This window comes from Magnetospirillum sp. WYHS-4, from assembly GCA_039908345.1.
Classification (GTDB): domain Bacteria; phylum Pseudomonadota; class Alphaproteobacteria; order Rhodospirillales; family GLO-3; genus JAMOBD01.
Genome location: JAMOBD010000015.1, coordinates 1 through 53,967 on the forward strand (window position 1 = coordinate 1; position 53,967 = coordinate 53,967).

Genomic DNA, 53,967 nt, shown 5'->3' on the forward strand with positions numbered 1-53,967 from the left:
TGGGCACCTGGTTGATCGCCGAAATCGAGGGGCTGGGCCTGCCGGTCGTCATGCCGCGCTGGGCGCTGGTCGTCCTGGCCGTGCTGTCGAGCATCGCCATCGTCGACCGGATCGTACGGCCGCTCACGGGCTGGTTCATGCGCCGCCGCGCCGAGCATGCGTTCGAGCGCCTCAACGCCGAACTGCGCCTCAAACTGCAGTCCTTCAAGATGACGCGCCGCCGCGTGCTCATCGAGCGGCTGCTGCACGACCCCGAGGTCGTGTTCGCCGTCGAGGCCTACGCGCGCGAACAGAACATCCCGCTCAAGGCCGCGAACCGCAAGGCCATGGCCTACGCGCGCGAAATCGTGCCGGCCTTTTCGACCTACGCCTATTTCCGCATCGGCACGCGGCTCGCGCGCTGGATCTCGCGCTCGCTCTACCGGGTCCGCCTCGGCGTCATCGTCGGGGCACGGGGTCTCAGGGGCGAACTGCGCGTCCAGAGCTTTACCGCCGACCCGGCCGACATCGGGGCATACGGGCCGCTGTCCGACGACACCGGAGCGCGGGTCTTCCGTCTGAAGGTCAGGTCGGTGGTCAAGGGCGTGGTCATCGCCGTCGTCGACGGAGTCCGCGACCGCGACGCCGCCGAGGCGTTGAAGGGCACGAGCCTCCATGTGGAGCGCAAGGCCCTCCCGGCGCCCGCGGACGCGGACGAGTTCTACCACGCCGATTTGATCGGACTGACAGTGGAACTGGCAGGGGGCGGTAGCCTGGGGACGGTCAAGGCGGTACACGATTTCGGCGCCGGCACCGTCCTGGAAGTGACGGGCGGACAAGGCCCGACGGCGATGCTGCCCTTCACCAAGGCCGTGGTGCCGGTGGTGGATCTGGCGGGCGGCCGGATGGTGGTGGACCCGCCGCCGGGATTGCTGGAGACCGCGGAACCGGAAGGGGACGTCGGATGAGCGAAGCCTGGCAGGCGAGGGTGCTGACCCTCTTCCCGGAAATGTTTCCGGGGCCGCTCGGGTTCTCGCTGGCGGGGCAGGCGCTGAAAGACGGCGTCTGGTCGCTGGAAACGGTGGACATTCGCGATTTTGCCTGCGATAAACACCGCTCCGTCGACGACACCCCCTTCGGCGGAGGGCCCGGCATGGTGATGCGGGCCGACGTGGTCGATCGGGCCGTCGGGGCGGCGCTGGACAAGGATCCGGCCCTGCCCCTGGTCTATCTGACCCCCAGGGGGCGGCCCCTGGATCAGGCGCGGGCGAAGGCCTTGGCGGCCGGCCGGGGGGTGGCGTTGCTTTGCGGGCGCTTCGAGGGCGTCGACGAAAGGGTCCTCGAGGCGCGCGGCGCGGAAGAAATCAGCCTGGGGGACTTCGTGCTCTCGGGCGGCGAGCCGGCGGCGCTGGTCCTGCTCGATGCCTGCATCCGGCTGCTGCCGGGCGTGATGGGCAAGGACGCGTCGCTGGACGAGGAAAGTTTCGAGCGGGGGCTCCTCGAGTACCCGCACTACACCCGGCCCCAAGTCTGGGACGGGCGGACGGTTCCCGAGGTTCTGGTCTCGGGCCACCACGGAAGGATCGGAGCCTGGCGCCTTGCCCGGTCCGAAGAGATCACAAAGGCGAGAAGGCCCGACCTCTGGGCCCGTTACGTCGAAGCCAAAGGTCGAGAGTAAGGAAAGAGCCATGAACATCATTCAGCAGATCGAGCAGGAGCAGATCGCCAAGCTCACCGAGGGCAAGACCATGCCGAAGTTCGGCCCCGGCGACACGCTCCGGGTCAACGTGAAGGTGGTGGAAGGCCAGCGCGAGCGCCTGCAGGCCTTCGAGGGCGTCTGCATCGCCCGGTCCAACCGCGGCCTGAATTCGGCCTTCACGGTGCGCAAGATCTCCTATGGCGAGGGCGTCGAACGCGTCTTCCCGCTCTATTCCCCCGCCGTGGCCAGCATCGACGTGCTGCGCCGGGGCGACGTCCGCCGCGCCAAGCTCTATTACCTGCGCGGCCGGACCGGCAAGGCGGCCCGCATCACCGAAAAGACCGATTACGTGAAGGCCCCGGACGCGGCGGCCGCCGTTCCGGCCGCCGAGTAGGAAATCGGCGCGACGATCACGAAGGCCCGGCCCGACCGGCGCCAGCCGGTGCGGGCGGGCGGGACGAGGGTATCATGGCCAAGACGCTGTTCGACAAGATCTGGGACGCCCATGTGGTCAGCACCCAGGACGACGGCACCTGTCTGCTCTACATCGACCGCCACCTGGTGCACGAGGTGACCAGTCCGCAGGCCTTCGAGGGCCTGCGCATGGCGGGCCGCAAGATCCACCGGCCGGACGCGGTGCTGGCGGTGGCCGACCACAACGTCCCCACCACCGACCGCAGCAAGGGCATCGCCGATCCCGAGTCCCGCATCCAGGTGGAAACCCTGGAAGCCAACGCCAGGGATTTCGGCGTCACCTACTTCCCCACTTCGGACATCCGCCAAGGCGTGGTCCATATCATCGGCCCGGAACAGGGATTCACGCTACCCGGCATGACCGTGGTCTGCGGCGATTCCCATACCTCGACCCATGGCGCCTTCGGGGCCCTGGCCTTCGGCATCGGCACCTCGGAAGTCGAACACGTCCTGGCCACCCAGACCCTGATCCAGCAGCCGGCCAAGAACATGCTGGTGCGCGTCGACGGCGCCCTGCCGCCCGGCGTCACCGCCAAGGATCTGGCCCTGTCCATCATCGGCAAGATCGGTACCGCCGGCGGTACCGGCCATGTGATCGAATACGCGGGCGACGCCGTGCGCGCGCTTTCCATGGAAGGCCGCATGACGCTCTGCAACCTGACCATCGAGGGCGGGGCGCGGGCTGGCTTGGTGGCGCCGGACGAGACCACCTTCGAATACCTGAAGGGCAAGCCGCGGGCCCCCAAGGGCGCCGCCTGGGAAACCGCCGTCCGGCAGTGGCAAGGTTTCAAGAGCGACGAGGGCGCCCGGTACGACGCCACCGTGGTGATCGACGCCTCCAGCCTGGAACCCACCGTGACATGGGGCACCAGCCCCGAGGACGCCCTGCCGATTTCGGCCAAGGTTCCCGATCCTGCTTCCGCCCGCGACGAGGCCAAGCGCCGTGCCATGCAGCGGGCGCTCGACTACATGGGCCTGACGGCCGGCCAGGCGCTGACCGACATCGCCGTGGACGTGGTGTTCATCGGGTCCTGCACCAACGGGCGCATCGAGGACCTGCGCGCCGCCGCCGCCGTGCTCAAGGGCCGCAAGGTGGCCGCCGGGGTGCAGGCGCTGATCGTTCCGGGTTCCGGCCTGGTCAAGGAACAGGCGGAAGCGGAAGGCCTGGACAAGATCTTCCTTGCGGCCGGCGCCGAATGGCGGGAAGCCGGCTGTTCCATGTGCCTGGCGATGAACGCCGACCGGCTGGAGCCAGGCCAGCGGTCCGCCTCCACCTCGAACCGCAACTTCGAGGGCCGCCAGGGCCGCGGCGGGCGCACCCACCTGATGAGCCCCGCCATGGCCGCCGCCGCCGCGGTGACCGGGCATATCGTGGATGTGCGGAAGCTGGACTGACATGGTCGACCTTTCCGGAACCGAGCGCAGGACCAGCCCGCACCGCACTTCGGTGAAGCTGGAAGCCCTCAGGGTTCGGAACTATCGGTGTTTCCGGAATGTCGACATTCCCGATATTCCCCAATTCTGCGTCCTGGTTGGTGCCAACGGTGCCGGCAAGACGACGTTTTTCGACGTCTTCGGCTTCCTGCGCGACGCCCTGACCAACAACGTCCGCCAGGCCTTGCAGGTTCGTGGAGGATTCGGGGAAGTGATTTCCCGCGGGGCCGAGCAGGAAACCATCCAGATCGACCTGAAGTTCCGCATGCCGCTGGTCGGCAAGGAACGGCTCGTCGCCTACCGACTGGAAATCGGACTGGATGAACAGAAGCAGCCCTGCGTAAGGCGGGAAGTGCTGCGCTACAAACGCAGCACCTATGGCTCGCCCTATCATTTCCTGGATTTCCAGAATGGTCAGGGCTTCGCGATTTCCAACGAGGAGGATTTCGACAAGCCAGACGAAAAACTCAATCGCGAACTCCAGTCGCTGGACGATCCGCACATTCTGGCCATCAAGGGATTGGGGCAATTCCAGCGCTTCAAGGCGGCGAGTTCGCTGCGGTCGCTGATCGAAAGTTGGCATCTGTCCGATTTCCATATCGGTGCCGCCCATGGCGCGACGGCGCATGGGTACGCCGAACACCTGTCGGTCCAGGGGGACAACCTGCCCCTGGTGGCCCAGTTCCTGTACGAACGGTACCCGCCACTGTTCGATGCGATTCTGAAGAAGATGGAACGCCGGGTTCCGGGCGTGGTGAACGTTCAAGCCAAGCCGACGGAAGACGGCCGGCTCGTGCTTCGTTTCCAGGACGGCAGCTTCAAGGATCCCTTCGTGTCGCGATGGGTATCCGACGGTACGATCAAGATGTTCGCCTATCTCGTGCTTCTCCATGATCCCGCACCGCATCCGCTGCTTTGCGTCGAGGAACCCGAGAACCAACTCTACCCGTCGCTGCTGCGGGAACTGGCGGAGGAATTCCAGGAATACGCCCAACGAGGTGGACAGGCTTTCGTGTCCACCCATTCTCCCGATTTCCTCAATGCGGTCCCGCTGGAATCGATTTATTGGCTGGAGAAGGTTGCGGGCTATACGCGCTTCGTCAAGGCTAGCGGCGACGAAACCTTGCGCAACCTGATCCGCGAGGGGGATCGGCCGGGTTATCTGTGGTCGCAGGGTCTTTTCGGGAGAGTCGATCCGCGATGAAGGAGATCGTCTGCCTCGTCGAGGAACCTTCGATGAAGGCGGTGCTCGATGCGCTTCTTCCCCGCATCCTGCCCAGGGACGTCAAGATCACGACTATCGGACACCAGGGCAAGAACGATCTCGAGAAATCCGTTCCCCGCAAACTTCGGGCCTGGGCCAATCCGGAGGCCCTGTTCGTCGTCATGCGCGATAACGGAGGCGGAGACTGCAGCCTCCTTAAAGGGAAGCTGCTGTCTCTATGCGATGGACCGCGCCGGTCTCGTTCCCTGGTGCGCATCGTATGCCAGGAACTGGAATCCTGGTTTCTGGGCGACCTTGCCGCCGTCGATCGGTCGGGGTTGCCGGGGACCGGCCGTCTGGCGCGCGATCAGGGGCGGAAGAAGTTCGCCGATCCCGACCGCCTGGTCAATGCGAAGGAAGAGCTTCGGAAGCTGGTCCCCGCCTACTATCCGGAGTCGGGAGCCAAGGCCATCGCCCCCCATCTCGCCATCGAAGGCAACCGGTCGCAAAGCTTTGTCGTCTTCGTCGCTGGCGTTCGCAACCTTCTGACCAATTAGCCACCTCTTCCTTCCCGGAAGGTTCCGGGATATGGCTACCCCCTCGCCTTCCCCCCCTGCGGACGAAGCGGCCGTCGTGCGGGGTGGCCGGGCATATCGTGGACGCACGGATGCTGGATCTGCCGGCCAGCCCCGGATTCCGGCGAAGCGATCTTCCGGGTTCGGAATTATCGATACGATTTTTTCCGCGACGATCGCCAGGCCTAGATGATCGCCGCAACCAGGGCCACGGCCGATCGCTCGATGACCTTCTCGACGGCCATCCCCAACATGAACTTGCCGAAGTTCTCGCCGGCCTTGCTGGCAAGATCCTGCCAATTGTCGGGCTCGCCCGATGCGGCGATCTCGGAATTCATGTGGCCCTCGCGGCGGAGTGCCTGGAACAGATGGGAGGCATCGGTCTCGGCTTGGTCGTAGACCACGGTGACGCTGCCGGTCACCGTGCTGATCTCCACCGACTCGACCCCCGGCAGCTCCTCGAGCAGGGCGGATACCCGGCGGGCGCGCCGCTCGTTGCGCTTGACGGAGGCCAGCCGCACCCGCAGCCGGCCGGGAACATGATGGACGTAGCTCGCCATGGGATCTGGACCTGTCCGGTTGAACGTTGGGACAGAGTCTAGCGGGCGGTCGTGACCGTTTGATGACGTCTATTTCACCAAGGCGACGGGAACGGCGCTCAGGTGGACTACCCGCATGGCGACCGATCCCACCAGCATGCCGGCCAGCTTGCCCAGGCCGCGGGTTCCCACGACGATCAGGGCGCAGTCCTTGTCCTTGGCGAAATCCACGATGGCCTCCGCTACCGGCCCGACCTTGATGTGGGCGCTGAAATCGATCTTCTCCTTCTCCGCCAGGTCCCTGGCCTCCTTGAGTGCGTCCTTGCCCTGATCCTCGTAGTAGCCTTCCAAGGCCTTCTTCTTCACGAACTTCTTGATGTTGCCGAAGGTAATGGGCGGCTGCACGGTCAAGAGGTACAGCTTGGCGTCCTTCTTGCCGCCTTGAACGAGATCGATGGCGAATTCCACCGCCTTCTTCGCGGACTTGGAGCCATCCACGGCGACCAGTATCTTCTGCATGGCGGTCCCTTCTCAGGCGTTCGCGGTTTCGATGTCGACGGTCTTGGGCGCCCGGTTCGTCCGCAGGCGCCAGCCCACGGCCACTACCCCTGCGGCACCCAGGGCGGGGAGCCCGTGCCCCAGGAAGGCGAAGTCCGGGTCGGCCAGCAGGGGCGCCACCAAACTGTCGGAAACCGCCATCTCCGCCGCCACGAAGCCCAGCATCGCGGCGCCGGCCGCAACCAGGATGGGAAAGCGGCTTATCAGGCGGATCAGCACGGTGCTGCCCAGGACGATCAACGGCGCGCTGACCAGCAGCCCGAAGGCCATCAGTCCCAGATGGCCATCGGCCACCGCGGCCACCGCCAGAACGTTGTCCGCGCTCATCACCAGATCGGCGACGAAGATGGTGCGGACGGCACCCCAGAGGGCGCCATTGCCGTCATCGCCGCCGGCCCCCTCCTCGTCGTCGCCGTTGGGAATCATCAGCTTGGTGGCGATGTGGAGCAGCGCCGCGCCCCCTAGCAGCCGCATCAGCGGCAGGGCGAGCAAGCCGGCAACGAATCCGGTGAGCAACATGCGCAGAGCGACCGCAAGGGCGGCTCCGCCGATCATCGCCCGGACCCGGTAGGCGGGCGGCAGCCCGCGGCAGGCGAGCGCGATGACGATGCCGTTGTCGGCGCTCAACATCACGTTGACGCCGACGATGGTGGCCAGCGTCCCGGCCGCCTGGGAATCGAGGTAGCTCCACCAGTCCATGGAACGAACTCCCCCACCCGGCTTGCGTGCCGGTCGATGTCTCGGGTCTTGCGAAAAGGCCGGGGGACGGCGGTGCCGTCCCCCGGAGTCCCGATGGCTACTCGGCGTCCTTGCCCTTGCCCCGGCCTTCGGGCACCTGAGGCAGGATCGCCGTCAGCACGTCCTTCATGCCGCCGGCCACGCCGACCAGAAGGTCGCGCACCGTGTTGACCGCCGTGTTCCCGATGGCGCCGGCCGCCTCGATGGCGCCGATGGCCGCCGCCTTGGCGACGCCGCCCACGTTGCCGCCGATTTCCACGGTGGCCTCGATGACGCCGTCCACCGCGCGCTTGGCGGTGATGCCGACGTCGCCGCCGACCCCCGCCACGCCCTTGACGGCGGCGCGGGCCACTTCGCTGGAAGCCATGATGACGTCGCCGCCCACGTCGCTGACCCCCAGGATGACGCCCTTGGCGACGCTCTTGGTGGTCATCACCGCGCCGGTGCCGACTTCCTCGACCGCCGCCAGGGCGCCGCCCACCACTTGGCGGACCACGCCGACCGTCTCGCCGGCCACCGTGCCGCCGACGCTGAGCGCGCCGGAAACCGTGCTGCGCACCAGGGAGACGATCTCGGCCTCGACCTCCTCGATGCCGCGCAGGCCGCGCACGATGCCGTTCTTCACCGCCGCTCCGGCGCCGTCCAGGTCGGCGGCGGCCTTGCCGCCGTTCTTCTTGCCGGCCTTGGGAGCTTCGTCGATGGCTTCGACCTCGGGGGCGGCCTTGGGCCGCCGCTTCTCCTGCTCGCTCATGGTTCTTCTCCTCGCCCAGTATCGCACCCGCCCCTTGCGGATGCGCGGAAACTACTTACCGGCTTTTCGTGACATCAGAACGACGCTCGCGGCGTACCAGAAGGCGGTGATGGCTGGAATCGCCACCCGGCCGCGGAATACCTGCGCCACCCCCAAGGTGACGAAGAACAGGAAGGCGACGACCGCCAGATCGGCCTGGCCGCCGGTCCATTGGCCGAGCGCTCGGCTAACCGCCGCCCCGCCCTTTCCCACGCTGTCGGTGAGCGTCTTGGCGGGGATGGGGCCCGACCGCAGGTCGAACAGGTCCCGGTCGCGGGCCAGGCGGGCCAGCGCTTCAACGTCGCCGGCATGAGAGACCAGAAGACTGGCCGTCAGCGCATTGGCCTCCACCGCCTCGATGCCGGGACAGGCGGCCAGGACGCGGGCGACGCGCTCGAAATAGTCCGAATCGCGCCGCCGTTCCGGAATCCGGACGCGGGTCCGGCCCAGGGCACGGTGACAGAGGTAGCCGGGTTCCACCTCAGGCCCCCTGGGCTGCCCGCCGCCGCGCCGGCTTGCGCGGCTTGGGCGCCGGTTCGACCTCTTCCGCTTCCTCGACGGATGCCGCAGTCGCGCCCATGATCGCAGCCTCCTCCGCCACCACCTCCTCGGCCAGTTCGGCCCGGGCCTCGGCGACGATATCCTCGGCGACCTCGCCCATCTCGGCGATGGTCTCGCGGCCCTTCTCGTAGAGAGTGATGACCGACTTGACGGCGGCCTTGGCGAAAGGCTTCCCGACCCGGACCGCGATCGGCAGGGCGATGGGCGCCACAACCGTCACGCCCAGGCCGACAGCCAGGCCGATCAGGATATTGCGTTGCATGAGGACCTTCAGAAAGTCCATGGCCTTGCTCCTTTGTGGCCCCAATCCGCCACGGGGTTTCTTTCAACGATAAACGCCGATTATACGGCACTGGTGAGGTAATTTGTTATAGAAAAATGGAATGTATGTCACGAACGAGGTGCGCATTATTTCATGACGACTTGGTGACAGAAATGTTACATTTATATGTGTTGCCGCGTTTCCTCTTGCCTGTCTGAAATATTCCAATATCTATGACCAACGTCGTTGCTGAAGGAGGTTGGTCCGTGAAGGCGAAGATCGTGTTCCATACCGCCTTTGACCCCGAGGAACGGGTCTTCACCGACGTGGACATCCGCAAGGAGGGCCTCGCCCTCAAGATCGCCTTCGCCGACCGCGAGGGCGACCGTCTGGACGTCATCCTGGATCGCCGCGACCTGCGGAAGATCCTGGATTGGAAGTTCCTCATGTCCCTGTGAGGGGAGCGGTGCGAAAGCGCAGGCGATAAGCGTAGCCGCCCAGCACCCTGTCGATGCGCAAATGCCCGAGCCCGGCTTCGGCCAGGGCGGCGAAATGGCCGACGGCTTCGGGCTGCGGCGTGACATGGAAGCGGGCCAGCCAAGCCTGAAGGCCCTTGCGGAACCACCCGGGCCAGCCCCTCTGGTCGTCGAAATCGACTACGGCGACCAACCCTTCCGGCCGGGCCAGTTCGATGGCCCGGCGAACGGCGCCCGGCCAGTCGGGGATCATGGACAGCACGTAGGAAAGCACCACGACGTCGAAGCCGCCGGGTTCCCCGAAGCCGGCTTGCGAATCGAAGTCTTGGGCCAGGCCGCGCGCCAGGCGCACGCGCGCCTCCAGTCCGGCCGCCGCCACCGTCGTCGCCGCCGACTTCAGCATCTCGCCGGATGCGTCCAGGCCGAACAGGTGGGCATCGGGATAGCGTCGCGCCAGGGCCACCAGATTGCGCCCGGTGCCGCAGCCGATTTCCAGGATGCGGGCGCCCGGGGGCGGGTCCAGGGTCCGGATCAGATCGTCGCGGCCGAACAGGTAGTACTTCCGCGTCAAGTCGTAGATGTGCCGCTGATGGCGGTACATCCGGTCCATGCGGACGAAGGCGTCGGCCGTCATGGGATCACTTGAGGACGTAGAGATGGAAGCCCCCGTAGATGGCCGAGCGATCCTGGGCGAAGAGGGCCTTGCTCAGGCCGTCCTCGTAGTGCCAGGGCGCCAGCACCTCCGCGGGGAGGGCGGCCTCCAGCGGCGAGGCCGAACCGGCGGTACGGAAGATCGCCCGCGCGCCGGGCCGGGCCGTGCGTCCGATCTCGCGCCACAGCGCGGTCATCTGGGCCGGGGTCATCCAATCCTGGGCGTCCAGCAGCACCACCCGGTCGACACTGGCCACCGGCTGCGCCGCCAGGAAATCGGTCATCGATCCCAGACGCGTATCGATGCGCCCCGCCCGCTCGCGCAGCAGGGCGAAATTCTCGGGGCGCAGGTAGTCGGGAACGGCGCGCATGGCTTCGTGGTCGTAGCGGCGGCCGAAGGCCTGCCAGGCGAAATAGTTCTCGCCGATGGGAAAGTCGCAGGCCAGCCGCCGCACCCGCTCGCGCATGGTCGCCGCCATGTCGCCCGCCGCATCCCGATGCATGGCGTCGAACTGGGCCGGCGGGATTCCCAGGTGGTAGAACAGCACCGGCAGCTTGGTTACGGCACGCACCAGGGGGTTGTCGAACAGCGGACCGAAGGTGGCATCGAAGATGCGGGCCTGTTCTTCCACATCGGCGGCGGTCAACAGGTGCGCCGGATTGCGGCCCATGGCGCGGGCGGCGAAATGCAAAAAGCCGATGAAGCCGCCAAGGAGCCCGTGGCGATAGAAGTCGGACGAGAAGTAGTCGATGCGCGGCCGTCCGGTGAGGGTGCGCGTCTCCCACCACGCACGGGTGTCCGCATCCAGATGGGGACGCAGGGTGGAGAAGTAGAGGTCGCGGTTGGCCGGGTCGCAGGCCTGCCCGAAGAAGCGGAAGAACCCTGCGTGGTCCGGAGTGTGGCTTAGCGCCGCCACCTTAAGCCGGGTCAGCGCCAGATGGGCGGGGTTGAGGTCGACGGCAACGATCTCGGCCGGATTTGCCAGCAGGTAGTTGAGCAGGTTGCAGCCGCCGGAGGCGATGGTCACCACCCGCGAAGTCGGCTCCAGGCGGAGCGCCGTCAGGTCGACCGCCGGGTCCTCCCAGATCTGGGTATAGACCAAGCGGGAGAACCAGAGGGTGAACAGCCTTTCCAGCATGCCGCGTGCCGTGGCGGCGGGAGTGGATTCGATGGCGCTACGCAGAATGGCGGTCGTCATGGGGAGACTCTCCTCGCTTCCAGCCTGGCCCCCTTTGTCACGAGCGGGATTCCTTAGGCAAATGAAGCTTTTGCGACAATGGGGCGGCGCGCGGAGCGTCATTGTCCTGTCATCGGACCACGGTAGAAATGGCGCCCAAAACGAAAGGGAGCGGCGATGTTCAAGACCATCCTGGTGGCGACCGAAGGTTCCGAGGCCGGCAATCGGGCCGTAGAGACGGCGGCCCGTCTGGCCCACACTCTCCGTGCGGCGCTGACCGTCGCCATGGTCATCGAACCGGCGATGGCCGCGGCCCTACACGCTTGGCGGCGGGGTGAACACGATGCCGGCGAAGCGGGACCGCCGCACCCTCTGCTTACCGGGGTTCCGGGCTGGCTGGACCGGGCACGGGAGCACGTCGGCCATAGCCGCGAGTTCGACGACGAACTGGCCGAGATCGTTCTCAACCACGCCCGGACGCGGGCCCTGGCCGAGGGAATGGCGGAGGTCCGCACCATCGCCGGACATGGCGATGCCGTGGAATCCATCATCGAGATCGCGGCGAGCGAAAGGCCGGATCTTCTTGTATTCGGCAGCCGGGGCCTGGGAGTGATGAGAGGCCTGCTGCTAGGCAGCGTATCGCTCCAGCTTTCCCAGTTGGCGCCCTGTCCCTGCCTGATCGTGCGCTAGAGCAATCGTCACCGCCCGCAGAGTCGCTTGTACAACTGCCAGGGCGTGAAGACCCAGGGGGCCCTGAGACCCAGCGCTCTCTTTACCGCCTCGACGCAGGTATAAGGTCGCCAAGGGGCTGGAATTCGCGGGGCTTCGCCGGCCGGGGCGGGAACCACTCGGTAGCCCTTCTCGGCGAACCAGCAGGCCAGATCCGCCGCCGGCCGGTCGGCCAGAACCTGAATCTCGGTCCAGTGGCTCAAGGGGTTGTAGACGACCCAGTGTCCCTGCCGTCGCAGAACCACGAAGCAGTGCCGGAAGCCGGGCCGCAGCAGCCGCAAACCCTTCAAATCGGCCTGGCCGGCGAAGACCACCAGGGCGAGCGAGTCGATTCGAGGGTTGTCCGGTATCACTGGACCATTCCCTTGTCCCGTAGCTTGCCGTCAAGGCGTGCCATGGCCTCATCCCACAGACGGGCCTCGCGGGCCTCTTCCTCCTCCCGTCCGTCCGGTGCCCGGTCCTTCAGGCCGAACATGGCCATGACCCGCAAATGCTCCCGGTGGAGATCGCCGTCGCGGACCATGGTCATGACGTAGCGGTAGATATCGTCGGGATCGCACGGACGGGAATCCTTGCGGACTGCATCCCGAAAGCGCGCGCCCTCGTTTCGTGCCCGTTGGCAACGAGCGTACCAGAACCAAGCCTCCTCGCCATCGGCAAAGGGTTCCTGCCTAATTTCAAAGTACGGCTTATATATATGTCGGAACGTAGTCATCGATATCCTCCTGCCACAGCCTTTTTAAGGAACATCGCGCGAACACGATCAATCTACCCGATGTTCTCTATGTGTCAAGACGATTGTAGCAAAAAGTTCCTACTGACCCCCCGCCCGATTTGTAAGACCCTGTTCCCATGCTCAAGCACTCGCAAATCTGGCGTGCCATCGACCGGCTGGCCCAGGAAAAGGGCCTTACCGCCTCCGGCTTGGCCCGCCGCGCCGGCCTCGATCCGACCACTTTCAACAAGAGCAAACGCATCACCCGCGAAGGCAAGCTGCGCTGGCCCAGCACGGAAAGTGTCGCCAAAATCCTGACCTCGACCGAAACCACCCTTGGGGAATTCGTTTCCTTCATCGGGGAAGCGGACAGTGCGGCGGTCTACAAGAACATCCCGTTGATCGGCTTCGCCCAAGCCGGCAATTCCGGCTATTTCGACGACGCCGGCTATCCGGCGGGCGGCGGCTGGGACGAGATTCCCTTCCCCGATCTGGCCGACCCGCACGCCTACGCCCTGGAGATCAGCGGCGACAGCATGCAGCCGGTCTTTCGCGACGGCGACATCGTCATCGTCGCGCCCTCGGCGAGCATCCGCAAGGGTGACCGGGTGGTGGTCAAGACCCGCGAGGGCGAAGTGCTGGTGAAGGAACTGCTGCGCCGTTCGATCAAGCGCATCGAGCTTCTGTCGCTCAACCGCGCCCACGAAGACCGCGTCCTGTCGGTGGACGAAGTCGACTGGATCGCCCGGGTCATCTGGGCCAGCCAATAGCGGTCTTTCCGGTTTTGCCTTTCGGATGCTATCCTGTCCCTTCTCCAGGGAACAGGGAGGCGGATCATGGCGAGGGGAGTCGCGGGCAAGACCCTGGCTTATGTGGATGGGCAGTGGCGGCACGGCAATCCCTTGCTCATGGGTCCCCGGCACCATGCGGTCTGGCTGTCGTCGGTGGTCTTCGACGGCGCGCGGGCCTTTGACGGGGTGGTGCCCGACCTGCGTCTCCATTGCGCCCGGGTGGTGGCTTCGGCCCACGTCCTGGGCATGATGCCCATGCTGACGGCGGCCGAGATCGAGGATATCGCCTGGGACGGCGTGCACCGCTTCGCGGCCGATGCCGACCTTTACATCTGTCCCATGTTTTACGCCGAAGGGGGGTTCGTCTGGCCAGACCCGGCGACCACGCGCTTCGTTCTCACGGTCCATGAGGCGCCGTTGCCCGCCGCCGACGGCTTCAGCGCCTGCTTGTCCAGTTTCCGCCGGCCGGCCCGCGACATGGCTCCGACCGAGGCCAAGGCCTCCTGCCTCTATCCCAATATCGCGCGCATCGGCCGCGAGGCCGCCGGCAAGGGCTTCGACACGGCGGTGGTCCTCGATCCCTGCGGCAACGTGGCCGAGTTCGCCTATACCAACCTGTTCCTGGTGCGCGGCGGAGTGGTCCATACCCCGGCGCCCAACGGGACATTTCTCAACGGCATCACCCGGCAAAGGGTCATCCGGCTGCTGCGCAAGGATGGTTTCGAGGTGATCGAGCGGGCGATCCTCTACGACGAGGTTCTGACCGCCGACGAACTGTTCGCCACCGGGAACTACGCCAAGGTCCAACCCTGCACCAGGATCGAGGCCCGGGCACTGAACATCGGGCCCGTTTACGAGCGGGCGCGCGAACTCTATTTCGCCTTTGCGCACCAGGCGCGTTAGGTCAGGTCCCGGCCAGATCCTCGCCGGCCAGGGCCTTGCCGATCAGGGCCACCGTCTCGTCGCGGCCGTAAAGGGCGATGAAGGACCCCATGCGCGGCCCCGTGGCTTGGCCCAGCAGGACCTCGTAGAGCGCCTGGAACCAGGCCTTGAGGTCGCCGAATCCGGGATGGGCCTTGCCGACTTCATAGACGGCGTTCTGGGCGTCTTCGGCGGAAGCCCCGGCGGGCAGGGCGCGCAACGACGCCGCCAGGTCCTCCAACGCCTTGCGCTCGTCGTCCGTGGGCGCCCGGTACTTCTTGGCCGGTTTGACGAAATCCCGATAGTAGGTGATGGCGTATTCCACCAGCTTGTCCAGGATCGGATGGGTGGCCGGGCTGGCGTCGGGGCGGGTCCGCGAAATGAAATGCCAGAGCACCGCCTTGTCCTCGGTATGGCAAACCGACGCCAGGTTGAGCAGGATGCCGTAGCTCAACTGGCTGTCCTCCACGGGCGGCTCGCCGCGATGGATGTGCCAGACCGGATTGTCCAGCCGCTTGGCGTCCTCGGAACCGGGGAAGGCGGACAAATGGCTCAGGTACTCGTCCACGGTGCGCGGGATGACGTCGAAGAACAGCCGCTTGGCGGTCTTCGGCTTGTTGTACATGTAGAGGGCCAGGCTTTCGGGCGGGGCATAGCGCAGCCATTCTTCCACCGCCAAGCCGTTGCCCTTGGACTTGGAGATCTTCTCTCCCCGGTCGTCGAGAAACAGTTCGTAGGTGAAGCCGACCGGCGGCCTTTCCCCCAGGATGCGGCATATGCGCCCCGACAGCTTGACCGAGTCGATCAGGTCCTTGCCCGACATCTCGTAGTCGACGCCGAGCGCCGCCCAGCGCATGGCCCAGTCGCACTTCCATTGCAGCTTGCAGGCGCCGCCGGTGACCGGGGTCTCGACCGTGGAGCCGTCCTCGTTCCGGTAGACGATGGTCCCTGCCGCCACGTCGCGCTCGACCACCGGGACCTGCAGAACGCGACCGGTCTTGGGGCAGACGGGCAGGAAGGGGCTGTAGGTGGCGCGGCGTTCCGGCCCCAGCGTGGGCAGGACGACGTCGATCACCGCGTCGTAGCGTTCCAGCACCCGGCGCAGCATGGCGTCGAAACGTCCGGCGCGGTAGCACTCGGTGGCGCTCTGGAACTCGTACTCGAAGCCGAAGGTATCCAGGAAGGAGCGCAAACGGGCGTTGTTGTGATGTCCGAAGCTCTCGTGGGTGCCGAAGGGATCGGGGATGGCGGTCAACGGCTTGCCCAGATGCCGGGCGACCATTTCCTGGTTGGGGACGTTGTCGGGTACCTTGCGCAGGCCGTCCATGTCGTCCGAGAAGGCGAACAGCCGGGTCGGGATGTCGGACAGCAGCGAGAACGCGTGCCGCACCATGGACGTTCTCGCCACCTCGCCGAAAGTGCCGATGTGCGGCAGGCCGGACGGTCCGTAGCCGGTTTCGAACAGCACGTAGCCCTTGTCCGGCGTCCTGCCAGCCAAGGATTTCAGCACCTCGCGCGCCTCGGCGAAGGGCCAGGCGTTGCTGTGGACGGCATGCTCGCGCAAATGTTCGTGTTGCGGACCGAGTCTCTGCTGGGCCATTGGGCTGCTCCCATCCTTGAACCCGTTGCTACTACGGGCCCGGCGCGCCGACGTCAAGGTTATGTCGGTCGACGGGCACGTAGACGGCCGGACGGCTCCGCGGCTGAACGGCAACAAGAAGGGTTTTACATCGATGGGATTTTAGCGCCATGATCGGCAGCAGGAAGACGCCTTGACTTCGCCGCCAAGCCGTCCGAACAACCGAGACGGTCCTCCTCCACTTCCCCCAAGCGATATGACCCACCCCGCCTGCCGCCTCTACCTGATCACTCCGCCGACCCTCGATCCGGGGGCCTTCGCGCCGGTGCTGGCGGCGGCGCTGGATGCGGGAGACGTGGCTTGCCTGCAGTTGCGGCTGAAGGACGCGCCGGACGACGTGGTGCGTCGCGCGGTGGATCGCCTGCGGCCGGTGGCGCAGGGGCGCGATGTCGCGTTCCTGCTCAACGACCGGCCCGACTTGGCCAAGGCCACGGGATGCGACGGAGTCCATGTCGGCCAGGAGGACACCGCTTGCCGCGAGGCGAGGCGCGTCATGGGGGCCGACGCCATCGTCGGCGTCACCTGCCACGATTCGCGCCATCTGGCCATGGAGGCGGCCGAAGCCGGCGCCGACTACGTGGCCTTCGGCGCCTTCCACCCCACCGGCACCAAGGTGCCGAAGCATCGGGCCGAGCCCGAAATCCTCGAATGGTGGAGTTCGATGATGGTGGTGCCTTGCGTCGCCATCGGGGGCATCACGGTGGAGAATTGTCGGCCCTTGGTGGCGGCCGGCGCCGACTTCCTGGCCGCGGTGGCCGGGGTCTGGAATCATCCGGACGGCCCCGCCGCCGCCGTCAAGGCCTTCAACCGCGCCATCGCCGAGGTGTCGGCATAAAGAAAAACCGGGAGACCCTGCGGCCTCCCGGTTCCATTCGCACACGGCCGAAAAATCCTTACTTGAGATGGATTTCCACGCGGCGGTTTTCCTGTTCGCGCACGCCGTCCGGAGTCTTGACCCGCGGATCGGCCTCACCCTTGCCGACGGTGGTCATGTTGGCGGCAGGAACGCCCTTGGCGGTCAGCCAGTTCTTGATCGAAGCCGCGCGGCGTTCCGAGAGCCTCTGGTTGTAGGCGTCGGCGCCCGCCCGGTCGGCGTGGCCGATCAGGGCCATGGCCTTGAGGCCGAGGGCCTCGCGGGCCTTCATCATCTTGTCCAGGATGCTCGCCGCATCCTCGCGGACGTTGGCCTTGTCGAAATCGAAGAACACCAAATAGTCCTGGGCCGGCGGCTCGACGGGCTCGGCCGCCTTCTTCGGCGGCTCGGCCGGCTTGCGCATGGCGGCCATCGCATCCTCGAAGCCCTTCCGGCAGGCCGCGATCTCGTCGAACTGCCAGTTTTCCTCCTGCTCCTGAACCCAGCAGTCGAACATGGTCTGGGCGGTGGAAGCCAAGTCGGGGAATTTCTCGCGGCCGCCGCCATTCAATGCCGACAGCAGTTCCCCCCGCGCCTTGGTCAGCTCGGGCACGGCCGGATTGGGTTCCCAGAAGGCGTCGTCGACCGGAAGGGCGGGCAGCACCAATTCGCCCTTGCCGGCCCGGCCGGCGTTGCGGGCGAAGTAGGCGGCATCCATCCAGTCGTATTCGGCGCGCTCAAGATCGGCCAGGGCCAAGTACTTGACCCGCAGATGTTCGTTGAACGAGCCTTCGGGCGCCTTCGCCGCGCGCGCGCGTTCGAAATCGCCATCCACGGTCCAGCCGTGGGTGACAAGCAGTTCCAGGTAAGGACCGCTGCAAGCGCCGGTTACGACGGACGCGGCAACCAAGGCGGCCAAAGTCAGACCCTTGTGCATCGACATTCTCCTACGCGAAAACGGCTTCCCCCTCGTTCGATCCCGAATTCTATACCCGAGGGAAGGCAGGGATCAACGCACGTTGACGATTCCGACGCTCCCGCCCGAGAAGACCAGGGGGATCAAGTCGTCCTGGAATTCGTAGTGGCCGTCGTTCAGGGGAACGAAATGAATTTCCACCGTCCTCTGGGCCGGGATGGTCAGCAGGCTGTGGCAGCCCGGTCCATCCTCGTCGGTGCCGCGGGTCACCTTGGCGATGGAGATGTTGCGGAAGAACTCGGGGGCCTTGAAGGTATGGAATTCGTCGTCGCCATTGACGATCCGCAGAATGGTCGGCCGCCCTTTCGCTGCATGGACGACCATGGGCGAGAAATTGCCTTGGCGGATGCGGATGGCGGCGACGTCGGCCTTCTCCCAGACCTCCGCTTCGATTCCGCGCGCCGTCCCGGTGTCGCAGCCCCCGAACAGGCCGCCGCGCGCCGTTCCGTTGGTCTCGCAAGCGGCCAAGCCCAAAGCCACGATCGCCGCCAGACTTGCCTGCAAAGCTTTTCGCATGGGAGTCTCCCTCGCCACGTGCCCCGGAATCTAGCGTATCCGCCGCGCCCTCGCTACCAGATTTATGAGGCAGGGCGTCCCAGAATGGCACGTCCCAGCTTTTCCAGGCTGGCTCGCAATTCGGGATCGGCAATGCCGGCGATGCTGCGGGCGAGGGCTTCCTCCTCCTCCGGTTCCAAAGGGCGGAGAACGGGCGGGCGGGGCGGGACGGGGCGGGAAGGCAGGGGACCCTGCAGCAGCTTCACCCGGCCCACCGCCCGGTAGCCGAAGTAGCCGTTGATCCTCTCGATCAGCAGCGGCAGCAGGTGCTGCAACTCGGTGGCGAAGCTTCCGGAATCGATACGTAGCGTCAAGGTCCCGCCGGTGCCGTCGTGGGGTGGATAGGAGATGCGTTCCGGCAAGGTATGGCGGGCCAGCTCCGGCCCGACGATTTGCGGCCAGTCGGCGGCGACGGCGCCGTCGGACATTCCGCGCTCGCGGAACAAAGGGCGAGCGACGCGCAGGACCGCCTCGCCCAAGGCACGGGGGCCGCCATGGCGTCGGGATTGGCCATCCTTGCTCATGGCCCTATGCTACGCGCCCCATGACGCCCCGGCAACTCACCTCCGCCTTGCTCGCCTGGTACGACCGCCATCGTCGGCGCCTGCCTTGGCGCGCCCTGCCCGGCGAGACTCCCGATCCCTATCGGGTTTGGCTGTCCGAAATCATGCTCCAGCAGACCACGGTGGCCACCGTCGGCCCCTACTACGAGGCCTTCCTGAGGCGCTGGCCGACCGTCGAGGCCCTGGCCGCCGCGCCTCTGGACGATGTCCTGCATGCCTGGCAGGGCTTGGGCTACTACGCCCGGGGCCGCCATCTGCATCGCTGCGCCCGGGAAGTGGCGGCGGCGGGCGGCCGTTTTCCCGATACCGAGGAGGAGCTGCGGCGGCTGCCCGGCGTCGGGACCTACACTGCGGGGGCCATCGCCGCCATCGCCTTTGGGCGTGCGGCCGCGGCCATCGACGGCAACGTCAAGCGGGTGATCGGCCGGCTGGTCGCGTCGGCAGCCGTCGAGGCGCTTGCTCGTGCCCTGGTGCCGGCCGACCGGCCGGGCGATTTCGCCCAGGCCCTGATGGACCTGGGGGCCACGGTCTGCCGACCCCGCTCTCCGGATTGCGATGCCTGTCCTTGGTGCAAGGCCTGCAAAGCGCGGGCGGAGGGCAATCCGGAATCATATCCGGCCCGGTCCCCCCGCAAGCCCAAGCCGACCCGTCACGGCGTGGTCTATTGGATGGTACGGGCCGGGGACGGCGCGGTATTGGTGCAACGGCGTCCGCCCGAAGGATTGCTGGGCGGCATGGCCGGATTCCCCACCGGCGAGTGGCGGGAAGAGCCCTGGACCATCGCCGCCGCTCGCGCCGCCGCCCCCTTGCCCGCGGACTGGCGGGAAGTCCATGGGCGGCTGCGCCACACTTTCACTCACTTCCACCTGGACCTGACGGTGCTGGCCGCCCAAGTTCCGGCCCGAACGGAACCGGGCGGGCTGTGGTGCCCGCCCGATCGCTTGTCGGACCATGCCTTGCCGACCCTGATGAAGAAGGTGGCGCGGCTGGCCTTGGGTTATTCGTCGTAGGACATCAGGGAAGCGAAGGGCACGTCCAGTTTGGCGCGGCCGTTCAGGAAGGCCAGTTCGATGATCGAGGCCGCCCCGGTGACGTTGCCGCCCACCTCGCGCAGCAGCTTGATCGATGCCGCCAGGGTGCCGCCGGTCGCCAGCAGGTCATCCAGGACCACGACGCGCTGGCCGGGCTTGATGGCGTCCTTCTGGACCTCGATGGTGTCGCTCCCGTATTCCAGGTCGTAGGTGTGGCGGACGGTCTCGCCGGGCAGCTTGCCCTTCTTGCGGATCATCACGAAGCCGCAGCCGAGCTTGAGCGCCAGCGGCGCCGCCACCAGGAAGCCGCGGGATTCGATGCCGGCCAGGATGTCGGGATGCCAGGCGCGCACCGCCTTGGCCATGCGGCCCATGGCCACCTGCCAGGCGTCCTCGTGGGCGAGCAGGGTGGAGACGTCGTAGAAAAGGATGCCCGGCTTGGGAAAGTCGGGGATGGAGCGAATGTGGTCCTTGAGATCCATGGTGCTGCGGCCCGTGTCCGGTTGAAGCGATGTGGCGGTGCCATCCTAACCGCGCCGGGCCGCGGATGGCGAGCCGGAAAAGCGGACGCCCCGCCGCGGGAGGCGACGGGGCGTCGTCGAAAAAGGCGGAAAAGAGGCCTTACTTCTGGGTCGCCAGGTAGGCGGCGACGTCGCCGCGCTCCTTGGCGTCCGGCAGCTTGAACGCCATGTTGCTCTTGGCGTTGGCGTCGCCGGAGACCTTCTTCAGGTAGGCGGTCGGATCGGCCAGGTACTCGTCGACCTTGGCGGCATCCCAGGCGCCGATCTTGGCCGCGGCGCCGCTGACGCCCGCGCCGTACTTGAAACCTTCGACGGTGCCGGCCGCGCGGCCCATGACGCCGAACAGCTTCGGGCCGACCTTGTTCTTGCCGTCCTTGTCGATGGAATGGCAGGCCAGGCACTTCTTGAACACCTTTTCGCCGTTGGCGGCGTCGCCCGCGAAGGCGGAACCGCCGACAAGCGTCAGGGCGGCGGCGACGGCCAGGAAACCAAGCTTCTTCATATTTCGTTTCTCCTCAAACCGGGTAAGGTAAGCCGAAGGCTCTCAGGACAGAGTGGGGCGCATTATTAAGGCTTTACGCGTCCCCATGCAACTCCCCGAGAGTGGAAAAGGAATGTGGCCGCAGAGTGGCGGATGACGGGCACGAAAAGTTGCCCGCAACGTCGCTATGGTCTTGAGGAGTCATCAAGGCTATATTGCCATTCTTGGAGTGGACCGCCCCCTTCTGGGAGCGAGGGAAGGAATGCGATGACGCGGGCGACGTTGTCGGAAGAGGATGTCAGAAAGCTCCTCTCCAATCCGTCCGGAGCGAATCGGGCCGAGACCGCGGCGAAAATCGCTACCGACTTCGGTTCCGGTCGGCTGAGTCCGTCCGAGCGGGCCCTGGCGGAGGAAATCTTCCGCCTGCTGGTGCGCGACGCCGAGGTGCGCGTCCGCGAGGCCCTGGCCCAGAATCTCAAGCAGAATCCGGCCATGCCGCACGATGTGGCCCTGGCGTTGGCCCGCGACGTGGCTTCGGTGGCCTTGCCGGTGTTGCAGTTTTCGGACGTGCTGACCGACGACGACCTGATCGAGATCATCAAAGACCGGGAGATCATCGCCCAGGTAGCCATCGCCACCCGTGCCCACATTTCGGAGACCGTTTCCGGCGCCCTCGTCGAGAGCCGCGACGAGAGGGTGGTTTCCACCTTGGTGGCGAACCAGGGCGCGTCGATCACCGAACAATCGCTGCAAACGGTGATTTCCACCCTTGGCGACCGGGAAATGGTACAGGCCGCCATGGTCAACCGGTCCAGGCTGCCGGTGACCGTCATCGAACGCTTGGTCGCCGTGGTCTCCGAAAAGATGCGCGAACAACTCATCGCCAAGCAGGATATGCCGGCCGACCTGGCTTCGGACTTGCTGTTGCAGACTCGCGAGCGGGCCACCGTGACGCTATCCACCGAATCCGACCAGGGTGACGTCGAGCGCATGGTCCGCCAGATCCGGGAGAACGGCCGCCTGACGCCTTCCCTGGTGCTGCGCGCGCTCTGCATGGGCGATTTGCGATTTTTCGAGGCCGCGATGGCCGAACTGGTCCGTCTGCCTTTGGTCAACGTGCGCCAGTTGCTCCACGATTCGGGCCGTCTGGGACTGAAGGCGATCTTCGACCGGAGCGGGCTGCCCCCCACCTTCCTGCCGGCGGTGCGTGCCGCCATCGACGTGGCGCGCGAGATTCGCATGGATGGCGGCGAGAACGACCGCGAGCGCTATTCGCGCCGCATGATCGAGCGCATCCTCACCCAGTACGGCGACCTGGGGGTGACTTTCGAGGCCTCGGATCTGGAATACCTTCTGGCCAAGATGGGAACCCTTCCCCACGATACGTTGGACAAGGCTGCCTGATGGGCGATCATGCCATCTCCGGCTGAACCGATCAGTCGGATTCCGTATCACTCCGGCGCCAGGTAGCCCAATTCCCGCCAGATGGCATGGTCCTCGCGGAATTCGTCGAGCGACTGCCAAGTTTCGTGGAACAGGGGGTCGGCCCCGGTTTCCTCCGTTGCCACTTGCTTCCAAGCCTTGCGCAACGCGCCCAGAACCTCGGCCGGCCAGTGGTGCAGCTTGACGTTCTTGGCTTGCATTTCCTTCAGGGCCGGAAACTGCGCGGCTTCCCCTTCGGCCAGCCCGAAGCGCAGGTTATCGCCGCAAACCGTTTCGACCTGTAGCCTCTGCGTGGCGGAAAGGGCCTTCCAGCGATCCAGGTTGATCGCCAAGTCATGGAACCCCGCCGGTCGGTGCCAGGCGGGGAAGTGATAATGCCGGAGCTGTCGGCGGAACCCAGCCTTGGCGTCGATGGCCGGCGTCGAAAAGCCCACCCCGTCCAATTCGCTGGAATCGAGCGCGGCGAAGATGTCGGCGCCGCGCAGGGGCTTCGGGTCGGCGCCCACGCGGGCCAGGACCCTGGCCGGTAGGCCGACGGCCGCCAGGCGCAAGCCCTGAAGGTCGGCCAAGGACCTTATCTGACGTCGGGTCCAGCCGCCCCCCTCGGCTCCGGTGATGCCGCAGGGTAGGGCGAAGAGATTGTGCTTGGCGTAGGCATCCTGATGGAACTGCCGCCCCCCGCCGAACTCGTACCAAGCCAGGAGTTCGGGCCCGTCCGGCCCGAAGGGAACGCCGCCGAAGATCTGCAGGGCGGGAATGCGGGCGCTCCACTGGGAGGGCGAGGCGAAAACCGCATCCACCTTACCGGTTGCGACGGCATCGAACATCTCTTCCGAGCCCACCAGGACGCCCGGCTCGTGGAACTTGATGCCGAAGGTTCCGTCGGAAACGCGCCAGAGATTCTTGTCCAGACGTTGGACCAACGGGCCCAGTTGCGGCAGGGCGGTGGCGTAGGCGCTGGCCAGGCGCCACTGGACGGCCCCCGGCTTGGCGGGCGGGGGCGGCTCCGACTTGGCGGCGAATTCGACCGGCGGTTCCGTTCTGGGGGCGGCGGCTTCCTTGCCGGCCGGCTCGGGTTGTCGTTGGAGGCTGCGAGGCGCCACCACGGTAACGCCGACCACGATGCCGATTACCGCACCGATCACAAGTCCGATCACTCCGCCGCGCATGATTGCCCCCTGTCCTCCGCGTCCGGAGAATACTCCGCCCCCTGTCCAAGGGCAAAGGGTGCCTTCCGGTTCCGGACCGGGGTTGCGTCGGTCGTCCCCCGCGAACGATAGTCAAGGGCGGAAGATCCAACGGGGGACCGGGAGATCGGGCATGGCGGAATCGAGAACCTGGCAGCACGTCGGCATGCGGATCGATTTTCATCATCCGGACAGCGATCTTTTGGAACTGACGCCCGAGGCCGAGGACCTTTACGGGGCGGAGAAGGAGCGGGCGCGGCTCTTCCTCCGGATGTCGGACGGGAATCGGCGAAGTGCCGAAGACCTTCTGGCCGAATGGCTGGCGGGCGAGGGCCGGAACTTCGTCGATCTGGCCGCCGGATGGGGGGCGACCGGGACTCTCGTCCTCGACTATCCGCCCGGCCGCTACGTCCTGGAAACCAAGGGGGGGCGCATGGATCTGCGGCGCCTCCGGTTGGCCTTCCGCCGGACGGGGGCGGGTCGGGTCCGTTGACGCGATTTTTCTCTTTTCATTTCGTCGGGATGCCGTATAAGGGCCGTTACGACGCCAAGCGCACGAGCCATGAGGCCAGATGGCCAGGCAACGACGCCCAAGCGTCCTGTTGGAGTGGTCCGGCCCGATCCGGCCGGTTTGCCCGATGGGAGGGTGGTATGGTCAGTCTGCTGCGCGGCGCGTCGCCGTCCGATATCAGCCGAGGGGAAGCCCGGATGGGGGCCCGCGCCCGCGACTTGGTGGCGCGCCAACGGCTTGCCTACATCTGTATTCTCGGGCGCAAAAATCCCCATTCCAGTCTGAGGGCGGCCTAACCAAGCCGCCGCTGTACAAGCTGCCCTCCGGGGCGCGGTTCCTTTCCCTAACCGCTTGTATGGGACATCGCTGGGATGACTCCGAAGATCGAACGTTTTATCGCCGACCGACGTCCAGAGACCCCCTGCCTGATCGTCGACCTGGACGTGGTCGCCGCCAAGTACAAGAACCTCGCCCGCGCCCTGCCGGGCGTGCGCATCTACTACGCCGTCAAGGCCAATCCGGCGCAGCCGGTGCTGGAGACCCTGGTGGGTCTCGGCTCCTGCTTCGATGCGGCCGGGGCGGAAGAGATCGAGATGTGTCTGGCCTCGGGGGCCAAGGCCGATGACATCTCCTACGGCCACACGGTGAAGAAGCGGCGCGACATCGCGCGGGCCCATGAACTGGGTGTGCGCCTGTTCGCCTTCGACAGCGAGGACGAACTGAAGAAGCTGGCCGAGTTGGCGCCGGGTTCCAAGGTCTACTGTCGCATCCTGGTGGAAAACGCCGGTGCCGACTGGCCGCTATCGCGCAAGTTCGGCTGCTCGCTGGACATGGCCCGCGATCTGATGCTTCAGGCCCGCGACCTCGGGCTCGACCCCTACGGCCTGTCGTTCCATGTCGGGTCGCAGCAAACCAACCCCCAACAGTGGGAAGGCGCCATCGGCCGTGCGGCCATGGTCTTCACCGACCTGCGCGAGCAAGGGGTGGAACTGCGCATGCTGAACATCGGGGGCGGCTTCCCGGCCCGTTATCGCGACGACAGGCTGCCGCCGCTGGACGCCTACTCGGACTCGATCATGCAGGCCATGCGCCGCCACTTCGGCAACAATATTCCCGAGATGATCATGGAACCGGGCCGCGGCATCGTCGCCGAGGCCGGGGTGGTCCATGCCGAGGTGGTGTTGATCTCGCGCAAGTCCAACGCGCCCGACGAGGCCCGCTGGATCTACCTGGACGTGGGCAAGTTCGGGGGCTTGGCCGAAACCATGGACGAGGCCATCAAGTACGGCTTCCGCACGCCCCACGACGGCGGGCGCGAGGGCCCGGTGGTGATCGCGGGCCCCACCTGCGATGGCGCCGACATCCTCTACGAAAAGACGCCCTACACCCTGCCGCTCGACCTGAAGACGGGCGATGCGGTGCAACTGCTGGCGACCGGGGCCTATACCACGGTCTACGCGGCCTCGTCGTTCAACGGCTTCGCCGCGCCGAAGGAATACTATATCTGACCTTGCGGCTTCGGACGGCTTTCCCAACCCGGCCCCTCCCTCGCGAGGGGCCGGATGCGTTTTGGTGGGCATCCCTTCTTCCTCCCAAGAAAAAGGGGCGGCCGGAGCCGCCCCAGTCTTGCCTTGGGAGGAACCACGCCTTCAGGAACAACCGCTGGTCGACCCGCAGGTCACGCACTTCAGGCAGGTGCCGTTGCGCACCAGGGTGAAGTTTCCGCATTCGCCGCAGGGATCGCCCTCGTAGCCCTTCATGCGCGCTTCGCGCACCTGCTCCAGGAAACCGTCGGTGCTGGCCACCACGGTTTGCGAAATGGAGACGTGCTGGCCTCCGCCGCCCACCGCCATCTGCAGGCCGCCACCCATGGCGGCGGTGGCCACGCCGACAGCTTGGGCGATCTTCTCCTTGCCGCCCGAGCCGCCCTTGATGACCAGAAGCTTCTTGCTTCGCACGAAACCCTGGCTGGCGATGCGCTCGACCACTTCCTCCAGCATGTTCATGCTGGGATTGCCGGCCGCCCGTTCCCTCTCGCTGCGCCCCAGCGCGTCGGGAGAGACCAGATCGTTGGGCTCCACATGGGCAAGATCGTTGCGCCCCAGGTAGGAAACGGCCAGTTCGCGGAAGATATAGTCCAGGATCGAGGTCGCCATCTTGATGGTCTCGTTGCCTTCCACCATGCCCGCCGGCTCGAAGCGGGTGAAGGTGAAGGCCTCGACGAATTCCTCCAGCGGCACGCCGTACTGCAGACCGATGGAAATGGCGATGGCGAAGTTGTTCATCAGGCTGCGGAAAGCGGCGCCTTCCTTGTGCATGTCGATGAAGATCTCGCCCAGGTGCCCGTCTTCGTATTCGCCGGTGCGCAAATAGACCTTGTGGCCGCCCACGGTCGCTTTCTGGGTATACCCCTTTCGGCGGTCGGGAAGCTGCTTGCGGCGCGCCGCGATCACCCGTTCGACCACCTGCTGGGCAAGGATCTCGGCGCGCTGGCCGGCCGGGGCCTCGATCAGGTCCTGGATCAGGTCTTCCTCGTCGCCCTCCAGGATGGAGGACTGCAACGGCTGCGACAGTTTGGAGCCGTCGCGGTAGAGGGCGTTGGCCTTCAGGCCCAGGCGCCAGGACAGCAGATAGGCATCCTTGCAGTCCTCGACCGATGCGTCGTTGGGCATGTTGATGGTCTTGGAGATGGCCCCCGTGACGAAGGGCTGCGCGGCCGCCATCATGCGGATGTGGCTTTCCACCGACAGGTAGCGCTTGCCCAGGCGGCCGCAGGGATTGGCGCAGTCGAACACCGGCAGGTGTTCGTTCTTCAGATAAGGTGCGCCTTCCAGGGTCATGGCGCCGCAGACGTAGGTGTTGGCGGCGTCGACCTCCTTCTTCGAAAAGCCGAGCGCGCCCAGCATGTCGAAGGAGACGTCATCGAGGTCCTCGCGCGACATGCCGAGGGATTCGGTGCAGAATTCCTCGCCCAACGTCCACTTGTTGAAGACGAACTTGATGTCGTAGGCGTCCTTGAGCCCCTTCTCCACCGCGGCGATCGCCTCGGGGGTGAAGCCCTTGGCGCGCAACGCCTCATGGCTGACGGACGGCGCCCCCTTCAGGGTACCGTGGCCGACCGCGTAGCGGACGATCTCCTCCACCTGCATGGCGGCATAGCCCAGGCGCCGCAGGGCTTCGGGGACCATGCGGTTGATGATCTTGAAGTAGCCGCCGCCGGCCAGCTTCTTGAACTTGACCAGGGCGTAGTCGGGCTCGATGCCGGTGGTGTCGCAGTCCATCACCAGGCCGATGGTGCCGGTGGGGGCCAGCACGGTGACCTGGGCGTTGCGGAACCCGTGTTCCTCGCCCAAAGCCAGGGCACGGTCCCAGGAGGCTGCCGCCGCCGCCGTCAGGCTGGCATCGCGGCAGGATTCGGCGTCCAGGGGCACCGGTAACACCGACAGGCCCTCGTAGGAATCGCTTTCGCCATGGGCGGCGCGGCGATGGTTGCGGATCACCCGCAGCATGGCGTCGCGGTTGGTCCAGTAATGGGGAAAGGCACCCAATTCGGACGCCATTTCCGCCGACGTGGCGTAGGACTCGCCGGTCATCAGGGCCGAGATGGCGGCGCAGATGGCGCGCCCTTCCTCGGAATCGTAGGGAATGCCGGCCGCCATGAGATAACCGCCGATGTTGGCGAAACCCAGGCCCAGCGTCCGGTACTGGTAGGACAGCTCGGCGATCTTGGCCGACGGGAACTGGGCCATCATCACCGAGATTTCGAGCGCGATGGTCCAAAGCCTGACCGCGTAGGCGAAGGACTGGGCGTTGAAGGTCCCGTCCTCGCCGGCAAAGGTCATCAGGTTGAGCGAGGCCAAGTTGCAGGCCGTGTCGTCCAGGAACATGTACTCGGAGCAGGGATTGGAGGCGTTGATCCGTCCCGACTCCGGACAGGTGTGCCACTCGTTGATCGTGGTATCGAACTGCAGGCCGGGGTCGGCGCAGGCCCAGGCGGCGTAGGCGATGCGGTCCCACAGGTCGCGCGCCCGCAGCTTCTTGGCGACCTTGCGGTCGATGCGGCGGGTCAGTTCCCACTCGCCGTTCTGCTGGACGCGGTCCAGGAAGGCGTTGGACAGGCGCACCGTGTTGTTGGAATTCTGCCCGGAAACCGTGAGGTAGGCCTCGGAATCCCAGTCGGTGTTGTAGACCGGGAAGTCGATGGCGGTATAGCCCTGGCGGGCGAAATGGATCACCCGCTGGACGTAGTTTTCGGGAATCATCGACTTGCGCGCGGCCAGGACGGCCTTTTTCAGCGCCTTGTTCTTCTTGGGATCGAAGCGGTCGTCGCCGGCCATCTCGCCGCAAGCGGCCATGATGGCGTTGAGGTGCTTGTTGGAAAGCGCCGACCCGGCCACCAGGGCGGCGACCTTCTGTTCCTCGTAGACCTTCCAGTTGATGAAGTTCTCGACGTCCGGATGGTCGACGTCGACGATCACCATCTTGGCGGCCCGGCGCGTGGTGCCGCCCGACTTGATGGCACCCGCCGCGCGGTCGCCGATCTTCAGGAAGCTCATCAGGCCCGACGACTTGCCGCCGCCCGATAGAGGCTCGTTCTCGCCGCGCAGGGACGAGAAGTTGGTGCCGGTGCCGGAACCGTACTTGAACAGCCGCGCCTCGCGGACCCAAAGATCCATGATGCCGCCCTCGTTCACCAGGTCGTCACCGATGCTCTGGATGAAACAGGCGTGCGGCTGGGGATGCTCGTAGGCGGAACGGGACTTGACCAGCTTGCCGGTGCGGAAGTCGACGTAGGAATGGCCCTGGGCCGGCCCGTCGATGCCGTAGGCCCAATGCAGGCCGGTATTGAACCACTGCGGCGAATTGGGGGCGCCCATCTGTCCGCAGAGCATGAAGCGCATCTCGTCGAAATAGGCCTGGGCGTCGGACTCGGTGTCGAAATAGCCGCCCTTCCAGCCCCAGTAGGTCCAGGTGCCGGCCATGCGGTCGAACACTTGGCGGGCGGTGGTCTCGGAGCCCGAGCGCTCGGCTTCCGGCAGTTCCTTCAAGGCCTTGTCGTCGGGCAGGCTGCGCCACAGCCAGGACGGGACGTCGTGTTCCTCATAGCGCTTCAGACGGGCGGGCACGCCGGCCTTGCGAAAGTACTTCTGGGCCAGCACGTCGCAGGCCACTTGCGACCAGCCGGCCGGCACTTCCATGGATTCCAGGCGGAAAACCACCGAACCGTCCGGATTCCGGATCTCGCTGGAAGCGTTCCTGAACGTGAAGGACTGGTAGGGGGATTCCCCTTCCCGAGTAAACAGGCGCTGAATCCGCACGGTGCCCCCCGCAATGTTATCGTTAATCCAATGACCCCAACCTCGCCGAACGCCCGCCCCATCCGTGGGCGTTCATACCCGCTGACGGCGAATTCTCGCCTGGCCACTAGATTACGTGGTCTGCTCGGGTGCGTGGCGCTAAATCTAGCCGAAGGGTCATCGGGCTGCAACAAGATTTCGGGGGTAGGCGGGCTTCTGGACACCAGGGAAGGTATCCAGGCTCTTGGAAATCCAGGGAAATGATAGACGGGCGAGCGGTGACGGGGGACTCATTCCGGCAGTCCCTCGGACGGCGGGCGGCCGGGACGAGCCCGGCCGCGATGTCGCCGCAACGGCGATTCCTGGGGGCGGAATCTAAAGCGCCATCAGGAGTCGGTCGACCTTCCTGCCGCCCTTCAGGTGGGTTTCGAATATCTCGTCCATGTCTTCCTTGGTCTTGACCGAGTACCAGGTGCCCTCGGGATAGACCACCAGGGCCGGTCCGCGGTCGCACATGCCCAGGCAAGATGAGGGATTGATGCGCACTCCCTCCAACTCCACTTCCTTCACCTTGTCCTTCAGATAGGCGGCCAGGTCCATGGCACCGGCCGGGCCGCAACTCGGATGCGGGACGCCTGGCGGGCGGGCGGTGGTGCAACAGAACACATGGTATTTGTAGACGGGATCGGACATTCCGGGGCTCCTTGATTGGAACGATTCGAATGGAAATTGAAGTCTAAGCATCCGCCGGCGGGATGGGAAGGCCTCTTGCACCGACGCCCGGCTTGGTCATAATCGCCGGTCTCACGCTCGCAGCCGAGGGGGAAGACCGATGGCGACCTATATGTTCGCGCCCGAGATCGAGACCATGCCGCGCGACAAGCTGGCGACTTTGCAACTGGAAAAGCTGAAGAAGATCGCCGCCCATGCCTATGCCAAGGTGCCCCTCTACAGGAAGAAGTTCGATGCCGCCGGGGTGAAGCCGGAGGATATCGAGTCCCTCGACGACTTCGCCCGCTTTCCCTTCACGGTCAAGGACGACCTGCGTGACAACTACCCCTTCGGCATGTTCGCCGTGCCCCAGGATCAGGTGGCGCGCGTCCATGCCTCGTCGGGCACCACCGGCAAGCCGACGGTGGTCGGGTATACCCGGGAGGACCTGGACACCTGGTCCAACCTGATGGCCCGCTCCATGGCGGCGGCCGGCGCCCGCCCCGGCGACATGGTGCACAACGCCTATGGCTATGGCCTGTTCACCGGCGGCCTGGGCGCCCATTACGGGGCGGAACGGCTGGGCTGCACCGTGACTCCGGCCTCGGGCGGCTTCACCGAACGCCAGATCGTGCTGATCCAGGATTTCGGCTCGCGCGTGCTCTGCGCCACGCCTTCCTATGCGCTCAACCTGGCCGAGGTGGCGGACAAGGAGGGCGCCGACCTGCGCAAGTCGAAGCTGGAGATCGGCATCTTCGGCGCCGAGCCCTGGAGCGAGTCCATGCGCAAGGAACTGGACGAGCGCCTGGGGATCAAGTCGGTGGACCTCTACGGCCTGTCGGAGATCATCGGACCGGGCGTCGCCGCCGAGTGCCTGGAGGCCCGCGCCGGCTTGCACGGCTGGGAAGACTGCTTCCTGTTCGAGGTGATCGATCCGGAGTCCGGCCAGCGCCTGCCCATGGGCGAGTCGGGCGAGTTGGTCATCACCACGCTGGCCAAATGGGCCCAGCCGATGATTCGCTACCGGACCCGCGACATCACCCGCCTCACCGACGAGGCCTGCGTCTGCGGCCGCACCCACCTGCGCATCCTGCGCGTCACCGGGCGTAACGACGACATGCTGATTATCCGCGGCGTCAACGTCTATCCGTCGCAGGTGGAAGCGGTGCTGATCGGCCGCCCGAGGATCGAGCCCCACTACCAGTTGGTCATCCAGCGCGAGGGGATCATGGATACCATGACCGTCGAGGTGGAAGCGAAGGCCGGCGTCGGCGTGGAGGATTATCCCGCCATCGCCAAGGACGTGGAGCATCACATCAAGTCGCGGGTCGGCGTCACCTGCCGCACGGTGGTGCTCAGTCCCGGCGAGGTGCCGCGTTCCCAGGGCAAGGCCGTGCGTGTCCGCGATTTGCGGCCGAAGGGCTGAGAGCGGCGGCGCTCCCGCTACTCGATGGCCTCCGGCAGAGGTCGGGGATAGGCGGTGCCGCGGGGCGGGCAGCGATGGACGGCGACGGCGATCAGGACCAGCATCGCCGCACCCGCCAGCACCGGAAGGAACAGGTAGGTCCAGTCCGGATTTTCCGACGCCACCAGGATGGGAATGGCTCCGGCCGGCGGATGGAGGACCCGCAAGGCGGCCATACCCAGCAAACCCAGTGAAACGGCGATGGCCACCATCCACCAATGGCCGGGCAGCAGGGCCTGCAATAGCAGTCCGGCCAGGGTCGCCACCACGTAACCGCCCATCACGTTGGCCGGCTGGGCGAGGGCGCTGTCGGGAAGGCCGAACAGCAAGGCGATGGTAGCGCCGAAAGGCCCGATCAGAAAGGGCGAGCCGGTTTCCTGTCCCAGCCAGCCGATCCAGCCCAGCGCCAACAGGCTGCCGACCCCGGCCTTGATCCAAGCCGCGGTGGAAATGGCTTCCTGATGGCGATGAACGAAGCGCCGCATGGGGATCACCTCGCCCGTACGGCACGGTGCCGGCCTTGATGGGGGTCAAATCCGGCCCTCCTCACGGCGATTTGATGAAATCGATTAAAATCGCTCTCAATTTGATATAAATCACCGAATATATATATCGTATTATATCTTTGTATTATTAAGTCGATATCAGGCATGGTTAATACTATACTTATGATGTTCGGATCATCGCCAAAAAAGGGCCAGTCCCCATGCGATCCATGAGCGCCGGATACCGAGGAGCGAACGACGACGGCCCGGCCAATGTCGGTCGGCACGCCTTGGTCTTCGTCGTGGTGGTGTTGGTTTCCCTCAGCATCCTTTCCCTGGTCGGCCTGCTGTTGCATTTTTTCGCCTCGCCGCCGGTGACGATCAAGCTGCGCGGCCAGGAGGCCCGCCAGTCGGGTCAGGCCTTCACCTGGAAAGGCATCGCTCTGGGCAGCGACCCGGCGACGGTGCGGCTTGACCATCCCGGGCTGGTCCTGTCCGGTGGGCGCAACGGCTTGCGGCTCGGCACCGCCGGCGACAAGGGAACCAGCCTCAAGGTCTCCTTCCTGGATTCGGCCAGGGGCGGCAAGGCTTACCGCGTCCAGTCCACCGAGACTCTGCCGACCCTGGATATGAACGAGGTGCTGGCTCCGCTGGTGAAGGTCCATGGCCGTCCCATTTCCCGCAGTTGCCGCGAGGAGCCGTTGTACGGCGCCCGCGAATGCGAGGTTTCCTGGTGGCTGCAGGATGTCACGCGGCTGGAGGTCACGTTGCGGATTCCCGTGCCGCCGCGCAATCCACCAGGGATACTGATGGTGGCGACCGCCACCAACACCTACTTGGAAGGCTTGGCCTTGTGGCCCGGCATGGCCCGCTGAGGGGTGGCCGGGCGGGCCGCCGGCTTTCCACGCGGATGGGGTTGCCCGTCTTCCTTCCTCTCGTCCACTTCCGCCTCGTCGCTCTCGGGCTTGCGGCCGCCGATACCCAAACGGGCCAGCAAGCCGGAGAACCCGCCCTTCTTCTTCGGTTCCGCTTCTTCCTCGTCATCGTCGTCGGGAATTTCCTTGGCACTGCCGTGGGCCGGCGGATGACCCTTCGCCGAGGCATGGCGGGCCGGCGGCGCCTCTTCGTCGCTCTCGGCCTCTTCCGCCAAATCCTTGTGCTTGCCGTGGGTCGTCAGCCAGAGGACGGCGGCGGCGCCCAGGAGCAATCCGCTGGCCCCGGCCAGGATGATCCACAGCAGGGAGCCGTCATCCCTGCCCTTGGCTTCGGCCTTTCCCGGTGTCACGCCGGCAACCCGGCCGCGGGCCTCTCCCGCCAAGTCGGGCGCGATGACCATGCCGGACATGCCGCCCGGGTCGGGAGTCGCCGGTTCGGCCAAATCGATGGCTCCGAAACAGATGCGCGGCAAGGTCCTGTCGTCGGGCAACTGAAGCTCCGGAACGGTATTGCCGCCCACGTCCCCCGATTGCGGGAGATACTGCAGGGTCACCTCGCGTCCCTGGGCCGACTTGAGGCGGAAGCCCAGGTTGTCGGTGCGGCCGTCGTCCTCGTAGTCGATGGTATAGACTCGGGTCAGCCAGAACAACTCGCCGCCCAGCCGCACCCGTGTGGCCCCGTAAAGGCCTTCGATGCGCAATTCGCACCGCGGCGGCGGTGGCTTGGGCGGAGGAACCGGCGGTTGTGCGGCCGTGACGGGCGTCGTCTCGGGGGCCGCCGGCTCGGGCGGAGCGGTAGCCGCCAAGCTTGGAGTCTGGACCCGGCGGGACGCCCACTTTCCCGCGGCCTCGCGGCAAGCTCCGCGCGAGGTGCGCAGTTCCACCGCCTTGCTTTGCGGGTCGACGACCACGGCCGGAATCTCGCCGCCCTTGAGGGCTTCCGCCACCAGGGCGTCGCAAGACGGTTCCTGGGCCGCGACGCCGGACAAACCGACGGCGGCCCCCAGAGCCGTTCCTGCGATCATGCCGGGAAGCCGATAGCGAAAGGCCATGACCAGCCATCCCCTCCTTCGGGTTGCTCAGGCTCCCATGCCCTTGACGATGCCCTGAATCTATTACCGAATCGCTAACGCGACAAGAGGCCGCCCATAGGCAGATGGCGACATCGGCCCGCAGTTCTCCCTTGCCAAGCCATGTTTTCTATTAGAAAACTCTAATCCAAATCAAACCCAGGGACACGCCGCACGGAGGACACCATGGACGTCAGGATCGCCCCCAGCATTCTTTCCGCCGACTTCGCCCGCCTGGGCGAGGAAGTCAAGGCGGTCGACGAAGCCGGCGCCGACTACATCCACATCGACGTCATGGACGGCCACTTCGTCCCCAACCTGACCTTCGGCCCGCCGGTCATCAAGTGCATACGCTCCTGGACCAAGGTGCCCTTCGATGTCCATCTCATGATCGATCCGGCCCAGCCTTTCCTGGAGGACTACGCCAAGGCCGGCGCCGACCTGATTACCGTCCATGCCGAGGCGGACGTGCACCTGGACCGCAGCCTCCAGTTCATCAAGAGCATCGGCAAGAAGGCGGGCGCCTCGCTCAACCCCTCGACGCCCGAGACGGTGCTGGAATATGTCATGGACCGCCTGGACCTGATCCTCGTCATGTCGGTCAACCCCGGATTCGGCGGCCAGAGCTTCATCGAGTCGCAGGTGGAGAAGATCCGCCGGATTCGCAAGATGATCGGCAACCGCCCCATCGAGTTGATGGTGGATGGCGGGGTCAACGTCAAGACCATCCGAAGCGTCGTCGAGGCCGGCGCCACGGCCGTGGTGGCCGGCAGCGCCGTGTTCCAGGGCAATGATTACAAGAAGACCATCGGCGACCTGCGCGCGGCTCTCAAGTGACGGTTCTCGACATAGCCGTTGACGGCGGCGGACGGGCGGCCTAAACAGGAAGCGGACGGTTTGATCTTGGTCAAGCCTCCGGGGCGGTTGGCGTGGAGGCGTCTTCCGCCTGGAACGCGAGGGGTGTGGGCGGCGCCGGAAGGCGCGGAGGTCGTCAGTGGCGTGAAGTCGCCATTGCGGCCGTTGATTGAGGTCATCGACATGGTCGGCATGACTCCGTTGAGCGACATCGCGGCGGCCGGTGGGGTTGCTCCCACCGCCGGAGGTGCCATCGTGGTCATCCTGGACGGGGAAGGCCGGATCGCCTATGTCAACGATTCCTGGCGCAACTTCTGCTTGACGCGGGAAGGCGAGTCGCCTTCCGCCTGGCTGGGCCGGAACTTCCTCGACATCTGCCGCCAAGCCCAGATCGACGAAGGCGCCGACGGCATGCTGGTCTCGGCGGCGCTCGCCGACCTGCTGTCGGGCAAGCGCAAGCGCTTCGAGATCGTCTATGCCTGTCGCCAGGGCAAGTGCCCGCGCTGGTTCAAGATGCTCTGCCGCGGGGTGTCCAATTCCAGCAGCATCGGCGCGGTGGTGATGCTGATCGACGTCACCGAAATGCATTTGGGCGAACGTCTGGTGCGCGAGAGCGAGGATCGCCTCTGCGCCTGGATCGAGGAGGACCGGGAAAGCGAGGACCTCGACGGTCCGGCCATTGAGGCCGTGCTGTCCGCATCGCGCCCGCCCGAGGTGGCGCCCGGCGTCAATCTCGGCACGCCGCGTCCGCGGGTCTCCCTGTCCCCGCGCGAGGCCGAGTGCCTGCTCTGGACCGCCTATGGCCTGCGTTCCAAGGAAATCGCCGAGAAGCTCGGCATCACCACGAAAACCGTGGAACACCACTTGGCCAAGGCCAAGGACAAGTTGGGCAGCAAGAACCGTGTCGAAGCCGTGATGCGGGCCGTTTCCCTGGGCCTCATCCGTCCCTGACCCCTTCCCGTCGTTCGTCGCCGGTCGGCGCGGGATTTCTTGACATCAGAACTAGTATTAGTTAGACCTAATATTAGAAAAATGGGAGGGGACCCGTTTCCCTATGGATGTCGAAGAATTCGCCAGGCAAGCCCTGGCCGCCAGCAACTTGCTGAAGGCCATGAGCAACGAAAGCCGGCTGATGATCCTTTGCCAACTCGTGCACGGGGAAAAGACGGTCGGCGAGTTGGAAGACGTGGTCCACCTCAGCCAGTCGGCCCTGTCCCAGCACTTGGCCGTGCTGCGCCAAAGCGATCTGGTCAAGACCCGCCGCGCCGCCCAATCCATTTTCTATTCCCTGGCCGGCCCCGCTCCGCAGGCGGTGATCGAGACTCTCTACCGTCTCTACGGCGGTCCCGACAACCAATGCATTCCCGTACCGCGTGGTGTCGGCAAGGCCTGTTCGCAGTCCTGACGGCTTCAGGAAGAACGAGTGACGAAGGTGGGCCGGAGGCTTGAGGAGGAGCCCCCGGCCCCGCCCGGGTCTCGCTTCGCGAGGGGGGGTCCTTTTGAAGAAACGATCCCCGGATGGACTTCGTTCGACGAAGGGGGGAGGAGTCGCCGGAGCGATCCCCTTCGATCCTGACGACCTTGACAGGAACGCCGTCACGGCAAAAGCCGGCAAAACTCCCATCGGGAAAACCCCTTAACGCCTAGCGTGCACCGCTTGCGGAATGCGGCCCCTTTCCCGGGCCTCCCTCGCGGTGCTACGATGGTTCCGGTGCGGAGGGGTCGGAATCTCGGATCGAAAAGGGATGGGAATGCTGTCCTTCGCTGTCCTGGGGGCGTCCATCGTCCTGCAGTTCGCGGCAGCGGGTTTGGCGCTGGCGCTGGTTCCGGTCACCGGCCGGCTTCTCGCCTGGGCGCTGATCGCCAGCGCCATCATCCTGATGGCGGTGCGGCGCACCGTCACCTTCTATTATGCCTTCACGGCGGCACCGCCGCTTCCGCCGCTTCTCTCGGCAGAACTGGTGGCACTGGCAATTTCCGTGCTCATGGTGGCCGGGCTCGCCCTCGTGCGGCCGTTGTTCGTCGCCCTGCGCGACAGCGAGGCGCGCCTGCGCAAGCTGATGGACGCCACGCCGGACGCCATCTTCGTCTGCGACGACCAGGGAAACCTGGTGGACGTCAATCGCCGCGCCGTCGAAAGCATCGGCCATGATCGGGAAACCTTGCTTTCGCGCAACGTCTTCGACATCGATGCCGCCTTCAACCGGCCCGCGGCGGCAGGGCTCTGGGCGAAGGTACGGGGCGGGGCCACGGTGACCTTCGAGAGCCAGCATCGGCGCGGCGACGGCAGCATCTTCCCGGTCGAAATCAACATGACCGCCATCCGATCCGGCGACCGCGAGCTTATTCTGGGGGTGGCCCGCGACATTTCCGAGCGCCAGGCGGCGGCGGAAGCCGAACGCCGCGCCATCGAGCAGTTGACCCGTTCCCATGCCGAACTGGAGCGCTTTACGTTCGTCGCCACCCACGACCTGCAGGAACCGCTGCGCATCATTACCACTTACGCCCAGCGGCTGGAACGGGAGTTCGGCGACCGCCTGGACCGGGCCGGCTGCGACTATCTGGATTTCGTGGTTGGCGGCGCCCGCCGCATGCGGGACCTCGTCAATGCCCTCTTGATGTTCTCCCGCGCCAATCTGAAGGCGGCCCCCTTCGGACCCGTGGACCTGGAACATGTGGTGGCGACGGCCCTGGAAACGCTGGGGAGCTCGCTGGACGAAGCCAAGGCGCGGGTTTGCGTCGGCGCCCTCCCCGAGGTCATCGGGGACGGGATGCAGATTTCCCTGATGATCCAGCACCTTTTGTCCAACGCGGTGAAGTACCGCCGGACGGGCGTGCCGCCGATCATCGTTCTGTCGGTGGTTGCCCACCATGACAGCGCCGAATGGGAGATCGCGGTCGCCGACAACGGCATCGGCATCGAGCCGCAGTACCACGAGATCATCTTCCAGCCCTTCAAGCGCCTGCATACTCAGGAGGCCTTTCCCGGTACCGGGGTTGGCCTGGCGCTCTGCCGCAGCATCGCGGAACGACACGGCGGGCGGATCGTCGTGAATTCGACGCCCGGCGAGGGCAGTACCTTCCGGGCCTTCCTGCCGGCGATTTGACCCGTCGATCAGACGCGCTTGATGCCGGTCAGGAAGTCTTCGACCTCCTTGCGCAAGACATCGGACTCATGAAGGAGTTGGCGCGTGGCGCCCAACACCTCGGTGGCCGATTCGCCGGTATCGGTGGCTGCCTGGTTGACGCCCGCGATGTTGGAACTGACGTCTGTGGTCGCCTTCGAGGCTTCCTCGACGTTGCGGGCGATTTCGCGGGTCGCCGCGCCTTGTTCCTCGACCGCCGCCGCGATGGCGGAGGCCGCGGCACTGACATCCGAAATCGTGCGGGAGATGCCCTGGATGGCGGTCACCGCGTCGCCGGTGGCGGTCTGGATGCCGGCGATCTGGGCGCCGATCTCATCGGTGGCGCGCGCTGTCTGGTTGGCCAGGTTCTTGACTTCCGACGCCACGACGGCGAAGCCCTTGCCGGCGTCGCCGGCCCTTGCGGCCTCGATGGTGGCGTTCAAGGCCAGAAGGTTGGTCTGCTCGGCGATATCGGTGATCAGCGCGACCACTTCGCCGATCTTCTGGGCGGCGTCGGCCAGGCTCCTGACCTGGGCATTGGTGCGCTCCGCCTCCGATGCCGCGTTGGCGGCGATGGTGTTGGCCTGGTTGACCTGACGGCTGATCTCGGCGATGGAGGCCGACAGTTCCTCGGTGGCGGCGGCGACCGTCTGCACGTTGGTCGAGGCTTCCTCGGCCGCGGCGGCCACATGGGTGGCCTGCCGGCTGGTCTCCTCGGCCGTGGCGGCCATGCCTTGGGCGGTACCTTCCATGGTGGTGGAGGCGGTCTTGACGGCTCCCAGCACCCCCGTGACGCCCTTCTCGAAGACGTTCATCAGCCGTTCCATGGCCTGGCGGCGCTGTTCCTTGGACGCTTCCTCGCGGCGCTGGTCCTCGGCCATGCGGTCGGCGGCGATGCGGTTGTCCTTGAAGATCTGGACGGCGGCGGCCATGTGGCCGATCTCGTCGCCGCGGCCGACGCCGGGAATGGCTACCGAGGTGTCGCCGCGGGCCAGTTGTCCCATCGCATCCGTCATGCCGGCGATGGGGCCGGTGATGCCCCGCACGATGACGGCGGTCAGCGCGGCGGCGGCGGCCAGCAGGACCAGGGTGAGGGCCGAATAGAGGGTCAGGTCGCGCACGGCGGAGGAATGGATTTCCTCCACCAGCTTCTCCAGGCCGACGGCGGCCTCGTCCTCGACGGCCTTCAGCAGGTCGATCTTCTGCGTGGCGGCGGCGAACCACTGGGGCGCCTCGACGCCCTGGACGCTGCCGGTGGCCAAGCTCTCGATGGCGACCTTGCGCATGCGTTCAACATCGTCCACGGCCTTGCCCTTGACGGTCTCGCGGAAACGCGACACCAGCTTGTCACCGGCGTACGCTTCGAAGGTGCGGAAGTAGGTCTGCTGCTCGGCGCCCCGTTCGCAGAACTGCTTGTAAAGCGCCGACGAGAAAGTGCCGGCACCGAAGCCGGCGGCGCCCAGGGCACGTTCGATGCCGGACCTCTCCTTGCCGTATAGCAGGCTGGTGTAGGCGACGATCTGTTTGGTCACCAGGGCGTCGGTGCTGAGGAGGGCGGTTTCTTCCACGATGGCCAGCAGCTTGGCAATGGTGCCTGTGTAATAGCCAGCCGAATCAGGCGGTGCGATGCCCAGGGCGGAAACCTGCCTGCGGGTATCGTCCAGCTTGCCGACGGCGGCTTCGGCATCGCGCACCTTGGCGGCGAACTGGGCGCCGTAGCGGCCAAGGTCGATGCCCTTCAGAGCCTTCTCGGCCAGGGTCCGCTTGTCGTCGGCGGTCTTGCGCTGCTTGGGCAGATCGTCCTTGAAGCTTTCGCCCTTGCTGGACAGGAAACCGGCGGACATGCCGCGTTCCTTCTGCATCTCGTGGACGAAGGCACTGATGACCGGACCGGTTGTGACCAGAGCCTCGAGCTGCCGGGTCTTGCTTTCCTCGCCCATGCGGTCGACAACCACGAGACCGGAAAATAGCAGCAGGCCCAGGATGGGCAATACCAGGGCGATGGCGATGCGCGCGCCGATGCGGACGTTGGACAGCATGGACTCCCCCTGAGACACTTGGTCTCGCGAATTTGGGCCACACTATATACATGGAACCGATTTGTAGAAACCCCAAAGAATTTCGACATCTCGGGACGATTGATTGCCATCAAGGAGAATGGAGGCTCGCAGAGCTTAGTGTCATGGCCGGTGCAACGAGGGATTTCCGGGCGACGAAGAAAGCGCCTGCGGTTGTTTCCAAGATGACGCGTTTCACGGTATCCGATCCTGTCGCGCGGGTCATGGCGGTCCGGCCGGCGGCCTTGGAGGAACTGCGCAGGCGGTTTCCCGCCCTCGGCTGTTTCGCCGATCCCGCCCTGGCCGGCGAGGTGACCCTCGGCGAGGCTGCCCACATGGCGGAGGTCGGCCCGCTTTCCCTGGTCGCCTTCGTCAACGGGGAAGCCGATGGCCTGGGGGCCACCCAGGACGAGGCCGAGACCGTTCCCTCCTGGATGGGCGAGGCCGCGGCGCAGGATATCCCGCTGGACGTCCGGCCGCAGATCGCCGCCGGGGAAGATCCGCGCGACCGCATTGTCGGCTTGGCCCGGGCCGTGCCCGAGCGGGGATACCTCTCCATCCTGGCGCCTTTCGATCCCCTGCCCTTGCGGCGGCTGCTGGGGGGGGCTGGCTTTTCCAGCCATGCGCGGCGCGAGGCGCCGGGGCGTTGGCGGGTGGTCTTCCATCGCGACGGGGGCGGGATGTCGCCCTCTCATCCGGTGGCGCCCCTGGACATGGCCGTGCTGGATCTGCGGAGGATGGAGGCGCCGGGCCCCCTGGTCGCCATCTTGTCGCGCATCGATAGCGGGCAGGGACGGGGCGGGCCGTTCGAAGTCCTGCTGGCCCGCGACCCCATCTTCCTTTACCCCGAATTGGCGGAGCGTGGCTGGCAGGCCGAAGCCCTGCCGGCGTCCGATGGCGGGGTACGGCTGCGTCTATCGAAGGCAGAAGGCGCATGAGCTTTCCCGGCGCCATCCTGATGGGAGCCCAGAAGCGGTTGCTGCCTGTCTCCGTGCCCTATCGGTTTTTCCTGGGGGCGGCGGCCGGCCATGTGCTGGCTTGGCTGCTGCTCGCCCTGGCGGCCGACCAGGTGCCCGGCTACGGCGGCGGTCCAGGGCCGGTGCTGGCGGTGGTCCACGCCCTGACCCTGGGGGTGTTCGCCGCCACCGCCATGGGCGCCTCCTTCCAGATGTTGCCGGTGGCGACGGGACAGGAATTGGTCGCTCTCTGGCCCTGTCGGCTGGCTTTCTGGCTGCTGTTTCCCGGCGCCCTCGTGCTGCTGGCCGGCTTCCATCTCGGCAAGCCGGGCGTCATGGCGATCGGCGCCGGGACGGTCAGTCTGGCTTTTCTGCCGTTCGCCTGGGTGGTGGGCGACCTGTTATGGAAAACGCGGGGCATCCTCCTTGTCCTGCGGTTCCACGCCTGGACGGCGCTTGCCGCCCTGGGCGGCCTGGCGCTGCTGGGGCTGGCCCTGATCGCCGACTACGACCATGGCTTCCTGCCCGACCGCTCGTCGGCGGGACTGGCCCACCTGATCCTGGCGGTCTTCGGCTTCATGGGGTTCCTCGCCTTCGGCTACAGTCACATCCTGGTGCCCATGTTCGCCTTGTCTCCGGCTTCCGATCCGGGCCGGGCCAAGCTGGGCTACGGTCTGGCCCTGGCCGCCCTGCTGGCGGGCGTGTCCGGAGCCCTTTCCGGCATTTCGGTCCTACTGGTCGGGGCGGCCATCCTTGGCCTGGCGGCGACCGGAGTGCACCTGCACCAGATGCGTCTCAGCCTGAAGACCGGCATGCGCAAGAACCTGGGCCTGTCCTTCGTCCTGGTGAAAACCGCCTGGGGCCTGCTGCCCCTGACCTTAACCGTCGGGGGGCTGGCGGCGGCTGGCGGCGGCGGCGGGCGGATGGTCGCGCTGTTCGGCTTTTTGGCGCTATTCGGCTGGCTGCTGACCTTCCTGACCGGCATCCTCCAACGGATCGTCCCTTTCCTGGCTTCCATGAACGCCGGCAAGGGCAAGGGCGGACGCACGCCCAGGCTTTCGGAATTGGCGGCGGAAGGTCCCCTGAAGGTCCACGCCGCCTGCCATTTCGCCGCCCTGGCGCTGGGGGCGGTGGGGATCGGCGGCGGCTGGCCGGCCGTCATCCAGGGCGCCGCCTCGATCGGCCTGGCCGGGGCGGCCGCCTTTTTCTGGTTCGTGGCGGACGTCTACCGGCGCCTGCTGCGCTCGCGCGCGCAACAACAACACCAAGCAACGGAAACCGAAACCGATGTTCTACCTCCGACTGCCCATCCTGCAGACCCTGCATGAGGAACACATGTCCGTCCTGGCGCTGCTCGAGCGCCTGGAAACCTATCTCGGCAAGCGCGACGCCGGCTCCCCGCCGTCGGCCGGCGACGGCGAGACGGCGGCCCTGCTGGGCGACCTGGTCGCCAGCATGGAGGGCGAGATATCCCATCACTATTCCTTCGAGGAGCAGCACCTGTTCCCGCGCTTCATGGAATTGGCCGGGCCCGGCATCCCGATGATGCTGAAGGACGAGCACGACTCGATCCGCCCGGTGGCCAAGCGCCTGGCCGACCTGGGCCGCGCCGCCCAGGCGGGCGCGTTCGACGCGGCGACCTGGAAGGAATTCCACGAACTGGGCCTGGAAATGGTCGAACGCGAGGTCTTCCACGTCCAGAAGGAGGAAATGGGCTTCCTGCCGGCCCTGGACCAGATGCTTCCTCCCGATGCCGGCCCGGCCCTGGCCGATGCCTACGCCGCCCTGAAGAAGGGGTGAGCGGCGCAACCCCTTGAACTTCCGGTCCCGGAGCCCCAGACTCCGGGAAATCGGATTGCTTGTCGGAAGCATTTGGGCCGGAAGGTAAAATGGGGTATGGTGCCGCGGGAAGGAGTCGGGGGTGTCTGCCCGGTCGACCCTCTGCCGGATGTAACGGGGGATAGATTATGAGCGAAAAGAAATTCCGCCTGGTGACCCGCAGCGACTTCGACGGCTTGGCCTGTGCCGTGCTGTTGAAGGAACTCGACATGATCAACGAGATCAAGTTCGTCCATCCCAAGGACATGCAGGACGGCACGATCCTGATCTCGGATTCGGACATCACCACCAACCTGCCCTACGTCAAGGGCGTGCACTTGGCTTTCGACCATCACCTGAGCGAAACCATTCGCCTGGGCGAGAGGGCCGCGAATCACATCATCGAGGCGGAAGCCCCGTCGGCGGCCCGCGTGGTCTACAACTACTACGGCGGCAAGAAGGCCTTCCCCACGGTCTCCGACGCGATGATGGACGCGGTGGACAAGGGCGACTCGGCGCAGTTCAGCCGCGAGGAGATCCTCGACCCCCAGGGCTGGGTGCTGATGAACTTCCTGATGGACGCCCGCACCGGGCTCGGCCGCTTCAAGGAATTCCGCATCTCCAATTACCAGTTGATGATGCAGCTGATCGACTACTGCCGGAACCACGACATCGGCCAGATTCTGGCGCTGCCGGACGTCAAGGAACGCGTCGATCTCTACATGGAACACCGGGAACCCTTCCGCCGCCAGCTCGAACGCTGCGCCACGGTGCATGGCAACGTGGTGGTATTGGATTTGCGCAAGGAAGACACCATCTATGCCGGCAACCGGTTCATGATCTACGCCCTGCATCCGCAGACCAACATCTCGATCCATGCGCTTTGGGGGCTGAACAAGCTGAACACGGTGTTCGCGGTCGGCAAGTCCATCTTGAACCGCAGTTCGAAGACCAACATCGGCGAACTGATGCTGAAGTACGGCGGCGGCGGCCATGCCAATGCCGGCACCTGCCAGGTCGACAACGACGAATCCGAAGCGGTGCTGAAGGATCTGATCGCCAAGATGATCGCGGACGGCTAGAGTCGATCCGAAGTCAGAAGGAGTACGGATGAGCTGGAACCGCCTGTCGCGGGCGTTGGTGCTGGCGGCGAGCTTCGCCGCCGGGGCTGTCCTGCCGTCCCTGGTCGGCTGCTCGGGCGGCGACTCTCCCTTCGCCGTCGGGCGGGTGGCCGGGCTGTTTTCCGGCGATGCGCTGTCCCTGGACGCCGAGGGCGAGCGGCAGCTCAAGCGTTTCGAGGAGACCTACCGGGGCTACGTCAAGCCCAAGGACGACGGCCAGGCGGGGCGGCAACTCAAGCATTTCTCGGACGCCTTCAAGCGGGTGCGGGCCAACTACGTCCATCCGGTGGCCGACCGCGAGCTGATCGAGGCGGCGATCAAGGGCGTCAAGGACAAGAACCCGGACCCCAAGTCCATGGACCCGGCGGTCCTGGTGGAAACGGCGTTGGACGCCATGCTGACGTCCCTGGACCCCCATTCCGGCTACCTCAATCCCGACGAGTTCAAGGAAGTGGGCGTCGCCACCAAGGGCGAATTCGGCGGCCTGGGGATCGAGGTCTCCAGCGAGGACGGCTACGTCAAGGTCATCGCCCCCATGGAGGAAACTCCGGCGGCGCGGGCCGGCATCAAGACGGGCGACCTGATCACCCACCTGGATGGGCAGTCGATCAAGGACATCCAGTTGGCCGACGCGGTCAAGCGCATGCGGGGCAAGCCGGGCACCAAGATCCGTCTGACCGTCAAGCGGGGCGAACAGGCGCCTTTCGACGTGACCCTGATCCGGGCGGTCATCGAGGTGAAGGCGGCCCGCTGGCGGCTGGAAGGCGACGTGGGCTACCTGCGGGTGACCCGGTTCAACGCGAAGCTGGAAGAAACCGTTTCCCAAGCCATCGACGACATCCGGGCCAAGGCGGGCGGCAAGCTGCGCGGCATGGTGCTCGACCTGCGCAACAATCCCGGTGGCCTGCTCGACCAGTCGGTGGCGCTGGCCGACGCCTTTCTGGATCACGGGACGGTGGTCAGCGTGCGCGGCCGCGACAAGGACGACAGCCGTTCCTACGATGCGGGCGGCGGCGACGCGGCGCCGGGGCTGCCGCTGGTGGTCCTGATCAACGGCGGCTCCGCTTCCGCTTCCGAGATTGTGGCCGGGGCCTTGCAGGACCAGCGCCGGGCCGTGGTCATGGGGACCCGTTCCTTCGGCAAGGGCTCGGTGCAGACCATCCTGCCCTTGCCGGTGGAAGGCGGCCTGCGCCTGACCACCCAGCTCTACTACACGCCGTCAGGGCGCGCCATCCAGGCCCTGGGCGTGGAACCCGACATCGCCGTAACCTCGCCGGAGGACCCGGAAAAGCAGGCCAAGCGCCGCCGCGAGGCCGACCTGCCCCATGCCATTCCGGCGCAGAACGAAGCCGCCAGCCGGACCCGCGCCACCCTCGCCGAAGCCGACTGCCCGCTGGCCAAGGACGGCGACAAGGAAGACCGGATGCTGGGCTGCGCCCTGGACCTGGTCCGCGCCGGTTCCGCCGAGGCCTACCTCAGCCACCGCCGCACCGCGCAGAAGTTCTGAACCTAAATCCGGCGGTTTGGGTCCGCTGATGAATTACCGCCCTAATTTGGAGCGTGCGCCAAAATGGTGTAGTTCCAATCGCCATGGCACTCATGGCGTTGGATGTTGATTTCGGCCATCTCTGCGGCGATGACCTATACGCCGGCGGGATAGGGTCTCGGACTGGACCTTGAGGACGGCCTGTGTGGTGGTGGCGGCACTCAGTTGGACGATGGCTTGGTAGCTGACCAGCGGTCGGGCACGCCAATTCTGGGTGATGAACGAGAAGCGGCGGTGTTCGATCTTGTTCCATCTGCTGGTGCCAGTCGTCCAGGACCGACCCGCCCGGGCGGCCGTCCCGCCACCAGTGGACCAGTCCTTCCCCCGACATGAGATGACGGGCAACGAAGCGCCAGGCATCCTCGGCCGCCGCGATCCAGCCCGGCTCTCCCAGCGCCACGCCGGCCTCGGCCAGGGCGGCGATGGCAAGGCCGTTGGCATCGGCCAGCAACTTGTCGTCCAGGCGGGGCCGCGCCTTGCGCACGGCCCGGAACCGAACCCGCCGCCGGGCAGGCGCATGTCGTCGAGAAGGAAATGGACCGTGCCCCGGATGCGGTCCTCCAGAAGGGGGGGAGCAGGTCTCCTTCCAGACCTCCACCAGGAGCGACAGCATCGCGGCGTGAGGTCCAGCATCTTCTCGAAATGGGGCTCCCGCCAAGCGGCATCGACCGCGTAGCGGAAGAACCCGCCGCCCACATGGTCGTAGAGGCCTCCCAGGGCCATTCGCTCCAGGCTCAGGGTCACGATCTCCCGCCAGTCCGCACAGCCCTCGCGCCGGGATGCCCGCCACAGGGCCAGAAGGGCGGGAAGGCGCGGATGCTTGGGCGCCGCACCGAAACCGCCCTCGAAGGGATCGGCCTCGGCAGCCAGGCGGGTCAAGGCGTCCCCTCCGGAGGCGGGGTGGCGCTTTCCGGTATCGGCCACCGTCTTTCCTTGGCGATGGAGAGCCACGGCTTGGTCCAGAACCTCGCGGAAGGACGGTATGCCGCCGCGTGGATCGGGCGGAAAGTAGCCGCCGCCCAGGATCGGCCGGCCGTCGGGGGCAAGGAACATGGTCAAAGGCCGGCCGGTCTGCATGTAAACGGTGTCATTGTGCACCTCGACCCAGTCGCCGCTCTCGATGCCCCGGCTGGCCGCGTCCTTGGTGTTGATGACCAGGAAGTTATCCGGCCAGCGCTGGGAGAGATAGGGCTTGCCCTTGCCGACGCCGGTGGGCTACTTGGCCCCTTCGGTCGAGAAGCGCTCGGCGCTCGGCATGCTGTTCTCCTCGACCCGTTTTCCCGGCCGCGCGCCTCCGGGGTACGTCGCGCTCACCGCCTTTGTGGGGGGGCGCCCGCCAACCGGAGCCGGCCCGTCTGCCCGTCCCCGAACTGAAGGCTCTCGCCATGGGGGAGGCTCGGGCGTTGCTGGGCGTCACCGGCCCCCCGGTCGTCGCCCGCAGCCGTTACTGGATGCGCGGCCTGCCCCAGTACGGGATGGACCATGCCGTAAGGCTGGAAACCCTGCGCGGCCTGGAGGAATCCCATGCCGGCCTGTTCGTCACCGGGAACTTCCTGGCCGGCATGTCCACCACGGCCTGCATCGCCCAGGATTTGGCCACCGCCCGGCGGGCAGCCGCCTATCTCGGCGACGGAGAAATGCCAAGCTCCTTGACGGGGGGCATGAAAATGGTCATCAATCGATGACATATCGGATGCGCCTGAAGGAGCCCAATGGCGATGCGCACGACGCTGGCCCTCGACGACGAACTGCTGTCCAAGGCCCAGGCCTTCACGGGATTGACGGAAAAGACGGCGCTGGTCCGGGAAGCTCTCAAAGCGCTCATCGAGCGCGAGAGCGCGCGGCGACTGGCCCGGCTCGGCGGCAGCGAGCCGGATCTGGCGCCGCCGCCCCGGCGACGGAAACCGGCGTGATCCTGGTCGATACATCGGTCTGGGTCGATCATCTCCGCGCGGGCGATGCCGGGCTGGCTACGCTTCTCGGCAGGGGGGAGGTCCTGACCCATCCCTTCGTGATCGGCGAAATCGCCCTCGGCGGGTTGCGGCACCGCCACCAAGTTCTCGACGCTTTGGGGAATCTTCCCCAGGTTTGCGTCGCGACCGACCGGGAGGCGCTTCACTTCATCGACCGCCACAAGATACATGGCCTGGGAGTCGGCTATGTCGATGTCCATCTACTGGCCGCCGTCAAGCTGACGGCCGAGGCTGCGCTGTGGACGCGGGACAGGAATCTTCTCCGGGTTGCCGCTCGTCTGGACCTTGCCGCGACTCTTTCCTGACGAGCCAGGGGGGCCGGTTCCGCAGCATGAATTCCGGCGTGATCTCGACCAGCCCCTCCGCCGCCGCGATGCCATCCTGGGCCCCCAGCCAGGCGCCCTTGCGGCCCCGCAGGTCGTCGTGAAACCCCGGATCGGTGGAATCCCGCCCCAGCCGCCTTGAGGGAAATGGCCCGCGCCTCATCCAGGAGGGTTCCGTTGGTTCCGATCACCGGCATCAGCTCCCGCGAGGCGCAAGCCCCAACCAGAACCTCCAGGTCGGCGCGCAGCAGCGGCTCCCCGCCGGTCAGCACGACCATGGCCCCGGGCGCCGAACGGGCCAGGCCGTCGATGACCGCCAGGGCCTCGTCCGGCGTCATCTCCCCCTCGCCGCCGGCCCGCCGCTGCTCGGCGTCGAGGTAGCAGGCCAGGTTGCAGGCCCGAGTCAGGTTCCAGGAGACCAGCCGGACACCAAGCCGTCGAAGCTGCTCGAAGGCCCGCTCCTCAATCCTCCCCGGCCAGCATCTCCCGGACGGCGGTGCCGAGGACCGGCAGATGTTCGCGAACGATCTCCTTGAGGAGGCCGGGATCGACGCGGTGATAGGCGTGGCGGAGCTCGTTGCCGAGGTCGGCGACCTTGCGCCATGCGATATTCGGATACCGCCCCTTCCGCTCGTTTGGAATGTGGCGGCTCGCCTCGGAGACGATCTCCAGTTCGCGCTCGATGGCCCGATAGACCGTCGGATTGGTCTCGAAACCGTCCAGCGGCACCAGCCGCAAGTGGCCCTCGACGGCCTCGATGGCATCCGCGATGTCGATCAGGCGGGCCTTCAGGGACCGGAAAGCCATCAGAACACCCTTTCCGCTTCGGCCTCGATGGCCTCCTTGAGGGCCGGGTGCAGGGAGCGGCGGGTCGCGATATCGACAGGCACGTGGATGGAATCCTCCAGGAAATACCGGATTTCCAGGAGGTCGAACAACGAGAAGCGGCCCGATTCCTCCGCGGAGGCGGGCCTCCCTGGCCCTCAGTTCGGAGATGGCGGTTCGACGGTCCATGGGCCGAGTATACGGCCGGCCGGCCGGCGTCCTCAAGCCCTCCGGCCCCTCTTGTTCTACTCCTCCTCGTCCTCGGCGACGCCGTACTGCTTCAGCTTGTTGCGCAACGTCAGCCGGGATATGTCGAGGCGCTTGGCGGCCAGGGTGGTATCGGCGAGATCGGCGCGGCGCCGCCCGATACGGATGGCCCGCTTCAGCAGCGCCATGATGGCCGGCGCCAGGGCGACATCGCCGCTGTCGATCACATACTGAATATCGCGCGGCAGGGGAGCAAGGCAGACCTGATGATCCTTGGCCGCCCACCCCATCTGGGCGCCGAGGCGGTCGGACACCCAGAAATCGGGCCGGACCCCCGATTTTCGCCCCGATTTTGTGATTTTCAGGCCGTAGCGCCCGCAACCGCGATGGCTGAAATCCGCAAGCGTCGCGTGCCGCCATCCTGCCAACGGCATGGGAACGGGGCAAGGGCGGCAATTCCGCCAGGCGCCTGCGCTCCCGGTTCAGGCGAAGCAGGCGGCGACCAGGCGGCGGAAGGCTTCGGCGCGATGGCTCATCTCGTGCTTTTCGGCCGGTTCCATCTCGGCGAAGGTGATCTGTCGGTCCTTGGGCAAGAAGATCGGATCGTAGCCGAAACCCTTGTCGCCCCGCGGCGGCCAGGTCACGGTCCCGAAGACCTTGCCCTGAAAGGTCTCGCAATGGCCGTCGGGCCAGCAGAGCGCCAGCACGCAGGCGAAATGGGCCCGGTGGTCGTCGACGCCGGCCAGGGCGTTCCAGACCTTCTTCATGGCGAGCCCGAAATCCTTTTCCGGGCCCGCCCAGCGGGCCGAATGGATGCCCGGCTTGCCCCCCAGGGCTTCCACCGCCAGGCCCGAATCGTCGGCCAGGGCGGGCAGGCCCGACGCCTGGGCCGCCGCCCGGGCCTTGATGAGGGCGTTTTCGACGAAGTTCCAGCCGGTTTCCTCCGGCTCGGCCAGGCCCAGGGCGCCGGCCGACACAACTTCGACCCCGAAGGGCGCCAGCAGCTCGCCGATTTCCCGGACCTTGCCGGCGTTGTGGCTGGCGATGACCAGCTTCCCGTCTTCAAAGCGACGCGCCATCAGGGCTGCTCCAGCCCCAGGACCTGGCGTTGCAGACCGGTCAGGTGGTCGACGCCCCAGCGGGCCAGTCCCAGAAGGTCGAGGAACTGGGTCTCGCTGAACGGCCGGTCCTCGGCGGTACCCTGGATTTCCACGATGCCGCCCTTGGCGGTGAGCACGAAATTGGCGTCGGCCTCGGCATCCGAATCCTCGGCGTAGTCCAGATCCAGCAGGGCATGCCCCTTGTAGAGCCCGCAAGACACCGCGGCCACCTGGTCGACCAGTGGGATGGCCTTCAGCATGCCCAGTTCCACCAGTCGCCGGAAAGCCAGATGCAAGGCCACGTAGGCCCCGGTGATGGAAGCGGTGCGGGTGCCGCCGTCGGCCTGGATGACGTCGCAGTCGATGCGCACCTGGATCTCGCCCATGGCCTTCAGGTCGGTAACCGCCCGGAGGGAACGGCCGATCAGGCGCTGGATTTCCTGGCTGCGCCCCGACTGCCCGCCCTTGGCGGCCTCGCGCGCCGTGCGCTGGGAGGTGGCGCGGGGCAGCATGCCGTATTCGGCCGTCACCCAGCCGTGGCCGGCGTCGCGCAGCCAACTGGGCAGGCGGTCCTCGACGGACGCGAGGCAAAGCACGTGGGTGTCGCCGAACCGCACCAGGCAAGAGCCTTCGGCGTACTTGTTGACGTCAGGTTCCAGCGCCACGGTGCGGAGCTGGTCTAGGGCGCGGCCGGAAGGTCTCATCTGGGGTTCCTCGGGCGAATCGTTGACCTCGGAAGCTAGCGCGGTCGGGCTTGCGCGTAAACCCCAGCTTTCATAGAGTCCGCCCCGCATGATTACCGAACTCAACGAACGCTCGCGCGAGGTCTTCCGTCAGATCGTCGACGCCTACCTGGAAACGGGGGAACCCGTGGGCTCGCGCACGGTGGCGCGACGGCTGCGCATGGCCCTGTCCCCGGCCACCATCCGCAACACCATGGCCGACCTGGAGGAGGCCGGGCTGTTGTTCGCCCCCCATACCTCGGCCGGGCGCCTGCCCACCGAGCCGGGGCTCCGGCTGTTCGTCGACGGGCTCTTGGAGGTCGGCAACCTGACCGACGCCGAACGGCGCGACATCGACGCCAAGTGCGCCGCTTCCGGCCAGAGCCTGGAAGGCGTGCTGGAACAGGCGTCTTCCACCCTGTCCGGCCTGTCCCACTGCGCCGGGCTGGTGGTGGCGCCCAAGACCGACAGTCCGCTCCGCCATATCGAACTCGTTTCCTTGAGCCCCGGCCGCGCCCTGGTGGTGATGGTCACCGAAAACGGCGTGGTGGAAAACCGCATCATCGAGACGCCGCCAGGCCTGCCTCCGTCCGCCCTGGTGCAGGCCAGCAACTTCCTTTCGGCGCGCCTGGTCGGGCGCACCCTGGCGGAAGCCCAGGACGAGATCGTCCGCGAACTGCGGGACCACCGCGCCCAGTTGGACGAACTGACCGCCAAGGTGGTGGCGACCGGCCTGGCCACCTGGGCCGGCGATCCCAAGGAAGGTTCGCTGATCGTGCGCGGCCAGGCCAACCTTCTGGGCGACATCGGCGCGCTCGCCGACCTGGAACAGATCCGCGGCCTGTTCGCCGCCCTGGAGACCAAGGAGTCGGTGCTGAAGCTGCTCTCCCTTGCGGACTCGGCGGAAGGAGTCCAAATCTTCATCGGCGCCGACAGCCAACTGTTCGGCGTGGCGGGCTGCTCGGCCATCGTCGGGCCCTACCGCGACGCCCGCAACCGGGTGGTCGGCGCCATCGGGGTCATCGGCCCGACGCGGATGAACTACGCCCGCATCATTCCGATGGTGGATTACACGGCCCAGGTCATCGGGCGGCTGATTTCAGGGGGATAGGAAGACCATGTCCGACGAAAACGCGAACGCCGCAACCCAGGAGACTCCGGCCGCCGAGGCTCCCGCCGCCGAAACCGCCCCGCCCGAGGCCGAGGCCCCGGCCCCCGACGCCCGCCTGGCCGAACTGGAAGCCAAGGTGGCGGACCTGGACGACAAGTGGCGTCGCTCCCTCGCCGAAGCCGAAAACGTGCGCCGCCGCGCCGAACGGGACAAGCAGGATGCCGCCAAGTACGGCACCGCCGGCTTCGCCAAGGAAATGCTGAGCGTCGCCGACAACCTGGCCCGCGCGCTGGCCAGCGTCGACGAGGCGGCGCGGGCCGCCCACGAGGGCCTGGCCAACCTCTGGACCGGCATCGAGATGACCCAGCGCGACATGCTGAACGCCTTCGAGCGCTTAGGCGTCAAGCCGGTGGCGGCGGAAGGCCAGCGACTCAATCCCCATGTCCACGAAGCGATGATGGAACTGGACAATCCCAACGTCCCGGCCGGCACGGTGCTGCACGTGGCGCAGACCGGCTACATCCTGCACGACCGGCTCTTGCGCCCGGCCAAGGTGGTGGTTTCCAAGGGCGGCCCCAAGGAAGCCCCGCCCCCCGCCCCCGAAGCCAAGGCCGAAAGCCACCCCCACGGCCACCACGGCCACAAGGCCAAGGAGAAGGCCCAGGCCTACGAAGGCAAGGCGGAGGACAAGGACAAGGGCGCCCAGCTGGACGAGAAGCTGTAGGAAGCCCGCCCGCCTCGCGGCGCTTTCCGAAGGCGGCGAATCCCGCTAGACAGAAGCCATGGCTCTGCTGCGTTCCATCGCCACCGTCGGCGGCATGACGATGATAAGCCGCATCCTGGGCTTCGTCCGGGATGTGCTGGTGGCCGCCGCCCTGGGCGCCGGGCCGGTGGCCGATGCCTTCTTCGTCGCCTTCAAGTTCCCCAACCTGTTCCGCCGCCTGTTCGCCGAAGGGGCCTTCAGCCTGGCCTTCGTGCCCATCCAGGCCGGCATCGTCGAGACCGAAGGCCGGGACGCCGCCCGCGCCTTCGCCGAACAGGCCTTCGCGGTGCTGCTCTGGGCCCTGCTGGTCCTGGTGCTGGCGGTGGAAGTCGCCATGCCTTGGATATTGATGGCCTTCGTGCCCGGTTTCCTGGGCGAGCCGGGCAAGTTCGATCTGACCGTCGAACTGACCCGCATCACCTTTCCCTACATCCTGTTCATCTCGCTGGTCTCGCTGCTGGGCGGCGTGCTCAATTCCCTGCACCGCTTCGCCGCCGCCGCTTTCGCCCCGGCGCTGCTGAACCTTTGCCTGATCGGCGCCGTCCTGGGGCTGGGCAAGATCCTGCCCACCGCCGGCCATGCCCTGGCCTGGGGGGTTGCGGCGGCCGGCGTCGTGCAGTTCGCCTGGCTCTATGGCGCCGCCTGGCGGGCCGGCATCCGCGTCCGCTGGGTGCGTCCCCGCCTGACGCCCCAGGTGCGCATCTTGCTGAAGCGCATGGTGCCGGTGGCGGTGGGGGCGGGTATCTACCAGATCAACCTGGTGGCCGACACGGTGCTGGCTTCCCTGCTGCCGTCCGGGTCCATATCATACCTGTTCTACGCCGACCGCGTGACCCAACTGCCCTTGGGGGTGGTCGGGGTGGCGGTGGGTACCGCCCTGCTGCCCCTGATGGCGCGCCAGCTCAGGGCAGGCAAGGTGGCCGAGGCCCTTTACAACCAGAACCGGGCCATCGAGGTGGCCTTCCTGTTCACCCTGCCGGCGGCGGTGGCGCTGGCGGTGGCCGCCGATCCCATCGTGCGGGTGCTGTTCCAGCGCGGCCACTTCGGGCCCGAACAGGCGGGCGCCACCGCCGGGGCCCTGGCCGCCTTCGCCTTGGGCCTGCCCGCCTATGTGCTGGTCAAGGCCCTGTCGCCCGGCTTCTACGCCCGCGAGGACACGCGGACCCCGGTCAAGGTGGCCGCGCTCTGCATGGGGCTGAACATCGCCTTCAACCTGGTGCTGATGTGGCCCTTCAAGCATGTGGGCATCGCCATCGGCACCGTGCTGTCGGCCTGGATCAACGCGGGCATTCTGGCCTACCTGTTGGGCAGGCGCGGCCATCTGGAGCCGGACGCGCGCCTGAAATCGCGCCTGCCGCGCGGCCTGGCCGCCAGCCTCGCCATGGGCGCGGTGCTGTGGGGGACGATGATGGCGCTCGATCCCTGGCTGGCGGGCGGGGAAGCGACGCGGGCGGCGGCGCTGGCGGTC

General features: G+C 66.4%; 59 protein-coding genes and 2 pseudogenes. 33 read left to right on the plus strand and 28 right to left on the minus strand.

Annotated elements, in window-relative coordinates:
• Window positions 1-404: 404 nt before the first annotated feature.
• The 6 genes from rimM to H7841_06475 all read left to right on the plus strand — a co-directional run bounded on the left by rimM (window position 405) and on the right by H7841_06475 (window position 5,347).
• Window positions 405-947 carry a ribosome maturation factor RimM gene (rimM, locus tag H7841_06450; protein MEO5336517.1) on the plus strand — a complete coding sequence of 181 codons (543 nt, stop codon included), beginning with the start codon at window positions 405-407 and terminating at the stop codon, window positions 945-947.
• Complete coding sequence (gene trmD, locus H7841_06455; GenBank protein MEO5336518.1) at window positions 944-1,657, plus strand: tRNA (guanosine(37)-N1)-methyltransferase TrmD; 714 nt, start codon at window positions 944-946, stop codon at window positions 1,655-1,657. The genes rimM and trmD overlap by 4 nt, the downstream gene beginning before the upstream one ends.
• 10 nt (window positions 1,658-1,667) lie before the next feature.
• Window positions 1,668-2,072, plus strand: a complete 405-nt coding sequence (gene rplS, locus H7841_06460; GenBank protein ID MEO5336519.1) for a 50S ribosomal protein L19 — start codon at window positions 1,668-1,670, stop codon at window positions 2,070-2,072.
• Between the two features lie 74 nt (window positions 2,073-2,146).
• A complete protein-coding gene (leuC, locus tag H7841_06465) occupies window positions 2,147-3,547 on the plus strand; it encodes a 3-isopropylmalate dehydratase large subunit (GenBank protein ID MEO5336520.1) in 1,401 nt (466 codons plus the stop codon).
• A 1-nt stretch (window position 3,548) separates the two neighbouring features.
• On the plus strand, window positions 3,549-4,790 hold the full coding sequence (locus H7841_06470; protein MEO5336521.1) for an AAA family ATPase: 1,242 nt from the start codon (window positions 3,549-3,551) through the stop codon (window positions 4,788-4,790).
• The gene (locus H7841_06475; GenBank protein MEO5336522.1) at window positions 4,787-5,347 is read left to right on the plus strand and encodes a DUF4276 family protein; all 561 of its coding nucleotides are present in this window, start codon (window positions 4,787-4,789) and stop codon (window positions 5,345-5,347) included. The genes H7841_06470 and H7841_06475 overlap by 4 nt, the downstream gene beginning before the upstream one ends.
• Before the next feature lie 203 nt (window positions 5,348-5,550).
• Here H7841_06475 and H7841_06480 read toward each other — a convergent pair whose 3' ends face one another.
• From H7841_06480 to H7841_06505, 6 genes are all read right to left on the minus strand, one after another.
• Window positions 5,551-5,925 carry a heavy-metal-associated domain-containing protein gene (locus H7841_06480; protein MEO5336523.1) on the minus strand — a complete coding sequence of 125 codons (375 nt, stop codon included), beginning with the start codon at window positions 5,923-5,925 and terminating at the stop codon, window positions 5,551-5,553.
• A gap of 69 nt (window positions 5,926-5,994) precedes the next feature.
• Window positions 5,995-6,423, minus strand: coding sequence for a universal stress protein (locus H7841_06485; protein MEO5336524.1), 429 nt, complete (start codon window positions 6,421-6,423; stop codon window positions 5,995-5,997).
• Window positions 6,424-6,435: 12 nt separating this feature from the next.
• On the minus strand, window positions 6,436-7,161 hold the full coding sequence (locus tag H7841_06490; protein ID MEO5336525.1) for a YjbE family putative metal transport protein: 726 nt from the start codon (window positions 7,159-7,161) through the stop codon (window positions 6,436-6,438).
• Window positions 7,162-7,258: 97 nt separating this feature from the next.
• Entirely contained in the window at window positions 7,259-7,951 is a 693-nt protein-coding gene (locus H7841_06495; GenBank protein MEO5336526.1) for a hypothetical protein, read from the minus strand.
• 51 nt (window positions 7,952-8,002) lie between these two features.
• Window positions 8,003-8,470: a hypothetical protein gene (locus H7841_06500; GenBank protein ID MEO5336527.1), complete on the minus strand. Its 468-nt coding sequence runs from the start codon at window positions 8,468-8,470 to the stop codon at window positions 8,003-8,005.
• Window position 8,471: 1 nt separating this feature from the next.
• Window positions 8,472-8,834 carry a DUF5132 domain-containing protein gene (locus tag H7841_06505; protein MEO5336528.1) on the minus strand — a complete coding sequence of 121 codons (363 nt, stop codon included), beginning with the start codon at window positions 8,832-8,834 and terminating at the stop codon, window positions 8,472-8,474.
• A gap of 245 nt (window positions 8,835-9,079) precedes the next feature.
• Between H7841_06505 and H7841_06510 the strand changes: the two genes are divergently transcribed.
• A complete protein-coding gene (locus H7841_06510) occupies window positions 9,080-9,271 on the plus strand; it encodes a hypothetical protein (protein ID MEO5336529.1) in 192 nt (63 codons plus the stop codon).
• Here the strand turns inward: H7841_06510 and H7841_06515 are convergent.
• A complete protein-coding gene (locus H7841_06515; GenBank protein MEO5336530.1) occupies window positions 9,258-9,923 on the minus strand; it encodes a class I SAM-dependent methyltransferase in 666 nt (221 codons plus the stop codon). The two genes, H7841_06510 and H7841_06515, sit on opposite strands and share 14 nt — an antisense overlap.
• A gap of 4 nt (window positions 9,924-9,927) precedes the next feature.
• The gene (locus H7841_06520) at window positions 9,928-11,139 is read right to left on the minus strand and encodes a DUF3419 family protein (protein ID MEO5336531.1); all 1,212 of its coding nucleotides are present in this window, start codon (window positions 11,137-11,139) and stop codon (window positions 9,928-9,930) included.
• Between the two features lie 156 nt (window positions 11,140-11,295).
• On the opposite strand from H7841_06520, the gene H7841_06525 reads away from it, so the two are divergent.
• Window positions 11,296-11,808 carry a universal stress protein gene (locus tag H7841_06525; GenBank protein MEO5336532.1) on the plus strand — a complete coding sequence of 171 codons (513 nt, stop codon included), beginning with the start codon at window positions 11,296-11,298 and terminating at the stop codon, window positions 11,806-11,808.
• An 8-nt stretch (window positions 11,809-11,816) separates the two neighbouring features.
• Here H7841_06525 and H7841_06530 read toward each other — a convergent pair whose 3' ends face one another.
• Window positions 11,817-12,200 (minus strand): hypothetical protein, encoded by a 384-nt coding sequence (locus H7841_06530; protein ID MEO5336533.1) that lies wholly within the window; start codon window positions 12,198-12,200, stop codon window positions 11,817-11,819.
• The gene (locus H7841_06535; protein MEO5336534.1) at window positions 12,197-12,376 is read right to left on the minus strand and encodes a hypothetical protein; all 180 of its coding nucleotides are present in this window, start codon (window positions 12,374-12,376) and stop codon (window positions 12,197-12,199) included. The genes H7841_06530 and H7841_06535 overlap by 4 nt, the downstream gene beginning before the upstream one ends.
• 323 nt (window positions 12,377-12,699) lie before the next feature.
• Between H7841_06535 and H7841_06540 the strand changes: the two genes are divergently transcribed.
• Window positions 12,700-13,332, plus strand: coding sequence for a helix-turn-helix transcriptional regulator (locus H7841_06540; GenBank protein ID MEO5336535.1), 633 nt, complete (start codon window positions 12,700-12,702; stop codon window positions 13,330-13,332).
• A gap of 66 nt (window positions 13,333-13,398) precedes the next feature.
• A complete protein-coding gene (locus H7841_06545; GenBank protein ID MEO5336536.1) occupies window positions 13,399-14,256 on the plus strand; it encodes a branched-chain amino acid aminotransferase in 858 nt (285 codons plus the stop codon).
• A 1-nt stretch (window position 14,257) separates the two neighbouring features.
• On the opposite strand, the gene H7841_06550 is transcribed toward H7841_06545, so the two are convergent.
• Window positions 14,258-15,874, minus strand: a complete 1,617-nt coding sequence (locus H7841_06550) for a lysine--tRNA ligase (protein ID MEO5336537.1) — start codon at window positions 15,872-15,874, stop codon at window positions 14,258-14,260.
• Window positions 15,875-16,109: 235 nt separating this feature from the next.
• Between H7841_06550 and thiE the strand changes: the two genes are divergently transcribed.
• Window positions 16,110-16,748, plus strand: coding sequence for a thiamine phosphate synthase (gene thiE / locus H7841_06555; GenBank protein MEO5336538.1), 639 nt, complete (start codon window positions 16,110-16,112; stop codon window positions 16,746-16,748).
• A gap of 58 nt (window positions 16,749-16,806) precedes the next feature.
• Here thiE and H7841_06560 read toward each other — a convergent pair whose 3' ends face one another.
• From H7841_06560 to H7841_06570, 3 genes are all read right to left on the minus strand, one after another.
• Window positions 16,807-17,703 carry an OmpA family protein gene (locus H7841_06560; GenBank protein ID MEO5336539.1) on the minus strand — a complete coding sequence of 299 codons (897 nt, stop codon included), beginning with the start codon at window positions 17,701-17,703 and terminating at the stop codon, window positions 16,807-16,809.
• A 72-nt stretch (window positions 17,704-17,775) separates the two neighbouring features.
• A complete protein-coding gene (locus H7841_06565) occupies window positions 17,776-18,258 on the minus strand; it encodes a cupredoxin domain-containing protein (GenBank protein ID MEO5336540.1) in 483 nt (160 codons plus the stop codon).
• Window positions 18,259-18,320: 62 nt separating this feature from the next.
• Window positions 18,321-18,821, minus strand: a complete 501-nt coding sequence (locus H7841_06570; GenBank protein ID MEO5336541.1) for a DUF721 domain-containing protein — start codon at window positions 18,819-18,821, stop codon at window positions 18,321-18,323.
• Window positions 18,822-18,841: 20 nt separating this feature from the next.
• On the opposite strand from H7841_06570, the gene mutY reads away from it, so the two are divergent.
• Window positions 18,842-19,870 (plus strand): A/G-specific adenine glycosylase, encoded by a 1,029-nt coding sequence (gene mutY, locus H7841_06575; GenBank protein MEO5336542.1) that lies wholly within the window; start codon window positions 18,842-18,844, stop codon window positions 19,868-19,870.
• On the opposite strand, the gene H7841_06580 is transcribed toward mutY, so the two are convergent.
• On the minus strand, window positions 19,858-20,373 hold the full coding sequence (locus tag H7841_06580; protein MEO5336543.1) for an adenine phosphoribosyltransferase: 516 nt from the start codon (window positions 20,371-20,373) through the stop codon (window positions 19,858-19,860). The genes mutY and H7841_06580 overlap by 13 nt on opposite strands.
• A 139-nt stretch (window positions 20,374-20,512) precedes the next feature.
• On the minus strand, window positions 20,513-20,914 hold the full coding sequence (locus tag H7841_06585; protein ID MEO5336544.1) for a c-type cytochrome: 402 nt from the start codon (window positions 20,912-20,914) through the stop codon (window positions 20,513-20,515).
• A gap of 246 nt (window positions 20,915-21,160) precedes the next feature.
• On the opposite strand from H7841_06585, the gene H7841_06590 reads away from it, so the two are divergent.
• The gene (locus H7841_06590; protein ID MEO5336545.1) at window positions 21,161-22,297 is read left to right on the plus strand and encodes a DUF2336 domain-containing protein; all 1,137 of its coding nucleotides are present in this window, start codon (window positions 21,161-21,163) and stop codon (window positions 22,295-22,297) included.
• Between the two features lie 47 nt (window positions 22,298-22,344).
• On the opposite strand, the gene H7841_06595 is transcribed toward H7841_06590, so the two are convergent.
• Window positions 22,345-23,505: a TRAP transporter substrate-binding protein gene (locus H7841_06595; protein MEO5336546.1), complete on the minus strand. Its 1,161-nt coding sequence runs from the start codon at window positions 23,503-23,505 to the stop codon at window positions 22,345-22,347.
• A gap of 151 nt (window positions 23,506-23,656) precedes the next feature.
• Here H7841_06595 and H7841_06600 point away from each other — a divergent pair, with 151 nt between their 5' ends.
• The 3 genes from H7841_06600 to H7841_06610 all read left to right on the plus strand — a co-directional run bounded on the left by H7841_06600 (window position 23,657) and on the right by H7841_06610 (window position 25,542).
• Window positions 23,657-24,016 carry a hypothetical protein gene (locus H7841_06600; protein MEO5336547.1) on the plus strand — a complete coding sequence of 120 codons (360 nt, stop codon included), beginning with the start codon at window positions 23,657-23,659 and terminating at the stop codon, window positions 24,014-24,016.
• 158 nt (window positions 24,017-24,174) lie between these two features.
• Window positions 24,175-24,330, plus strand: a complete 156-nt coding sequence (locus tag H7841_06605; GenBank protein MEO5336548.1) for a hypothetical protein — start codon at window positions 24,175-24,177, stop codon at window positions 24,328-24,330.
• Between the two features lie 66 nt (window positions 24,331-24,396).
• On the plus strand, window positions 24,397-25,542 hold the full coding sequence (locus H7841_06610; protein MEO5336549.1) for a type III PLP-dependent enzyme: 1,146 nt from the start codon (window positions 24,397-24,399) through the stop codon (window positions 25,540-25,542).
• A 141-nt stretch (window positions 25,543-25,683) separates the two neighbouring features.
• Here H7841_06610 and H7841_06615 read toward each other — a convergent pair whose 3' ends face one another.
• Together H7841_06615 and H7841_06620 are read right to left on the minus strand one after the other, a co-directional pair.
• Window positions 25,684-29,352, minus strand: coding sequence for a vitamin B12-dependent ribonucleotide reductase (locus tag H7841_06615; protein ID MEO5336550.1), 3,669 nt, complete (start codon window positions 29,350-29,352; stop codon window positions 25,684-25,686).
• A 354-nt stretch (window positions 29,353-29,706) separates the two neighbouring features.
• Complete coding sequence (locus H7841_06620) at window positions 29,707-30,024, minus strand: (2Fe-2S) ferredoxin domain-containing protein (protein MEO5336551.1); 318 nt, start codon at window positions 30,022-30,024, stop codon at window positions 29,707-29,709.
• A 139-nt stretch (window positions 30,025-30,163) separates the two neighbouring features.
• On the opposite strand from H7841_06620, the gene H7841_06625 reads away from it, so the two are divergent.
• Window positions 30,164-31,468: a phenylacetate--CoA ligase gene (locus H7841_06625; GenBank protein ID MEO5336552.1), complete on the plus strand. Its 1,305-nt coding sequence runs from the start codon at window positions 30,164-30,166 to the stop codon at window positions 31,466-31,468.
• Window positions 31,469-31,485: 17 nt separating this feature from the next.
• Here the strand turns inward: H7841_06625 and H7841_06630 are convergent, their stop codons facing one another.
• A complete protein-coding gene (locus H7841_06630; protein ID MEO5336553.1) occupies window positions 31,486-31,992 on the minus strand; it encodes an HPP family protein in 507 nt (168 codons plus the stop codon).
• A 221-nt stretch (window positions 31,993-32,213) separates the two neighbouring features.
• Here H7841_06630 and H7841_06635 point away from each other — a divergent pair, with 221 nt between their 5' ends.
• Window positions 32,214-32,867: a hypothetical protein gene (locus tag H7841_06635; GenBank protein MEO5336554.1), complete on the plus strand. Its 654-nt coding sequence runs from the start codon at window positions 32,214-32,216 to the stop codon at window positions 32,865-32,867.
• Here H7841_06635 and H7841_06640 read toward each other — a convergent pair.
• Window positions 32,825-33,979 carry a hypothetical protein gene (locus H7841_06640; protein MEO5336555.1) on the minus strand — a complete coding sequence of 385 codons (1,155 nt, stop codon included), beginning with the start codon at window positions 33,977-33,979 and terminating at the stop codon, window positions 32,825-32,827. The genes H7841_06635 and H7841_06640 overlap by 43 nt on opposite strands.
• A 204-nt stretch (window positions 33,980-34,183) precedes the next feature.
• Here H7841_06640 and rpe point away from each other — a divergent pair, with 204 nt between their 5' ends.
• From rpe to H7841_06660, 4 genes are all read left to right on the plus strand, one after another.
• Window positions 34,184-34,834 carry a ribulose-phosphate 3-epimerase gene (gene rpe / locus H7841_06645; GenBank protein ID MEO5336556.1) on the plus strand — a complete coding sequence of 217 codons (651 nt, stop codon included), beginning with the start codon at window positions 34,184-34,186 and terminating at the stop codon, window positions 34,832-34,834.
• Between the two features lie 162 nt (window positions 34,835-34,996).
• Window positions 34,997-35,803 carry a LuxR C-terminal-related transcriptional regulator gene (locus tag H7841_06650; protein ID MEO5336557.1) on the plus strand — a complete coding sequence of 269 codons (807 nt, stop codon included), beginning with the start codon at window positions 34,997-34,999 and terminating at the stop codon, window positions 35,801-35,803.
• A 103-nt stretch (window positions 35,804-35,906) separates the two neighbouring features.
• Window positions 35,907-36,257, plus strand: coding sequence for a metalloregulator ArsR/SmtB family transcription factor (locus tag H7841_06655; protein MEO5336558.1), 351 nt, complete (start codon window positions 35,907-35,909; stop codon window positions 36,255-36,257).
• Between the two features lie 346 nt (window positions 36,258-36,603).
• The gene (locus H7841_06660; protein ID MEO5336559.1) at window positions 36,604-37,959 is read left to right on the plus strand and encodes a PAS domain S-box protein; all 1,356 of its coding nucleotides are present in this window, start codon (window positions 36,604-36,606) and stop codon (window positions 37,957-37,959) included.
• 8 nt (window positions 37,960-37,967) lie between these two features.
• Here the strand turns inward: H7841_06660 and H7841_06665 are convergent, their stop codons facing one another.
• Window positions 37,968-40,016 (minus strand): nitrate- and nitrite sensing domain-containing protein, encoded by a 2,049-nt coding sequence (locus H7841_06665; protein ID MEO5336560.1) that lies wholly within the window; start codon window positions 40,014-40,016, stop codon window positions 37,968-37,970.
• A gap of 203 nt (window positions 40,017-40,219) precedes the next feature.
• Between H7841_06665 and H7841_06670 the strand changes: the two genes are divergently transcribed.
• From H7841_06670 to H7841_06690, 5 genes are all read left to right on the plus strand, one after another.
• Complete coding sequence (locus tag H7841_06670; protein ID MEO5336561.1) at window positions 40,220-40,972, plus strand: DUF2249 domain-containing protein; 753 nt, start codon at window positions 40,220-40,222, stop codon at window positions 40,970-40,972.
• Window positions 40,969-42,318: a hypothetical protein gene (locus H7841_06675; protein MEO5336562.1), complete on the plus strand. Its 1,350-nt coding sequence runs from the start codon at window positions 40,969-40,971 to the stop codon at window positions 42,316-42,318. Before H7841_06670 ends, H7841_06675 begins: the two co-directional genes overlap by 4 nt.
• Entirely contained in the window at window positions 42,278-42,790 is a 513-nt protein-coding gene (locus H7841_06680) for a hemerythrin domain-containing protein (GenBank protein ID MEO5336563.1), read from the plus strand. Before H7841_06675 ends, H7841_06680 begins: the two co-directional genes overlap by 41 nt.
• Before the next feature lie 167 nt (window positions 42,791-42,957).
• Window positions 42,958-43,890, plus strand: a complete 933-nt coding sequence (locus tag H7841_06685) for an exopolyphosphatase (GenBank protein MEO5336564.1) — start codon at window positions 42,958-42,960, stop codon at window positions 43,888-43,890.
• A gap of 28 nt (window positions 43,891-43,918) precedes the next feature.
• Entirely contained in the window at window positions 43,919-45,436 is a 1,518-nt protein-coding gene (locus H7841_06690; GenBank protein ID MEO5336565.1) for a S41 family peptidase, read from the plus strand.
• A 41-nt stretch (window positions 45,437-45,477) separates the two neighbouring features.
• Here the strand turns inward: H7841_06690 and H7841_06695 are convergent.
• Window positions 45,478-45,739 (minus strand): annotated as a pseudogene (locus tag H7841_06695) (ISAzo13 family transposase).
• A gap of 729 nt (window positions 45,740-46,468) precedes the next feature.
• A pseudogene (locus H7841_06700) lies at window positions 46,469-46,528 on the minus strand (thioredoxin domain-containing protein).
• 332 nt (window positions 46,529-46,860) lie between these two features.
• On the opposite strand from H7841_06700, the gene H7841_06705 reads away from it, so the two are divergent.
• The 3 genes from H7841_06705 to H7841_06715 are packed head-to-tail and all read left to right on the plus strand — an operon-like array spanning window position 46,861 to window position 47,753.
• Window positions 46,861-47,160, plus strand: coding sequence for a hypothetical protein (locus H7841_06705; GenBank protein MEO5336566.1), 300 nt, complete (start codon window positions 46,861-46,863; stop codon window positions 47,158-47,160).
• A 33-nt stretch (window positions 47,161-47,193) separates the two neighbouring features.
• Entirely contained in the window at window positions 47,194-47,388 is a 195-nt protein-coding gene (locus H7841_06710) for a type II toxin-antitoxin system VapB family antitoxin (protein MEO5336567.1), read from the plus strand.
• On the plus strand, window positions 47,385-47,753 hold the full coding sequence (locus H7841_06715; protein MEO5336568.1) for a PIN domain-containing protein: 369 nt from the start codon (window positions 47,385-47,387) through the stop codon (window positions 47,751-47,753). Before H7841_06710 ends, H7841_06715 begins: the two co-directional genes overlap by 4 nt.
• A 480-nt stretch (window positions 47,754-48,233) precedes the next feature.
• Here H7841_06715 and H7841_06720 read toward each other — a convergent pair whose 3' ends face one another.
• The 4 genes from H7841_06720 to rph form a co-directional block, all read right to left on the minus strand.
• On the minus strand, window positions 48,234-48,578 hold the full coding sequence (locus H7841_06720; protein MEO5336569.1) for a DUF86 domain-containing protein: 345 nt from the start codon (window positions 48,576-48,578) through the stop codon (window positions 48,234-48,236).
• 263 nt (window positions 48,579-48,841) lie between these two features.
• The gene (locus H7841_06725) at window positions 48,842-49,117 is read right to left on the minus strand and encodes a hypothetical protein (GenBank protein ID MEO5336570.1); all 276 of its coding nucleotides are present in this window, start codon (window positions 49,115-49,117) and stop codon (window positions 48,842-48,844) included.
• A 168-nt stretch (window positions 49,118-49,285) separates the two neighbouring features.
• Complete coding sequence (gene rdgB, locus H7841_06730; GenBank protein ID MEO5336571.1) at window positions 49,286-49,882, minus strand: RdgB/HAM1 family non-canonical purine NTP pyrophosphatase; 597 nt, start codon at window positions 49,880-49,882, stop codon at window positions 49,286-49,288.
• Window positions 49,882-50,607, minus strand: a complete 726-nt coding sequence (gene rph / locus H7841_06735; protein MEO5336572.1) for a ribonuclease PH — start codon at window positions 50,605-50,607, stop codon at window positions 49,882-49,884. Before rph ends, rdgB begins: the two co-directional genes overlap by 1 nt.
• A gap of 88 nt (window positions 50,608-50,695) precedes the next feature.
• On the opposite strand from rph, the gene hrcA reads away from it, so the two are divergent.
• The 3 genes from hrcA to murJ all read left to right on the plus strand — a co-directional run.
• Window positions 50,696-51,736 carry a heat-inducible transcriptional repressor HrcA gene (hrcA, locus tag H7841_06740; protein ID MEO5336573.1) on the plus strand — a complete coding sequence of 347 codons (1,041 nt, stop codon included), beginning with the start codon at window positions 50,696-50,698 and terminating at the stop codon, window positions 51,734-51,736.
• Window positions 51,737-51,743: 7 nt separating this feature from the next.
• Window positions 51,744-52,460, plus strand: coding sequence for a nucleotide exchange factor GrpE (grpE, locus tag H7841_06745; GenBank protein ID MEO5336574.1), 717 nt, complete (start codon window positions 51,744-51,746; stop codon window positions 52,458-52,460).
• 58 nt (window positions 52,461-52,518) lie between these two features.
• Window positions 52,519-53,967, plus strand: a 1,449-nt coding sequence (gene murJ / locus H7841_06750) for a murein biosynthesis integral membrane protein MurJ (GenBank protein ID MEO5336575.1), incomplete at its 3' end; no start/stop codon positions are given.

Bases quoted from the DNA above. Each gene is read 5' to 3' on its own strand.
- H7841_06515 (MEO5336530.1), bottom strand. From the start codon at position 9,923: ATGACGGCCGACGCCTTCGTCCGCATGGACCGGATGTACCGCCATCAG.
- H7841_06595 (MEO5336546.1), bottom strand. From the start codon at position 23,505: ATGCGCGGCGGAGTGATCGGACTTGTGATCGGTGCGGTAATCGGCATC.
- H7841_06675 (MEO5336562.1), top strand. From the start codon at position 40,969: ATGAGCTTTCCCGGCGCCATCCTGATGGGAGCCCAGAAGCGGTTGCTG.
- H7841_06685 (MEO5336564.1), top strand. From the start codon at position 42,958: ATGAGCGAAAAGAAATTCCGCCTGGTGACCCGCAGCGACTTCGACGGC.
- H7841_06550 (MEO5336537.1), bottom strand. From the start codon at position 15,874: ATGGCCCAGCAGAGACTCGGTCCGCAACACGAACATTTGCGCGAGCAT.
- hrcA (MEO5336573.1), top strand. From the start codon at position 50,696: ATGATTACCGAACTCAACGAACGCTCGCGCGAGGTCTTCCGTCAGATC.
- H7841_06525 (MEO5336532.1), top strand. From the start codon at position 11,296: ATGTTCAAGACCATCCTGGTGGCGACCGAAGGTTCCGAGGCCGGCAAT.
- H7841_06670 (MEO5336561.1), top strand. From the start codon at position 40,220: ATGACGCGTTTCACGGTATCCGATCCTGTCGCGCGGGTCATGGCGGTC.
- H7841_06505 (MEO5336528.1), bottom strand. From the start codon at position 8,834: ATGGACTTTCTGAAGGTCCTCATGCAACGCAATATCCTGATCGGCCTG.
- leuC (MEO5336520.1), top strand. From the start codon at position 2,147: ATGGCCAAGACGCTGTTCGACAAGATCTGGGACGCCCATGTGGTCAGC.
- H7841_06600 (MEO5336547.1), top strand. From the start codon at position 23,657: ATGGCGGAATCGAGAACCTGGCAGCACGTCGGCATGCGGATCGATTTT.
- H7841_06660 (MEO5336559.1), top strand. From the start codon at position 36,604: ATGCTGTCCTTCGCTGTCCTGGGGGCGTCCATCGTCCTGCAGTTCGCG.
- H7841_06475 (MEO5336522.1), top strand. From the start codon at position 4,787: ATGAAGGAGATCGTCTGCCTCGTCGAGGAACCTTCGATGAAGGCGGTG.
- H7841_06585 (MEO5336544.1), bottom strand. From the start codon at position 20,914: ATGAAGAAGCTTGGTTTCCTGGCCGTCGCCGCCGCCCTGACGCTTGTC.
- rplS (MEO5336519.1), top strand. From the start codon at position 1,668: ATGAACATCATTCAGCAGATCGAGCAGGAGCAGATCGCCAAGCTCACC.
- mutY (MEO5336542.1), top strand. From the start codon at position 18,842: ATGACGCCCCGGCAACTCACCTCCGCCTTGCTCGCCTGGTACGACCGC.
- H7841_06635 (MEO5336554.1), top strand. From the start codon at position 32,214: ATGCGATCCATGAGCGCCGGATACCGAGGAGCGAACGACGACGGCCCG.
- H7841_06570 (MEO5336541.1), bottom strand. From the start codon at position 18,821: ATGAGCAAGGATGGCCAATCCCGACGCCATGGCGGCCCCCGTGCCTTG.
- H7841_06560 (MEO5336539.1), bottom strand. From the start codon at position 17,703: ATGCACAAGGGTCTGACTTTGGCCGCCTTGGTTGCCGCGTCCGTCGTA.
- H7841_06580 (MEO5336543.1), bottom strand. From the start codon at position 20,373: ATGGATCTCAAGGACCACATTCGCTCCATCCCCGACTTTCCCAAGCCG.
- thiE (MEO5336538.1), top strand. From the start codon at position 16,110: ATGACCCACCCCGCCTGCCGCCTCTACCTGATCACTCCGCCGACCCTC.
- H7841_06655 (MEO5336558.1), top strand. From the start codon at position 35,907: ATGGATGTCGAAGAATTCGCCAGGCAAGCCCTGGCCGCCAGCAACTTG.
- H7841_06630 (MEO5336553.1), bottom strand. From the start codon at position 31,992: ATGCGGCGCTTCGTTCATCGCCATCAGGAAGCCATTTCCACCGCGGCT.
- H7841_06640 (MEO5336555.1), bottom strand. From the start codon at position 33,979: ATGGCCTTTCGCTATCGGCTTCCCGGCATGATCGCAGGAACGGCTCTG.
- H7841_06605 (MEO5336548.1), top strand. From the start codon at position 24,175: ATGGTCAGTCTGCTGCGCGGCGCGTCGCCGTCCGATATCAGCCGAGGG.
- H7841_06470 (MEO5336521.1), top strand. From the start codon at position 3,549: ATGGTCGACCTTTCCGGAACCGAGCGCAGGACCAGCCCGCACCGCACT.
- rdgB (MEO5336571.1), bottom strand. From the start codon at position 49,882: ATGGCGCGTCGCTTTGAAGACGGGAAGCTGGTCATCGCCAGCCACAAC.
- H7841_06680 (MEO5336563.1), top strand. From the start codon at position 42,278: ATGTTCTACCTCCGACTGCCCATCCTGCAGACCCTGCATGAGGAACAC.
- H7841_06565 (MEO5336540.1), bottom strand. From the start codon at position 18,258: ATGCGAAAAGCTTTGCAGGCAAGTCTGGCGGCGATCGTGGCTTTGGGC.
- H7841_06625 (MEO5336552.1), top strand. From the start codon at position 30,164: ATGGCGACCTATATGTTCGCGCCCGAGATCGAGACCATGCCGCGCGAC.
- H7841_06665 (MEO5336560.1), bottom strand. From the start codon at position 40,016: ATGCTGTCCAACGTCCGCATCGGCGCGCGCATCGCCATCGCCCTGGTA.
- rph (MEO5336572.1), bottom strand. From the start codon at position 50,607: ATGAGACCTTCCGGCCGCGCCCTAGACCAGCTCCGCACCGTGGCGCTG.
- grpE (MEO5336574.1), top strand. From the start codon at position 51,744: ATGTCCGACGAAAACGCGAACGCCGCAACCCAGGAGACTCCGGCCGCC.
- H7841_06690 (MEO5336565.1), top strand. From the start codon at position 43,919: ATGAGCTGGAACCGCCTGTCGCGGGCGTTGGTGCTGGCGGCGAGCTTC.
- H7841_06620 (MEO5336551.1), bottom strand. From the start codon at position 30,024: ATGTCCGATCCCGTCTACAAATACCATGTGTTCTGTTGCACCACCGCC.
- H7841_06540 (MEO5336535.1), top strand. From the start codon at position 12,700: ATGCTCAAGCACTCGCAAATCTGGCGTGCCATCGACCGGCTGGCCCAG.
- H7841_06545 (MEO5336536.1), top strand. From the start codon at position 13,399: ATGGCGAGGGGAGTCGCGGGCAAGACCCTGGCTTATGTGGATGGGCAG.
- H7841_06520 (MEO5336531.1), bottom strand. From the start codon at position 11,139: ATGACGACCGCCATTCTGCGTAGCGCCATCGAATCCACTCCCGCCGCC.
- H7841_06720 (MEO5336569.1), bottom strand. From the start codon at position 48,578: ATGGCTTTCCGGTCCCTGAAGGCCCGCCTGATCGACATCGCGGATGCC.
- rpe (MEO5336556.1), top strand. From the start codon at position 34,184: ATGGACGTCAGGATCGCCCCCAGCATTCTTTCCGCCGACTTCGCCCGC.
- trmD (MEO5336518.1), top strand. From the start codon at position 944: ATGAGCGAAGCCTGGCAGGCGAGGGTGCTGACCCTCTTCCCGGAAATG.
- H7841_06490 (MEO5336525.1), bottom strand. From the start codon at position 7,161: ATGGACTGGTGGAGCTACCTCGATTCCCAGGCGGCCGGGACGCTGGCC.
- H7841_06480 (MEO5336523.1), bottom strand. From the start codon at position 5,925: ATGGCGAGCTACGTCCATCATGTTCCCGGCCGGCTGCGGGTGCGGCTG.
- H7841_06710 (MEO5336567.1), top strand. From the start codon at position 47,194: ATGCGCACGACGCTGGCCCTCGACGACGAACTGCTGTCCAAGGCCCAG.
- H7841_06485 (MEO5336524.1), bottom strand. From the start codon at position 6,423: ATGCAGAAGATACTGGTCGCCGTGGATGGCTCCAAGTCCGCGAAGAAG.
- H7841_06495 (MEO5336526.1), bottom strand. From the start codon at position 7,951: ATGAGCGAGCAGGAGAAGCGGCGGCCCAAGGCCGCCCCCGAGGTCGAA.
- H7841_06535 (MEO5336534.1), bottom strand. From the start codon at position 12,376: ATGACCATGGTCCGCGACGGCGATCTCCACCGGGAGCATTTGCGGGTC.
- H7841_06590 (MEO5336545.1), top strand. From the start codon at position 21,161: ATGACGCGGGCGACGTTGTCGGAAGAGGATGTCAGAAAGCTCCTCTCC.
- H7841_06705 (MEO5336566.1), top strand. From the start codon at position 46,861: ATGGGGGAGGCTCGGGCGTTGCTGGGCGTCACCGGCCCCCCGGTCGTC.